Origin of the sequence: Sutcliffiella rhizosphaerae, from assembly GCF_917563925.1 — a bacterium.
GTDB lineage: Bacteria > Bacillota > Bacilli > Bacillales > Bacillaceae_I > Sutcliffiella_A > Sutcliffiella_A rhizosphaerae.
Map to the genome: position 1 here is coordinate 128,534 of NZ_CAKJTJ010000006.1, position 55,369 is coordinate 183,902.

At 36.8% G+C, this 55,369-nt stretch carries 75 protein-coding genes and 1 riboswitch (1 of these 76 only partly in view); of the genes, 64 read left to right on the top strand and 11 right to left on the bottom strand.

The window, feature by feature from the left end:
* Window positions 1-212: 212 nt before the first annotated feature.
* Window positions 213-1,007: a DUF2935 domain-containing protein gene (locus tag LRP81_RS07870; protein ID WP_230500802.1), complete on the top strand. Its 795-nt coding sequence runs from the start codon at window positions 213-215 to the stop codon at window positions 1,005-1,007.
* Between the two features lie 307 nt (window positions 1,008-1,314).
* Here the strand turns inward: LRP81_RS07870 and LRP81_RS07875 are convergent, their stop codons facing one another.
* Window positions 1,315-2,292: an ABC transporter substrate-binding protein gene (locus tag LRP81_RS07875; protein ID WP_230500719.1), complete on the bottom strand. Its 978-nt coding sequence runs from the start codon at window positions 2,290-2,292 to the stop codon at window positions 1,315-1,317.
* A gap of 175 nt (window positions 2,293-2,467) precedes the next feature.
* Between LRP81_RS07875 and LRP81_RS07880 the strand changes: the two genes are divergently transcribed.
* From LRP81_RS07880 to LRP81_RS07900, 5 genes are read left to right on the top strand one after another with little or no spacing between them, the layout of a single operon-like run.
* Window positions 2,468-3,472, top strand: a complete 1,005-nt coding sequence (locus LRP81_RS07880; protein ID WP_230500720.1) for a FecCD family ABC transporter permease — start codon at window positions 2,468-2,470, stop codon at window positions 3,470-3,472.
* Entirely contained in the window at window positions 3,469-4,524 is a 1,056-nt protein-coding gene (locus tag LRP81_RS07885) for a FecCD family ABC transporter permease (protein ID WP_230500721.1), read from the top strand. The genes LRP81_RS07880 and LRP81_RS07885 overlap by 4 nt, the downstream gene beginning before the upstream one ends.
* Window positions 4,525-4,540: 16 nt before the next feature.
* Window positions 4,541-5,359 (top strand): ABC transporter ATP-binding protein, encoded by an 819-nt coding sequence (locus LRP81_RS07890; protein WP_230500722.1) that lies wholly within the window; start codon window positions 4,541-4,543, stop codon window positions 5,357-5,359.
* The gene (locus tag LRP81_RS07895; RefSeq protein ID WP_230500723.1) at window positions 5,359-6,108 is read left to right on the top strand and encodes an IucA/IucC family C-terminal-domain containing protein; all 750 of its coding nucleotides are present in this window, start codon (window positions 5,359-5,361) and stop codon (window positions 6,106-6,108) included. Before LRP81_RS07890 ends, LRP81_RS07895 begins: the two co-directional genes overlap by 1 nt.
* Before the next feature lie 34 nt (window positions 6,109-6,142).
* On the top strand, window positions 6,143-6,397 hold the full coding sequence (locus LRP81_RS07900; RefSeq protein WP_230500724.1) for a DUF2573 family protein: 255 nt from the start codon (window positions 6,143-6,145) through the stop codon (window positions 6,395-6,397).
* A 223-nt stretch (window positions 6,398-6,620) separates the two neighbouring features.
* Here LRP81_RS07900 and LRP81_RS07905 read toward each other — a convergent pair whose 3' ends face one another.
* Window positions 6,621-6,959, bottom strand: coding sequence for a spore coat protein (locus LRP81_RS07905; RefSeq protein WP_230500725.1), 339 nt, complete (start codon window positions 6,957-6,959; stop codon window positions 6,621-6,623).
* A gap of 15 nt (window positions 6,960-6,974) precedes the next feature.
* Window positions 6,975-7,241 carry a hypothetical protein gene (locus tag LRP81_RS07910; protein WP_230500726.1) on the bottom strand — a complete coding sequence of 89 codons (267 nt, stop codon included), beginning with the start codon at window positions 7,239-7,241 and terminating at the stop codon, window positions 6,975-6,977.
* Between the two features lie 249 nt (window positions 7,242-7,490).
* Here LRP81_RS07910 and LRP81_RS07915 point away from each other — a divergent pair, with 249 nt between their 5' ends.
* Window positions 7,491-8,408 carry a proline dehydrogenase family protein gene (locus LRP81_RS07915; protein WP_230500727.1) on the top strand — a complete coding sequence of 306 codons (918 nt, stop codon included), beginning with the start codon at window positions 7,491-7,493 and terminating at the stop codon, window positions 8,406-8,408.
* A 93-nt stretch (window positions 8,409-8,501) separates the two neighbouring features.
* Here LRP81_RS07915 and LRP81_RS07920 read toward each other — a convergent pair whose 3' ends face one another.
* Window positions 8,502-8,648, bottom strand: coding sequence for a YuzL family protein (locus LRP81_RS07920; protein WP_230500728.1), 147 nt, complete (start codon window positions 8,646-8,648; stop codon window positions 8,502-8,504).
* 225 nt (window positions 8,649-8,873) lie between these two features.
* Between LRP81_RS07920 and LRP81_RS07925 the strand changes: the two genes are divergently transcribed.
* From LRP81_RS07925 to sufB, 21 genes are all read left to right on the top strand, one after another.
* A complete protein-coding gene (locus tag LRP81_RS07925) occupies window positions 8,874-11,258 on the top strand; it encodes a 3-hydroxyacyl-CoA dehydrogenase/enoyl-CoA hydratase family protein (protein WP_230500729.1) in 2,385 nt (794 codons plus the stop codon).
* A gap of 54 nt (window positions 11,259-11,312) precedes the next feature.
* Window positions 11,313-12,491, top strand: coding sequence for an acetyl-CoA C-acetyltransferase (locus tag LRP81_RS07930; RefSeq protein WP_230500730.1), 1,179 nt, complete (start codon window positions 11,313-11,315; stop codon window positions 12,489-12,491).
* Window positions 12,492-12,585: 94 nt separating this feature from the next.
* Complete coding sequence (locus LRP81_RS07935; RefSeq protein ID WP_230500731.1) at window positions 12,586-14,370, top strand: acyl-CoA dehydrogenase family protein; 1,785 nt, start codon at window positions 12,586-12,588, stop codon at window positions 14,368-14,370.
* Between the two features lie 419 nt (window positions 14,371-14,789).
* Entirely contained in the window at window positions 14,790-15,146 is a 357-nt protein-coding gene (locus LRP81_RS07940; RefSeq protein ID WP_230500803.1) for an arsenate reductase family protein, read from the top strand.
* Window positions 15,147-15,200: 54 nt separating this feature from the next.
* Window positions 15,201-15,584: a glycine cleavage system protein GcvH gene (gene gcvH / locus LRP81_RS07945; protein WP_230500732.1), complete on the top strand. Its 384-nt coding sequence runs from the start codon at window positions 15,201-15,203 to the stop codon at window positions 15,582-15,584.
* Between the two features lie 59 nt (window positions 15,585-15,643).
* On the top strand, window positions 15,644-15,889 hold the full coding sequence (locus LRP81_RS07950; protein WP_230500733.1) for a YusG family protein: 246 nt from the start codon (window positions 15,644-15,646) through the stop codon (window positions 15,887-15,889).
* Between the two features lie 157 nt (window positions 15,890-16,046).
* The gene (locus LRP81_RS07955) at window positions 16,047-16,394 is read left to right on the top strand and encodes a toprim domain-containing protein (RefSeq protein WP_230500734.1); all 348 of its coding nucleotides are present in this window, start codon (window positions 16,047-16,049) and stop codon (window positions 16,392-16,394) included.
* A 29-nt stretch (window positions 16,395-16,423) separates the two neighbouring features.
* Window positions 16,424-16,753: a thioredoxin family protein gene (locus tag LRP81_RS07960; RefSeq protein ID WP_230500735.1), complete on the top strand. Its 330-nt coding sequence runs from the start codon at window positions 16,424-16,426 to the stop codon at window positions 16,751-16,753.
* A gap of 95 nt (window positions 16,754-16,848) precedes the next feature.
* The gene (locus LRP81_RS07965) at window positions 16,849-18,117 is read left to right on the top strand and encodes an MFS transporter (RefSeq protein ID WP_230500736.1); all 1,269 of its coding nucleotides are present in this window, start codon (window positions 16,849-16,851) and stop codon (window positions 18,115-18,117) included.
* A 118-nt stretch (window positions 18,118-18,235) separates the two neighbouring features.
* Window positions 18,236-18,571: a DUF789 domain-containing protein gene (locus tag LRP81_RS07970; RefSeq protein WP_230500737.1), complete on the top strand. Its 336-nt coding sequence runs from the start codon at window positions 18,236-18,238 to the stop codon at window positions 18,569-18,571.
* A 65-nt stretch (window positions 18,572-18,636) separates the two neighbouring features.
* Window positions 18,637-19,524 (top strand): diacylglycerol/lipid kinase family protein, encoded by an 888-nt coding sequence (locus LRP81_RS07975; protein WP_230500738.1) that lies wholly within the window; start codon window positions 18,637-18,639, stop codon window positions 19,522-19,524.
* A 90-nt stretch (window positions 19,525-19,614) separates the two neighbouring features.
* Window positions 19,615-19,731, top strand: a riboswitch (SAM riboswitch).
* 115 nt (window positions 19,732-19,846) lie between these two features.
* Window positions 19,847-20,872, top strand: coding sequence for a methionine ABC transporter ATP-binding protein (locus tag LRP81_RS07980; protein ID WP_230500739.1), 1,026 nt, complete (start codon window positions 19,847-19,849; stop codon window positions 20,870-20,872).
* Window positions 20,873-20,891: 19 nt separating this feature from the next.
* The gene (locus tag LRP81_RS07985; RefSeq protein WP_230500804.1) at window positions 20,892-21,521 is read left to right on the top strand and encodes a methionine ABC transporter permease; all 630 of its coding nucleotides are present in this window, start codon (window positions 20,892-20,894) and stop codon (window positions 21,519-21,521) included.
* Between the two features lie 20 nt (window positions 21,522-21,541).
* Entirely contained in the window at window positions 21,542-22,381 is an 840-nt protein-coding gene (locus tag LRP81_RS07990) for a MetQ/NlpA family ABC transporter substrate-binding protein (protein WP_230500740.1), read from the top strand.
* A 137-nt stretch (window positions 22,382-22,518) separates the two neighbouring features.
* Window positions 22,519-22,890 carry a carboxymuconolactone decarboxylase family protein gene (locus LRP81_RS07995; RefSeq protein WP_230500741.1) on the top strand — a complete coding sequence of 124 codons (372 nt, stop codon included), beginning with the start codon at window positions 22,519-22,521 and terminating at the stop codon, window positions 22,888-22,890.
* 284 nt (window positions 22,891-23,174) lie between these two features.
* Window positions 23,175-23,312, top strand: a complete 138-nt coding sequence (locus tag LRP81_RS08000; RefSeq protein ID WP_230500807.1) for a hypothetical protein — start codon at window positions 23,175-23,177, stop codon at window positions 23,310-23,312.
* A gap of 392 nt (window positions 23,313-23,704) precedes the next feature.
* Entirely contained in the window at window positions 23,705-24,487 is a 783-nt protein-coding gene (gene sufC, locus LRP81_RS08005; RefSeq protein ID WP_230500742.1) for a Fe-S cluster assembly ATPase SufC, read from the top strand.
* Window positions 24,488-24,502: 15 nt separating this feature from the next.
* A complete protein-coding gene (gene sufD, locus LRP81_RS08010; RefSeq protein ID WP_230500743.1) occupies window positions 24,503-25,795 on the top strand; it encodes a Fe-S cluster assembly protein SufD in 1,293 nt (430 codons plus the stop codon).
* A complete protein-coding gene (locus tag LRP81_RS08015) occupies window positions 25,795-27,015 on the top strand; it encodes a cysteine desulfurase (RefSeq protein ID WP_230500744.1) in 1,221 nt (406 codons plus the stop codon). The genes sufD and LRP81_RS08015 overlap by 1 nt, the downstream gene beginning before the upstream one ends.
* On the top strand, window positions 27,005-27,439 hold the full coding sequence (gene sufU, locus LRP81_RS08020) for a Fe-S cluster assembly sulfur transfer protein SufU (RefSeq protein ID WP_230500745.1): 435 nt from the start codon (window positions 27,005-27,007) through the stop codon (window positions 27,437-27,439). Before LRP81_RS08015 ends, sufU begins: the two co-directional genes overlap by 11 nt.
* A 79-nt stretch (window positions 27,440-27,518) precedes the next feature.
* Entirely contained in the window at window positions 27,519-28,916 is a 1,398-nt protein-coding gene (gene sufB / locus LRP81_RS08025) for a Fe-S cluster assembly protein SufB (RefSeq protein ID WP_230500746.1), read from the top strand.
* Window positions 28,917-28,997: 81 nt separating this feature from the next.
* Here the strand turns inward: sufB and LRP81_RS23205 are convergent, their stop codons facing one another.
* From LRP81_RS23205 to LRP81_RS08045, 5 genes are all read right to left on the bottom strand, one after another.
* Window positions 28,998-29,129, bottom strand: a complete 132-nt coding sequence (locus LRP81_RS23205) for a hypothetical protein (protein WP_253073870.1) — start codon at window positions 29,127-29,129, stop codon at window positions 28,998-29,000.
* Window positions 29,130-29,143: 14 nt separating this feature from the next.
* Window positions 29,144-29,866: a tyrosine-type recombinase/integrase gene (locus LRP81_RS08030; RefSeq protein WP_253073868.1), complete on the bottom strand. Its 723-nt coding sequence runs from the start codon at window positions 29,864-29,866 to the stop codon at window positions 29,144-29,146.
* Entirely contained in the window at window positions 29,805-30,149 is a 345-nt protein-coding gene (locus LRP81_RS08035) for a hypothetical protein (protein WP_230500747.1), read from the bottom strand. Before LRP81_RS08035 ends, LRP81_RS08030 begins: the two co-directional genes overlap by 62 nt.
* A 62-nt stretch (window positions 30,150-30,211) precedes the next feature.
* Window positions 30,212-30,673, bottom strand: a complete 462-nt coding sequence (locus LRP81_RS08040; protein ID WP_230500748.1) for an ImmA/IrrE family metallo-endopeptidase — start codon at window positions 30,671-30,673, stop codon at window positions 30,212-30,214.
* 1 nt (window position 30,674) lies between these two features.
* Entirely contained in the window at window positions 30,675-31,007 is a 333-nt protein-coding gene (locus LRP81_RS08045) for a helix-turn-helix domain-containing protein (protein ID WP_230500749.1), read from the bottom strand.
* A 357-nt stretch (window positions 31,008-31,364) separates the two neighbouring features.
* Between LRP81_RS08045 and LRP81_RS08050 the strand changes: the two genes are divergently transcribed.
* Genes LRP81_RS08050 through LRP81_RS08060 form a run of 3 tightly spaced genes read left to right on the top strand, consistent with a single transcriptional unit; the run spans window position 31,365 to window position 32,032 of the window.
* Window positions 31,365-31,547, top strand: coding sequence for a helix-turn-helix domain-containing protein (locus tag LRP81_RS08050; RefSeq protein WP_148989164.1), 183 nt, complete (start codon window positions 31,365-31,367; stop codon window positions 31,545-31,547).
* Between the two features lie 21 nt (window positions 31,548-31,568).
* Window positions 31,569-31,850 carry a group-specific protein gene (locus LRP81_RS08055; protein WP_230500750.1) on the top strand — a complete coding sequence of 94 codons (282 nt, stop codon included), beginning with the start codon at window positions 31,569-31,571 and terminating at the stop codon, window positions 31,848-31,850.
* Window positions 31,851-31,861: 11 nt separating this feature from the next.
* Complete coding sequence (locus tag LRP81_RS08060) at window positions 31,862-32,032, top strand: hypothetical protein (protein ID WP_230500751.1); 171 nt, start codon at window positions 31,862-31,864, stop codon at window positions 32,030-32,032.
* Window position 32,033: 1 nt separating this feature from the next.
* Here the strand turns inward: LRP81_RS08060 and LRP81_RS08065 are convergent, their stop codons facing one another.
* Window positions 32,034-32,252, bottom strand: coding sequence for a hypothetical protein (locus tag LRP81_RS08065; protein WP_230500752.1), 219 nt, complete (start codon window positions 32,250-32,252; stop codon window positions 32,034-32,036).
* Between the two features lie 457 nt (window positions 32,253-32,709).
* On the opposite strand from LRP81_RS08065, the gene LRP81_RS08070 reads away from it, so the two are divergent.
* The 16 genes from LRP81_RS08070 (at window position 32,710) to LRP81_RS08145 (ending at window position 42,068) form a co-directional block, all read left to right on the top strand.
* Window positions 32,710-32,925: a hypothetical protein gene (locus LRP81_RS08070; protein WP_230500753.1), complete on the top strand. Its 216-nt coding sequence runs from the start codon at window positions 32,710-32,712 to the stop codon at window positions 32,923-32,925.
* Between the two features lie 13 nt (window positions 32,926-32,938).
* Window positions 32,939-33,193, top strand: a complete 255-nt coding sequence (locus LRP81_RS08075) for a YqaI family protein (protein ID WP_230500754.1) — start codon at window positions 32,939-32,941, stop codon at window positions 33,191-33,193.
* A gap of 5 nt (window positions 33,194-33,198) precedes the next feature.
* A complete protein-coding gene (locus LRP81_RS08080) occupies window positions 33,199-33,426 on the top strand; it encodes a hypothetical protein (protein ID WP_230500755.1) in 228 nt (75 codons plus the stop codon).
* Between the two features lie 124 nt (window positions 33,427-33,550).
* Window positions 33,551-33,715 carry a hypothetical protein gene (locus tag LRP81_RS08085; RefSeq protein ID WP_230500756.1) on the top strand — a complete coding sequence of 55 codons (165 nt, stop codon included), beginning with the start codon at window positions 33,551-33,553 and terminating at the stop codon, window positions 33,713-33,715.
* On the top strand, window positions 33,715-34,281 hold the full coding sequence (locus tag LRP81_RS08090; RefSeq protein ID WP_230500757.1) for a host-nuclease inhibitor Gam family protein: 567 nt from the start codon (window positions 33,715-33,717) through the stop codon (window positions 34,279-34,281). The genes LRP81_RS08085 and LRP81_RS08090 overlap by 1 nt, the downstream gene beginning before the upstream one ends.
* Before the next feature lie 2 nt (window positions 34,282-34,283).
* On the top strand, window positions 34,284-34,541 hold the full coding sequence (locus LRP81_RS08095; protein WP_230500758.1) for a hypothetical protein: 258 nt from the start codon (window positions 34,284-34,286) through the stop codon (window positions 34,539-34,541).
* Between the two features lie 5 nt (window positions 34,542-34,546).
* Window positions 34,547-35,239, top strand: coding sequence for an AAA family ATPase (locus LRP81_RS08100; RefSeq protein ID WP_230500759.1), 693 nt, complete (start codon window positions 34,547-34,549; stop codon window positions 35,237-35,239).
* Entirely contained in the window at window positions 35,239-35,718 is a 480-nt protein-coding gene (locus LRP81_RS08105; protein WP_230500760.1) for a DUF669 domain-containing protein, read from the top strand. Before LRP81_RS08100 ends, LRP81_RS08105 begins: the two co-directional genes overlap by 1 nt.
* Window positions 35,719-35,802: 84 nt before the next feature.
* Window positions 35,803-38,148 (top strand): phage/plasmid primase, P4 family, encoded by a 2,346-nt coding sequence (locus tag LRP81_RS08110; protein ID WP_230500761.1) that lies wholly within the window; start codon window positions 35,803-35,805, stop codon window positions 38,146-38,148.
* Window positions 38,149-38,823: 675 nt separating this feature from the next.
* A complete protein-coding gene (locus LRP81_RS08115) occupies window positions 38,824-39,138 on the top strand; it encodes a hypothetical protein (RefSeq protein ID WP_317987046.1) in 315 nt (104 codons plus the stop codon).
* Between the two features lie 2 nt (window positions 39,139-39,140).
* Entirely contained in the window at window positions 39,141-39,497 is a 357-nt protein-coding gene (locus LRP81_RS08120; protein ID WP_230500762.1) for a YopX family protein, read from the top strand.
* Window positions 39,494-40,033, top strand: coding sequence for an ERCC4 domain-containing protein (locus LRP81_RS08125; protein ID WP_230500763.1), 540 nt, complete (start codon window positions 39,494-39,496; stop codon window positions 40,031-40,033). The genes LRP81_RS08120 and LRP81_RS08125 overlap by 4 nt, the downstream gene beginning before the upstream one ends.
* An 18-nt stretch (window positions 40,034-40,051) precedes the next feature.
* Window positions 40,052-40,246, top strand: coding sequence for a Fur-regulated basic protein FbpA (gene fbpA / locus LRP81_RS08130; protein WP_230500764.1), 195 nt, complete (start codon window positions 40,052-40,054; stop codon window positions 40,244-40,246).
* A 37-nt stretch (window positions 40,247-40,283) separates the two neighbouring features.
* Entirely contained in the window at window positions 40,284-40,664 is a 381-nt protein-coding gene (locus LRP81_RS08135; RefSeq protein WP_230500765.1) for an organic solvent tolerance protein OstA, read from the top strand.
* A 399-nt stretch (window positions 40,665-41,063) separates the two neighbouring features.
* Window positions 41,064-41,270, top strand: a complete 207-nt coding sequence (locus LRP81_RS08140) for a hypothetical protein (protein WP_230500766.1) — start codon at window positions 41,064-41,066, stop codon at window positions 41,268-41,270.
* Between the two features lie 39 nt (window positions 41,271-41,309).
* Window positions 41,310-42,068 carry a DNA cytosine methyltransferase gene (locus LRP81_RS08145; RefSeq protein ID WP_230500805.1) on the top strand — a complete coding sequence of 253 codons (759 nt, stop codon included), beginning with the start codon at window positions 41,310-41,312 and terminating at the stop codon, window positions 42,066-42,068.
* Window positions 42,069-42,235: 167 nt separating this feature from the next.
* Here the strand turns inward: LRP81_RS08145 and LRP81_RS08150 are convergent, their stop codons facing one another.
* Entirely contained in the window at window positions 42,236-42,418 is a 183-nt protein-coding gene (locus tag LRP81_RS08150) for an aspartyl-phosphate phosphatase Spo0E family protein (protein WP_230500767.1), read from the bottom strand.
* A gap of 153 nt (window positions 42,419-42,571) precedes the next feature.
* Here LRP81_RS08150 and LRP81_RS08155 point away from each other — a divergent pair, with 153 nt between their 5' ends.
* The 17 genes from LRP81_RS08155 to LRP81_RS08235 all read left to right on the top strand — a co-directional run.
* Window positions 42,572-43,027 (top strand): ArpU family phage packaging/lysis transcriptional regulator, encoded by a 456-nt coding sequence (locus LRP81_RS08155; protein WP_230500768.1) that lies wholly within the window; start codon window positions 42,572-42,574, stop codon window positions 43,025-43,027.
* Between the two features lie 44 nt (window positions 43,028-43,071).
* A complete protein-coding gene (locus LRP81_RS08160) occupies window positions 43,072-44,331 on the top strand; it encodes a hypothetical protein (RefSeq protein ID WP_230500769.1) in 1,260 nt (419 codons plus the stop codon).
* A 223-nt stretch (window positions 44,332-44,554) separates the two neighbouring features.
* On the top strand, window positions 44,555-45,187 hold the full coding sequence (locus LRP81_RS08165) for a hypothetical protein (protein ID WP_230500770.1): 633 nt from the start codon (window positions 44,555-44,557) through the stop codon (window positions 45,185-45,187).
* A gap of 127 nt (window positions 45,188-45,314) precedes the next feature.
* Window positions 45,315-45,929 carry a hypothetical protein gene (locus LRP81_RS08170; RefSeq protein WP_230500771.1) on the top strand — a complete coding sequence of 205 codons (615 nt, stop codon included), beginning with the start codon at window positions 45,315-45,317 and terminating at the stop codon, window positions 45,927-45,929.
* A 198-nt stretch (window positions 45,930-46,127) separates the two neighbouring features.
* Window positions 46,128-46,313, top strand: coding sequence for a hypothetical protein (locus LRP81_RS08175; RefSeq protein WP_230500772.1), 186 nt, complete (start codon window positions 46,128-46,130; stop codon window positions 46,311-46,313).
* A gap of 413 nt (window positions 46,314-46,726) precedes the next feature.
* A complete protein-coding gene (locus tag LRP81_RS08180) occupies window positions 46,727-47,116 on the top strand; it encodes a hypothetical protein (protein WP_230500773.1) in 390 nt (129 codons plus the stop codon).
* Window positions 47,117-47,185: 69 nt separating this feature from the next.
* The gene (locus LRP81_RS08185) at window positions 47,186-47,632 is read left to right on the top strand and encodes a hypothetical protein (RefSeq protein ID WP_230500774.1); all 447 of its coding nucleotides are present in this window, start codon (window positions 47,186-47,188) and stop codon (window positions 47,630-47,632) included.
* Window positions 47,633-47,706: 74 nt separating this feature from the next.
* Window positions 47,707-48,510, top strand: coding sequence for a phage terminase small subunit (terS, locus tag LRP81_RS08190; RefSeq protein WP_230500775.1), 804 nt, complete (start codon window positions 47,707-47,709; stop codon window positions 48,508-48,510).
* Window positions 48,497-49,765, top strand: coding sequence for a PBSX family phage terminase large subunit (locus LRP81_RS08195; protein WP_230500776.1), 1,269 nt, complete (start codon window positions 48,497-48,499; stop codon window positions 49,763-49,765). Before terS ends, LRP81_RS08195 begins: the two co-directional genes overlap by 14 nt.
* Before the next feature lie 9 nt (window positions 49,766-49,774).
* Entirely contained in the window at window positions 49,775-51,196 is a 1,422-nt protein-coding gene (locus LRP81_RS08200; RefSeq protein ID WP_230500777.1) for a phage portal protein, read from the top strand.
* On the top strand, window positions 51,189-52,640 hold the full coding sequence (locus LRP81_RS08205; RefSeq protein WP_230500778.1) for a minor capsid protein: 1,452 nt from the start codon (window positions 51,189-51,191) through the stop codon (window positions 52,638-52,640). Before LRP81_RS08200 ends, LRP81_RS08205 begins: the two co-directional genes overlap by 8 nt.
* A complete protein-coding gene (locus tag LRP81_RS08210) occupies window positions 52,640-52,849 on the top strand; it encodes a hypothetical protein (RefSeq protein ID WP_230500779.1) in 210 nt (69 codons plus the stop codon). The genes LRP81_RS08205 and LRP81_RS08210 overlap by 1 nt, the downstream gene beginning before the upstream one ends.
* 132 nt (window positions 52,850-52,981) lie before the next feature.
* Window positions 52,982-53,581, top strand: a complete 600-nt coding sequence (locus LRP81_RS08215) for a phage scaffolding protein (RefSeq protein WP_230500780.1) — start codon at window positions 52,982-52,984, stop codon at window positions 53,579-53,581.
* A gap of 16 nt (window positions 53,582-53,597) precedes the next feature.
* Window positions 53,598-53,912 carry a hypothetical protein gene (locus tag LRP81_RS08220; RefSeq protein WP_230500781.1) on the top strand — a complete coding sequence of 105 codons (315 nt, stop codon included), beginning with the start codon at window positions 53,598-53,600 and terminating at the stop codon, window positions 53,910-53,912.
* A 15-nt stretch (window positions 53,913-53,927) separates the two neighbouring features.
* Window positions 53,928-54,947, top strand: a complete 1,020-nt coding sequence (locus LRP81_RS08225) for a major capsid protein (RefSeq protein WP_230500782.1) — start codon at window positions 53,928-53,930, stop codon at window positions 54,945-54,947.
* Between the two features lie 13 nt (window positions 54,948-54,960).
* On the top strand, window positions 54,961-55,269 hold the full coding sequence (locus tag LRP81_RS08230; RefSeq protein WP_230500783.1) for a hypothetical protein: 309 nt from the start codon (window positions 54,961-54,963) through the stop codon (window positions 55,267-55,269).
* 12 nt (window positions 55,270-55,281) lie between these two features.
* Window positions 55,282-55,369, top strand: the start of a protein-coding gene (locus tag LRP81_RS08235) for a head-tail connector protein (RefSeq protein ID WP_230500784.1). It continues 257 nt past the right edge of the window; only the first 88 of its 345 coding nucleotides appear in the window; its start codon is at window positions 55,282-55,284; the stop codon falls past the right edge of the window.

Here is a 55,369-nt window from a genome sequence, read left to right on the forward strand (position 1 = left end):
ATAACCGTCGATATCCCTCTGTTTTGGTCGATATCTTGAAATAACCGTCGATATCTTCCTCGCTTTCGTCGATATCCCGTTAATGATCATCGTGGCATCCCTAGTTTTGATCACACATAAGGATGTAATAAAATCACAAAAGTTACTTGAATAAGACAAAACTCCTTTACATATATATTTCAATGGAAGTTCCAAATAGGAGGGGAGATATTCTGGCAAATCCATTCGTTGCAAGGTCGTTAGATGAAATAAGATTTTGGTCTAGAATTATGAAAGAACATGCCTTATTTTTGAGTTTAGGTTTTACTTTTGAGCAAACAAAGTTGATTGAAGAAGCTAAGCAGTTTATTTCTTTGTTCGAAAGAATTGAAGAAAAGTTATCGAGATTTACTCTAGATTCTGATTTACGTGAGGTTCAAGCATTCAATAGTGAAGTTTATCAAGCGGCAGCAGCAATATGGAGTTATAAACGAAAGGTTTTAGGTTTAACATTAAGATGTGAAATCCGCCATAACAATTTTCCTTTGTTGATTGATCACACAAGTAGAGAAGCAGCATACTTTGCTAATCGACTGAAGGAGCTCAATGAGGGAAGGTTAGCACCTACACCAGATGATGTTATAGAAGAAAATGTATTCTTTTTAAAAATTATGGCTGACCATGCAAAGTTCATCGGTCATCTTTTAGACCCTTCGGAAAGAAAATTAGTGGAACAGGCGAGAGAATTTAGCCATGATTTTGACCAGCTAATGTTTCAGGCAGTCGATTTAGACTCTATGCGTCCACAATCGGAGACTGTACCAATTTTAGATCAATTCTTGGATCAAAACAGAGTTTCAGTTGCCTCCCTGAGAGATTTTAAGAAAACAGCAAGAGATTTAATTGAAGCTTGCCGAATAAAAAGCAATATTCATCCGCTTTTAGCTGACCATACTTTTAGAGAGGCCGAGAGATTTTTGGAAATCATAGATTTATTTGAGGAAAACCTTAAAGGGACACAAATATAAGAAGACTTTATTAAGAGATAAAACCCAGCACAAGGTAATAAGTATTGATTAGATATATGATAATTTAAAATAAGGTAGCAACCCTGCCTTACATAAAATCCGTAGCAGTTTGTTTGCTACGCATTTTTTTCGTAAGCAACTATTACTTTTGTGTCACTCAGTGTTTCGACAAAATCGTTGAGTATTGCCTCTCCTCACCCAATAAATAGTCTAATCGCCAAAAAATACTAAGATGGTCCATAAAAACGATATCAAGAATGCAACCCAAAAGAAAACGGCTCCCAAATAGGGAACCGGCAACCAATCATTATTCTACCTCTAAAAATAACCTCTCAATATCATCGAGCATGAGAGAAGCTGCCAATGCACCACCAGCTGTGTTCCAAACAGGGTCACTAACTTCGTGGACATTGCCTGCTTTAGCAACCTCAAGGTTTTTGAAAAGAGGATCCTCTAACCATTCATCTTTGATTTTTGATGCTTCACCATCACCAGTTTCGTAAGAGAAGTAGAACAAAATATCTCCGTCCATGGCTGGGATTCTTTCTTTCGTGGTATTCATTTCTGCAAAATCATCAACATCTTGGGATTCAGGGCGAGCAAAACCAAGCTGGTCGAGAATAATACCTGAAAAGGAATCTTTATGGTAAATGCGAACGTCCCCGGCAGTGAAACGAATGATGGAAACTTCTTGCTCAAGCTTGTCTCCTAGCTGTTCACTTAAATCTGCAACTCGTGCATCAAAATCTCCTAGAACTTTATTGCCTTCTTCTTCTTTATTCAATGCCTGTGCATAAAGCTTGAAGTTTTCTTGCCAGTCACCACGTAATGTTTCTGCAAATACAGTTGGAGCAATAGCGTTCAGTTGTTCGTAAATATCTTCTTGACGAAGCTTGTTTCCGATGATTAAGTCTGGTTGTAATGCAACAATAGCTTCAAGGTTAACCGCACTTTCTGTTCCAACCACTTCGACACCTTCCATGCCTTCTTTAATATGATCGTACCAAGTGTCTCCTAGCCAAGATTGAACGGCTCCAACTGGCTTTACCCCCATCGCTAGTAATGCTTCGGTCCCTTCATTCGTTAAAATAACAACTTTTTTTGGAGTCCCTTTAATGGAAGCTGTGCCCATTGCATGCTCTACCTCATAACTTTCACCTTCTGATGCGTTAGCCCCAGCTTGATCAGATTCAGAGGCACCATTATTGCTGGAACACGCTGCTAAGATAAGGGTAGTTATAATAGAAAGAAGTAGTAAATTAAAAACTTTCGTGTTTTTTAACATATATGTATCCCCCGTGAAATAATGATAATGATTTTCATTTACAGATTAAATAGTACTCTCGATGAAAAATAAAGTCAATACTTTTGAGAATGATTTTCAAAGTCATTGACACAATCTTTTAATTCTCCTAAACTTGTAGTTGGATAAAAGTTGATGTAGATAGAAGGTACAAAAGATGATACTACACAAAAACAGTCATAAAGTAGTCGGATTAATAGTTGGAAGTATCCTTCTATTTTTTAGCTTTGTGGCAAGTGTTATATATGGATATACAGATACAAGTCTTGCACTTTCCATTGATGCCTTCAGAAATTTTGATGGATCAAATGAACATATTATTATTCAGTCAGTTAGACTTCCTAGAGCGATAATAGCAGCAGTTGTAGGAGGGAGCTTAGCTATTTCAGGTTTATGGATGCAGGCATTGACGAAAAACCCCCTTGCCTCACCTGGGGTATTTGGAATCAATGCCGGAGCAAGCTTCTTTGTGGTGGTAGCGGTATCTTTCTTTTCCGTTACCTCCTTGCAAACTTATACATGGCTTGCTTTTGCTGGTGCAGCAGTTGCTGCATTTGCGGTTTACTTTATCGGCTCCTTAGGAAGAGAAGGGCTTACTCCTATGAAATTGACACTTGCCGGTGCAGCCTTTGCTGCAATGTTTTCGTCTATGACGCAAGGATTGCTAGTTATTAATGAAACTGCCCTCGATCAAGTATTATTTTGGTTAGCAGGGTCTGTGCAAGGTCGAAGTCTTAGTATTGTTTATACCGTTTTACCTTATATTTCTGTCGCCTGGATAGCCTCTATGTTTATAGGAAGAAAAATAAATTTACTGGCAATGGGGGATGATGTGGCGACAAGTCTTGGTGTAAAAACGGGCTTGGTGAAGATTATAACTGCACTCATCATTATTCTCTTGGCAGGTGGTGCAGTTGCCATCGCTGGTCCTATCGTGTTTATTGGAATTGTTATTCCACATGTGGCAAGGTATTTTGTTGGATCAGATCATCGCTGGCTTGCACCATATTGTGGTATTCTCGGAGCAATATTGCTATTGGCTGCTGACATTGGCGCAAGATATGTTATCATGCCACAGGAGGTACCTGTCGGTGTTATGACGGCAGTGATAGGAACCCCATTCTTTATCTACATAGCAAGAAGGGGGTTCCATGGAAAATGAAAAACTATCAAACCTTTCGTCTTGGTAAAGACAGATTATCCTTTTTTATGGATAAAAAAGCTCTTTTTACCATTCTTGGTCTAACCATTGCAACAGCATCCCTTTTTATAATAAGTACTGGGATGGGAGAGATGAAAATATCACCATGGAATGTACTTAAAGTATTCTTCGGTCAAGGAGAATCCATGGAAACATTAGTCGTCCAATCTTTCCGACTACCTAGAATTATCGTGGCGCTTTTAGTTGGAATATCACTAGCAATTGCCGGTGCAATATTACAAGGTATAATACGGAATCCTCTGGCATCTCCTGATATTATAGGGCTTACTGGTGGAGCATCGACTGCAGTTGTTTTGTTTCTTGCCATTTTTAGCGACGGCAATCATTCACTGACTGTAAGTATTCAATGGTTACCATTAAGCGCCTTTGTCGGTGCAACAGTCATTGCTATTCTTGTTTATATGCTTGCATGGAAGAATGGCTTGTCTCCTGTCAGACTGGTTTTAATAGGTATCGGAATATCAACGTTAATGCAAGCATTAACAACATTATTTATGTTACTCGGTCCTATATATAGAGCAAGTCAAGCCAATATTTGGATAACCGGTACTGTTTATGGTTCCAATTGGGGGCATGTGAAAATTTTATTACCGTGGACCATTTTGCTGGTCATTATCAGCTTAATGGTTGTAAGACAGCTGAATATCCAAGAGCTTGGGGATGAGGTTGCCACAGGTGTAGGTGGAGCAGTTAATAAACATCGCATGGGCTTACTTTTTTTAAGCACAGCGTTAACTGGAGGAGCAGTTGCATTTGCTGGAGGAATCGGTTTTGTCGGATTGATGGCTCCACATATTGCGCGCAGATTGGTTGGTTCTTCCTTTGGAGTGCTGATACCAACGTCTGCATTGATAGGAGCATCTCTAGTAATGCTTGCGGACTTAATAGGTAGAACGTTATTTTCTCCTTTAGAAATACCGGCGGGTGTATTTACTGCTTCCATTGGAGCACCATATTTTATTTATCTGCTTTATAAAACGAGAAATTCATAGTGAGAGGTGGAATAGTATGAACGCGCTAGAAACGAAGTCCCTAACATTATCCTATGGTGAATCAATTATTATCGAGGAATTAGATTTGAAGATTCCAAAAGGGGAAATTACCGTCTTTATCGGTGGAAATGGTTGCGGGAAATCCACCCTGTTACGCTCATTAGCTCGTTTGTTAAAGCCGAAGCAAGGAAATGTACTTTTGGACGGAAGTGCCATTTCAGGACAGTCCACAAAAGAAATCGCGAAACAGCTAGCTATCCTACCACAAGGTCCTATTGCTCCAGAAGGACTGTCTGTACTTCAATTAGTTAAACAAGGTCGTTATCCTTACCAATCATGGTTGAAGCAATGGTCTGAGCATGACGAGAAAACCGTTTGGGACTCATTACGTGCGACTAGAATGGAGGAATTCGCCGAAAGACCAGTGGATTCCCTTTCTGGGGGACAGCGTCAGCGTGCATGGATTGCCATGACATTAGCACAGGAAACGGATGTCATATTATTAGATGAACCGACAACCTATCTTGATCTAACTCATCAAATCGAGATTTTGGATCTTCTTTTTGAGTTGAATGAAAAAGAAAAAAGAACGATTATAATGGTGCTCCATGACTTGAATCTCGCCTGCCGTTATGCCCATCATATCGTTGCAATACGGGACAAGAAAATATATGCACAAGGTAAACCGGAAAAAGTCATTAACTGTGATCTTGTTAAAAATGTGTTTGATATGAACTGCCAGGTTACTACTGATCCCTTATTTGGTACCCCACTTTGCATTCCCCATGGTCGCGGCAGATGTTTAGTACCAAATTTGGAAGGGCTGAGAGCGTGATGAGTTCACTTACTAAACAAGAATTTCGGTTTCTAGAAGAGAGCTGTCGATTTATTACGGGAGAAACAGAAGTGGAGGATACAATATCCCTACATGATTTGATTCATAACGGCTCAATCGATTATCTGGAAAAAGTGAAGAATGTATTAGGAACTGATGAGCTGGATGTTGCTGCATCTCTCTTGATGAAAAGATTAGGATTTCTTACCGTTAACTATCTTTTATCGATGTCTGCTTTTAATAAGACAATAAAAGTAGATTCAGCTGAAATCTGGATAGATTCTTTTGTGGAAAATAATAGTTGGTTACCTAAGCTCCGTTATACAAATGTGGAAGCAGTGGTGGCCCCAGCCGATGATCGGGAAGCTTGGAGACTAAGCCATTTTGATGAGCTTTTTGGTGGGATTATTACGCCGTTAATCAATCGAATGGCAAAAGAAACGAAGGTATCCAGACAAACACTTTGGGAAAATATCATGCTATATGTATATTGGATGTATGAATCCATCTTACCTAACTTGGATATTGAGGCACCAAATCAAGAAGAGGATTTTGCAAGCCTGAGAAAAGCAAACCCAGCTATATTTGGAATGCGACGAAATCCAGCTGCTACATTTTACAAACCAAAAACGTATGTGGAACAGCATCAAGCTGAAATCAGAGTTCGGACAACATGCTGCTATTATTACAAAACGACTAGCGAAGGCACCCGTTGCTCCACCTGTCCACTAGATTGCAAAATCAATTAGCCTTTTTGGAAATAGTGATTGGAGGTGCTGTAATGTGAATGAAAAATTAGAACAACAATTAGACGGATTACTAGAAAAATACACAGAGTTATTGTTAGGTGAAGGAACGGAAGAGCACAAAGAAAAAGTGAAAGCATGGGTGCTTTATATATATATTTCAAAATCTATGCCGCCGCTCGTTAAGCACTGGAATGAGCAATACCCGGATGCTAAACAGGAAATGATGACATTGATAAAAGAAATTAAAGAATTGAATGATACACATAGGACAAAGAGCGGAAAAAATTAACTTCCGAAAAGAGGTTGTTGTCTTATAAAAAGGACGGGAAAATCATTTTTCTGTTCTTTTTTTTGAACTTAGAAAAATGAATATGTACGCGATGGGATAAGCCGATTTATATACTAAACCCCATAAGATGTTTGGTGTCATTTCCGCATGGCACATACAAAAAAGCAACGAGACAAGCCTAAATCATGCTTTCTGTTGCTTTCTCATTATTATTTGTAAAACCTTACTGCATCATGCCGTTATTTCCATAAGGAAACTGATTTGTATAGCCTTGGAATTGTTGGTATTGCTGTTGGAGCTTTGTTTGCTCCGCAGTTTCCAATCCATACCAGCCTTTTTGGAACATTGCATTGTAAAGATCTCGCTGACAATTTTGTGTTTCATTAAATATAGCAAGTAAGTCTGTATAAATTTGTTGATTACTTGCTTCATTTAGTGCTGTACTATAGGATGCAGTCATGTATTTTTCAGTTGAAAGCATATCGTTTATGAAGTCACGATCACTCATTTGTGGAGTTTTTGTAACTTGTGTTTCAGGGTTTTGAATTTTTTGCTGAGTCATTTCATGTCCTCCTTTCTATTGGATTGGCTGCTGTTGTTGGGCTTGGTTTTGACTTTGTAGATGAGTCAATATCTTTTGGTAATGCCTTTGATGCATTTGCCCAGCTTTTTCTATAGCTGTTTTCACATCTTGATCTTGACACTGACTGGCAAAGAAATGTGCTTTTTTCATCGCAAGCAAATTCCATGAAAGCATATCTGCAAAATATAAAGAATCTTTAACCGTTACAACTGTTGGTGGTTGTGAATAAAAATTTGGTTGTTGAGATTGCTGTTGTTGCATGTTCTTACCTCCTATCATAATCTTTCACATGTAGAGTATCCTTTCTTTGTTTTTTTATGTAGCAATACAGAAATTTTGACAACAAAAGTCACTATTTCCCGACAAATAATTTGTATTCAAATTTTTGAAAAGATGATAAAATGATGGTGTAATTTGATTTTTTCACTCAATGAAAGCGTTCACTATACATTTTTAACAAAGGTAGCAATCAGAGAGGGACATCATGATAAGATTGGAAGGAGAAACACGATGGAACAAGTAATGAGAAATACATTTTTATACCTTTCCAAAAATAAAGCACTAACGAAAATGGCTAGAAAATATGGCTTGCGTTTTGGTGCAGGGCGATTTGTAGCTGGTGAAAGAATTGATCAGGCTGTTACAAGTATTAAAGAGCTTAATGAAAAGGACCTTTGTGTGACAATTGATTATCTAGGTGAATTCATTGATACAGAGGAAGAAGCAAATGAAATGGCCGATAATTCCATTGAAGCAATTCGTGCTATTGGTCGAGAAAACCTGGATTCTCAGCTTTCCTTGAAAATGACCTCGATGGGATTGGATATATCCGATGAAGTAGTTATGCGTAACATGCGTAGAATTCTCGATGCAGCAAAAGAAGAAGGCGTTTTCGTAACGATTGATATGGAAGACTATTCTCGTTGCGGAAAAACGATCGATGTTTTTAAAAGGCTAAGAGAAGAGTATGACAATGTTGGAACAGTCATCCAATCATATCTTTATAGAACCGTAAAGGATATGGAAGATCTAAACCAATATAATCCGAATCTGCGTCTTGTTAAAGGTGCCTACAAGGAGTCACCAGAAGTTGCCTTCCCAGAAAAGAAGGATGTGGACGATAACTTCAAAAAAATCATTGAAATGCATCTCTTAAATGGCAATTATACAGCAGTTGCGACACATGATGACACAATGATTGAATACACAAAAGAAATCGTGAAAAAACATGGAATTCCAAATGATCAATTCGAGTTTCAAATGTTGTATGGTATCCGCCCAGAGAGACAGTTGGAGCTAGTAAAAGAAGGCTATAAAATGCGTGTGTATGTTCCTTATGGGACAGACTGGTATGGTTATTTCATGCGTCGCCTTGCAGAGCGTCCAGCAAACGTTGCTTTCGTTCTTAAAGGGATCATTAAGAAATAATGATACAAAATTCCATTATAAAGTTAGCTAAAATGCCTATCAAATTTGATAGGCATTTTCTTTGAAATTAAGAGCCGTTTATAAAGCTATTTACTAATCTTCCATATTCTGCTTCCCATACTGTTGGTTGTTACTCGTCTTTTTACCATTATAGTCCATTTCAACGGTTGGGCCAGCGTTTCCTTTCACGCTTGCAGCACTTTTAGCAGCTTGAGAAGGTTGCTTTTTCATTTTTGCCATTTAAATCACCTCCACGTTTTTCTTTTTCCCAACAGGTGATATGCACATGCAAAGAAGCAAATAAAATAAAATGGTAAAATCTTATTTATTTATTGCGAAAATATTCAAAATACTTTATAGTTAATGCTAAGGAATTCTTATATAAGGAGATATTTTTTTGTTGGAAAAATGAATGAGCATTCATTCAAGTTTTTTCTTTAAACTAACTATCAAGGGGGAGGAAGAATGAAACAAAGAATTAAAAAGGCTGCTGTAATCGGTTCTGGAGTAATGGGATCAGGAATTGCAGCTCATTTAGCAAATGTTGGTATTCCTACAATCTTGTTAGATATTGTCCCTAACAAATTATCGAGTGAAGAGGAGCAAAAAGGTTTAACACTTTCAGATAAAGCAGTGCGAAATAAATTTACGAATACAGCATTACAAAAGCTTATTAAGCAAAAACCAGCACCTTTGACAACCAAATCCAACATTGCCCTTATCGAAGCTGGCAATTTGGAAGATGACATAGAGAAAATTGCTGAATGTGATTGGATTATTGAAGTTATAGTAGAAAATCTCGCTATCAAAAAACAACTATTTGAAAAAGTAGATGCATATCGTAAACAGGGAAGTATTGTGAGCTCAAACACGTCTGGAATCTCTATTGAAGCAATGGCAGAGGGCCGTTCAGATGATTTTAAAAAGAACTTCCTCGGTACGCATTTTTTCAATCCGCCTCGTTATTTAAAGTTGTTGGAAGTAATTCCAACAAAAGATACAGACTCGGAAACAGTTAGCTTTATTAAAACCTTTGGAGAAGACGTTCTTGGTAAGGGAATAGTGGTAGCAAAGGATACACCTAATTTTATTGCCAACAGAATCGGAACTTATGGGCTCCTAGTAACAGTTAGAGAAATGCTAGAGGGTGGCTACAGTATTGGAGAAGTGGATTCCGTTACAGGACCAGTTATCGGTAGGCCGAAAAGTGCCACTTTCCGTACGCTTGATGTTGTTGGGTTGGATACATTCATTCATGTGGCAAACAATGTTTATGAAAAAGTGGACGGTGAAGAGCAGCAAGTTTTTCATATCCCTGATTTTATGAACAAAATGCAGGAAAAAGGCTGGTTAGGATCAAAATCTGGGCAAGGCTTTTATTTGAAACAAGGAAAAGAAATTCTGGAACTAAATCCTGAAACATTGGAATATGAAGCGCGTAAAAAGCTGAAAACTCCTGCTCTAGAAATGAGCAAACAGGCAAAAGGGTATAGCGAAAAAATGAAAGCGCTTGTATATGCAGATGACAGAGCAGGAAATTTATTATGGAGTATTCTCGCACCAGTACTTAGCTATTCTGCTCAACTACTTGGGGAAATTGCAGATGATATCGTTGCAATTGATCAAGCTTTAAAATGGGGATTTGGCTGGGAGCATGGTCCATTTGAAACATGGGATGCAATTGGCTTAGAAGAATCTGTTATGAAAATGAAAGAAGATGGAATACCGGTTCCAAAATGGGTAGACGAATTGCTAGCTAAAGGACATCGTTCCTTTTATAAAAAGGACAATGGTGTTTCTTCCTTCTATGACAGAGGAGAATTTAGAGAGCTAACTGTAAATCCAAAAGTCATTCAACTTAAATCATTAAAGGAAACAAAGGGTGTAATAAAGAAAAATTCTGGAGCAAGCCTCATTGATCTTGGAGATGATGTAGCCCTTTTAGAGTTTACATCACCAAATAATGCCATTGGTTTGGATATTATTCAAATGATTAATTATGCATTGGAAGAAGTGGATCGGAATTACAAAGGGCTTGTCATTGGGAACCAAGGGAAAAACTTCTGTGTTGGCGCTAACCTTGCCATGATTTTAATGGAGGCTCAAGACGACAACTATTTTGAAATCGATATGGTTGTAAAGCACTTCCAACAAGCAATGATGAAAATAAAATATAGCTCCAAGCCTGTTGTTGCAGCACCTTTTGGAATGACATTAGGAGGAGGAACAGAAGTCTGCTTACCTACTAGTCAATTACAAGTATCTAGTGAAACATATATGGGGCTTGTTGAAGTTGGGGTTGGATTAATACCTGGTGGCGGCGGTAACAAAGAGCTTTATATCAAACATTTAAATAGTATGCCTCAAGGGTTGGACTATGATCTTCAAAAGGTAGCCAATAAAGTATTTGAACAAATAGCTATGGCAAAAGTTTCTACTTCGGCTGCTGAGGCAAAAGATTTGCATATGTTAAACCTAAAAGATCAAATCAGTTTTAATGGGGACCATCTGATTCACGATGCTAAGCAGGCGGTCATCAACCTATATGATAGTGGATATGCTGCACCTATTCGTAAAAAAATCCCGGTAGTAGGTGATACAGGGTATGCAACATTAATGCTTGGAGCTCACAACATGCATTACTCTGGTTTTATTTCCGAGCATGATTTGAAAATTGCTAAGAAACTTGCTCATGTAATTGCAGGTGGGAATGTACCATTTGGAACGGAAGTAGATGAGCAATATTTGCTTGATTTAGAGCGGGAAGCATTCCTAAGTCTTGTTGGAGAAGCAAAATCCCAGCAGCGTATGCAACATATGCTTGTAAAAGGAAAGCCATTAAGAAATTGATCTTGTTTCATAGACTTACTCTACAAAACTAGAAGGAAAAGCGAGGGGAGCATTTTGAAAGAAGCGGTAATTGTTGCTGGTGCAAGAACACCAGTCGGAAAATCAAAAAAAGGATCACTAGCTACCGTTCGACCAGATGACCTTGGAGCGTTAGTAGTGAAAGAAACGTTGAAACGAGCAGGTAATTACGATGGTCCTATTGATGATTTAATTTTTGGTTGTGCTATGCCTGAAGCTGAACAAGGACTGAATATGGCAAGAAATATTGGGGGCTTAGCAGGACTGCCATCAAGTGTTCCAGCCATAACGATAAATAGATACTGCTCATCTGGATTGCAAACAATCGCATATGCAGCAGAGAGAATAATGCTTGGACATTCTGAAACTATCATTGCAGGTGGCGCAGAATCGATGAGCATGGTCCCAATGACCGGGCACACAGTAAGGCCAAACGCACGACTCGTGGATTCTGCACCTGAATACTATATGAGCATGGGACATACAGCTGAGCAAGTAGCCCGTAAGTATGGAGTAAGCCGTGAAGATCAAGATGCCTTTGCGGTGCGCAGTCATGAACGTGCAGCGAACGCAATAAATGATGGGAAATTTTCCGATGAAATTGTCCCAGTCAACGTTACAAGGCGAAATGTAGGAAAAAACAATAAACTAGAAGAATCTGTTTTCACTTTCAATCAAGATGAAGGAGTCCGTGTAGGTACCTCAATGGAAGTGTTAAGCAAACTGAAGCCAGCTTTTAATGTAAAAGGCTCGGTAACAGCTGGGAACTCCTCTCAAACATCAGATGGTGCTGCATCTGTTCTGGTAATGGAAAGAGAGAAAGCAGAAGCACTTGGATTAAAGCCGATAGCCAAATTCCGATCCTTTGCGGTTGGAGGAGTGCCTCCTGAAGTAATGGGAATTGGCCCGGTAGTAGCCATCCCCAAAGCACTAAAACTGGCTGGATTAGAACTCTCGGATATTGGTTTACTTGAATTGAATGAAGCTTTTGCATCCCAAGCTATACAAGTAGTTAGAGAATTAGGACTTGATGAAAATAAGGTGAATGTCAACGGTGGAGCAATTGCACTCGGACACCCACTCGGATGTACTGGAACTAAATTAACCCTTACTTTATTACATGAAATGAAACGCCGCAACGAACAATTCGGGATTGTCAGTATGTGTATTGGCGGGGGAATGGGTGCTGCAGGAGTATTTGAGTTATTAGCATAAGGACGTTCACTTTGGACATTGAAACCTAGACTTGTTACACATCACACCGGTCCATCAAATGTTTGTGAAACTTGATAAAGCGGGAGGAATTTTCATGTCGAATTCATTAGAAAATATTATTAAAGGCGGAAGCTTTTTGCTTGATGATATTGCACCAGATAAAGTATTTACGCCAGAGGATTTTACGGATGAGCATAAATTGATTGCCAAAACTACAGAAGAATTTGTAATAAATGAAGTCGTTCCACACTTAGAAGAAATCGAACATCATAATTTTGATATATCTGTGAAGCTATTAAAAGAAGCGGGAGAGCTTGGACTATTAGGGGCAGATGTGCCAGAAGAATATGGTGGTTTTGGACTTGATAAAATAAGCTCTTCTCTTATTACTGAAAAATTTTCAAGAGCAGGCGGTTTCTCCTTATCCTATGGAGCACATGTAGGAATCGGATCACTCCCAATAGTTCTTTTCGGAAATGAAGAGCAGAAACATAAATATCTTCCAAAGCTTGCCACTGGTGAATTAATTGCTGCTTATGCATTAACAGAACCAGGATCTGGATCTGATGCCCTAGGTGCAAAAACGACAGCAAAATTAAATGAAGCCGGCACGCACTACGTATTAAATGGAGAAAAACAGTGGATTACGAATGCAGGTTTCGCGGATGTATTTGTTGTTTATGCCAAAGTGGATGGAGAGCACTTTTCAGCCTTCATCGTAGAGCGAGAGTATAAAGGTGTCTCCACGGGGCCAGAAGAAAAGAAAATGGGGATTAAAGGTTCTTCCACTCGTACGCTAGTTCTAGAGGATGCGCTTGTCCCGACAGAGAATTTACTCGGTGAAACCGGAAGAGGGCATATTATCGCATTTAACATCTTAAATATTGGTCGTTACAAGCTTGCGGTTGGAACTGTTGGGGGAGCTAAGCGCGGTATTGAGCTCGCTGCAGCTTATGCCAACCAACGTCAACAGTTTAAAACTCCTATAGCAAAGTTCTCACTTATTCAAGAAAAGCTGGCAAACATGGCGATAAAAACATATGCAACAGAAAGTTCGGTTTATCGTACGGTCGGTTTATTCGAAGACAGTATGGGGAGCTTATCACAAGAAGAAGAAAAAGACCCGAAAGCAGTGGCAAAAGCAGTAGCAGAATACGCTATCGAATGCTCTCTAAATAAAGTTTTCGGATCTGAAACACTTGATTATGTAGCGGATGAAGCAGTGCAAATCCATGGAGGATATGGATTCATGGCCGAATATGACGTAGAAAGAATGTACCGAGATTCCCGCATTAACCGCATTTTCGAAGGGACCAATGAAATCAATCGCCTACTAGTTCCAGGTACTTTTTTAAGAAAAGCATTAAAAGGTGAGCTCCCATTAATTCAGAAAGCACAAAGTCTGCAGGAAGAATTAATGATGCTTATGCCAGAAGAAGTTGGCGACGGAGTATTGGAACAAGAAAAATACCTCGTGAAAAATGCGAAGAAAATTGCCATCCTAATGACTGGCTTAATCGCCCAAAAGTACGGAAAAGCACTTGAAAAAGAACAAGAACTACTTGTAAACGTTGCTGATATTATTAGTAATGTCTACTCGATGGAATCAGCAGTTCTACGTACAGAAAAAGCAATTGCAAAGTCTGGGGAAGATAAGAACAAACAGAAGATCCTCTATACTCAAGTATTTTGCCAAGAAGCCTTTAACGAAATTGAGGCAGATGCGAAAGAAACGTTAGTGGCAGCAGAAACTGGTGACACATTGCGTATGATGATCTCAGCACTTCGTAAGTTTACCCGTCACACGCCAATAAATGTAGTGACAAAGAAGCGCGAAATTGCAGTTTCCATTCTTGATGCGGAAAAATTTACTGTGTAAAAAGTTGTATATAGACATTCTAAACCAGGCCAACTTTAGTGGTCTGGTTTTTTGTTTAATAGCTTTTGAAAATTAACAAAGTTGTTACTGAAGCTCTTTCTGCATTGTTGAGATGCGATTACCTTTTGAGGTAATTGCAAAACCTTTCGTGGTCATTTAAAAAGCTTAGATGCAATCTTCCAAACCTTTCGAGTAAACCCCCGAACCTTTCATGGACTTTTGAAAACCTTTGGAGATACCAATCGATAAAGGTTTTCAAGCTGCTCGGACAATTTACTATTAGTTTCAGTCATTTGAAAAGGAAATTAAACACTCTCGTCGAATTATAGAAAAAGGCATGTTGAAAATTAGCAGTATTTCTGCTCATTATGCTACAATATAAAAGTGAAATTCTGTATTGTAAGGTGGTGCAAAAGGTTATGGCAGTTACATTTTATTGGTACCCTAAATGTGGCACATGCCGCAATGCGAAAAAGTGGTTAGAAGCTAACGGCATTTCTGTTGAAGAAGTACATATTGTCGAAAATCCTCCTTCACGGGAAACGTTGAAAGAGCTCTATCAAAAGAGTGGATTGGAACTAAAGAAATTTTTCAATACAAGCGGCATGAAGTATCGCGAGCTTGGGATGAAAGACAAGGTAAAAACAGCCACTGAAGATGAGTTGCTGGATATTTTAGCATCTGATGGCATGCTAATTAAGCGCCCCCTCACTACAGACGGGAACAAGGTGACAGTTGGATTTAATGAAAAACAATTTGAAGAGACATGGAAGTAAGCAAGCTCTTAATACATTTGAGCTAAAATAATTATATTAATGGAGGGAATTTTAATGAGCACACCAAAAGAATTACGTTATTCCGAAGAGCATGAATGGGTAAAAGTAGAAGGTGAGACGGTACGAGTTGGAATTACACATTTTGCACAATCTGAACTTGGGGATATTGTATTCGTTGAACTTCCTGAAGTAGGAGATGACATTACAGCTGATGAGCCATTCGGTAGTGTGGAGTCTGTAAAAACAGTATCTGAACTTTATGCCCCTATTAGCGGTAAAGTAGTGGAAGTTAATGAAGATTTAAGCGATAGCCCAGAATTTGTTAATGAATCTCCATATGAGAAAGCATGGATGATCGTGGTAGAACCAACAGATGCTGGAGAAGTTGACAAATTAATGACTGCAGAGCAATATGAGGAAATGACGAAAGAAGATTAATTCCTTACCGAGTGGGTAACCTAATTTTAGTTAGAACTTAACTAATGAGGGTGAAAAATATGACGCTTGAAAGAAAACGATTAGATATTACTGATCGTGTAAATGGCAAGCTTACTGATAATGGATTGGAGCTTTTTGTGGAGCAGGAATCCATTGGTCAAGTCATTTTTACAAATCAAGGGAATCAATACAAATTAAGAAGTGGCTATCAACAAGAAGGTATGAGAGTTTTTCAAGAAGTTCACATTCCGTCTGGAAAAGACGCTAAATATGTTGATTGCGATAACGAAAGTGGATGGTGTTAGCCATCGGAGGGGTTGGGACTCTAAATAGTTCCGCCCCTTTTTTATATGGGGTTGGATATAGCCCTTATTTCCTATTATTTGTGTACATTCTCGTGTAAGAGAATAGTTATAGTATAAAGCTTTTTACTTTATACCTTTAAAAGAACAGGTGATGGAGATGGATTCTTTTCAAGAGGAAAAGGTCATTATTGTTGAAGGAAAATCGGATAAAAAACGTATCCAAGAAGTAATAAATGAACCAATTCAAATCATATGTACGAATGGCACCATCAGTGTTACCAAGCTTGATGAACTAATGGAAGATATTATGGATAGAGAAGTATACATTCTTGTAGATGCTGATGAGTCGGGTGATAAGCTAAGAAAACTCTTTAAGCGAGAATTCCCAGAGGCTGAGCATCTTTATATCGATAAAATGTATCGAGAGGTAGCTAGTGCTCCTCACCAACATATAGCAACAGTATTATTAAGCGCCAATATTGATATTCATGCTCAATTTTTATAAGGATAAGTTGAAGTGATGAGGTTGGAATTATGAAGGAATTGACTAAGCAACAATTATTGCAAGAAGTTCTGTCAGAGCAAATAACTGTCATCTGTTTTTTTACGCCAATGTGTGGAACATGTCAGGTAGCAAAACGAATGCTCGAGATAACAAAGGAACTTTTTCCACAACTTACATTTGGAATGATCGATGTAAACTATATACAAGAACTTGCAGTTGAATGGGAAATAGAAAGCGTCCCCTGTTTAATGATTTTTAGGAACGGAAAGGTGGAAGAGAAAATATATGCCTTCCGCTCAGTAGAATATCTATATCATTTATTTAAGCAATATGATACTACCAATACACCTCATAGTTAGGTGTTTTTTTATGTCCAGCCTATTGCCATTTTTCTGAAAAAGGAGTAAGTTTATTTAGGGATACGAAATAGATGATAGACAGGGGTACTTTATTAATGAAAAATATCAATATACTCCAAAACTTCAAGTCATATAACTATAATGTCAGACAGCTTTTTGTCGTTAATATCCTGACCCAGATAGGACTTGGAGTTTTTATGGTTGTGTATAATTTTTATATAAGAGAGCTTGGTTTTGCGGAGACAGTGAATGGTAAAGTGATTGCGATGTCATCACTTGCTGCTGCACTTATTTTAATACCAGCTGGTGTATTAAGTGACAAAATTGGTCGTAGGAAAATGATGATTTATGGAGTAGTTGTAAGCAGTCTCTTCATGTTTTTGAGAAGTATTTTTGCAGCGGAATCCCTGTTGTTAATAAGTGCATTCATTGGTGGTATAGCAATGGCATTTATACAAGTTACAGCGATACCTTGGTTAGCTGAAAATTCAACGAAAGAACAAAGAGTAAAGCTATTCAGTTATCATTTTGCTGTAATGATGGGAGCAAATGTAATTGGAAACCTTCTTGGTGGAACGATGACAGATTTGTTTCTTCATGTTGGGCAATTAAATGAGGTATGGAGTATCAGGCTTACCTTGCTTTTGGGAAGTTTAGTCTTTGCTTTAGGGATATTTCCTTTGCTAAAAACAACGGAATCCTTTAAAAACGGTGAACCAATAAGTTTTTCCTTGCATAATTTCAAACCAAATTTCCCTCCAGGGCAGTTAAAAATTATCCTTATTTTTGCTTTTGCATCGATTTTAATTGGATTTGGTTCTGGATTAGTTATTCCATATCTTAACCTTTACTTTGCAGACAGATTTCAAACTAGTAATTCTACGATAGGAATTGTTCTATCACTAGGTCAAGCAGTTACTGCGGTTGCCATGATTATTGGACCTGCAGTAGTAAGAAAAGTAGGAGAGATGAGGGCAGTAGTCATATTACAACTTCTATCATTACCGTTTATGCTTGTCACTGCCTTTACGCAAAGTTTTTTGCTCGCAGCATTAGGATTTCTTTTCAGACAGGCATTAATGAACGCAGCGAACCCGATCATATCGTCTATGATGATGGATAAGGTGGATAACTCTCTTAAAGGCTTTGCTAACTCCATGAACCAAATGGTGTTTTCACTAGGATGGGCAAGTATGGGTCCTGTCTCGATGACAATTGTCCTTATATACGGGGAATATTGGGGGTACTCGATTGTTTTCTCCATTACGGCCGTCCTTTATTTGACAAGTTCCATTTTCTTTTACTTTATGTTTAGGGGGAAATCGACGGCAAATAGTCAAAAGTCATTGGTTAAGACATCATAGACTGACATATTTCTTGGGAAATGAAATGACAATAAAAGAATGTGCAGCAATTGTCCTTTCATTTATAGAGGGTTTTCCATAGGTAATAAGGAATACTTCTTTAAAGGGGGAAATATGTATGGTTAAAGAAAATCTTGAAAGATTTTTAGCTAGAGTGAAGTTAAAACCACATGTTTTGGAAATTTTACCTGCTTACAGTCTTCGCTGCTGTTTAGTTGTGGAAGAGGAGAGGTATAATTTCACCTTAACGAAAGAAAAGTTACAAATGGAGAGTCAATTAGATGAAATAGATGTTGTGATTGAGGGACCTGAAGAGGAAATAGTAAGCATGCTTAGTGGTACAAAAATAAAAGATCTAAAAAATGTACATTTTACAGGAACATTTAGACATTATCTTTTTATGGATTCCTTATTAACGTTAGTAAATAGTCCAATAGGAAAAGAAGCGGGGTAAGAGGATATTCCATCGTTTGTAGCGAATAAATTGAGATAGATATAGAGAAATAGGCGGTGGGCTCCTTGTATTATTTTATTGTCAACAAGACTTCAGGTAATGGAAAAGGGTATCAATCATGGTTAAAGGTTGAAGAAATATTAAAGAACATGGAGATAGATTTTTTAGTAGAATTTACAGAGTATGTAGGTCATGCAAAAGAGATAGCAGAAAAGCAATCCTTCTTCCAAGATGCCATGGCAATTGTGGTGATCGGCGGCGATGGTACGATTCATGAAGTGGTCAATGCCCTTGTTTTAAAAGACGTACCACTAGCAGTAATTCCTGCAGGGACAGGAAATGATTATGCAAGAAGCTTACATATTCCATTTAATGTAGAGGAAGCTTTAGAACGTGTGTTTAAAGGGATACCAACATGGATTGATACACCAAAAGTAGATAAGGAATACTTTATCTCCATAGCAGGTATGGGTTTTGATGGCAAGGTTGCAGAAGTGACTAACCAATCCAAGTCAAAAAATATATTAAATAAAATAGGGCTAGGAAACCTAGTATATATTATAAATATATTTAAAGTATTGTTCACCTATCAACCAACCGGTGTGAAAATCACGATTGATGGAAAAGAGATAGATTTCCATGATGTATGGTTAATTGCAATCGCAAATCTTCCATACTACGGTGGCGGGTTGAAAATTTGCCCTGATGCAAGGGCAGATGATGAGAAGTTTGATATTTGTATCGTTTCAGGAATTAGCCGCTGGGAATTATTATTGGTATTTCCAAGAGTTTTCAGGGGATCTCATATTACCCATCGACATGTTTCAATGTTTAAAGGTGAAACGGTGTTGCTTGCCCCAAACAGCAATATGATTTTACAATGTGATGGGGAAATAATGGTTAAAGAAGAGCTATTTTTTAGCATCGAGAAAAAATCACTAAAAATTTTATGAATTTTTTTTAGTTGACAGTCTATTTATTACCATGATACGATTACACACGATAATTCAAATTACCTAAATTAAAATTTAATATATGTTAATCTCTTATCGAGAGAGGTCGAGGGACGTGCCCGATGAAACCCGGCAACCGTCAACAAGTACTTGTTGAAATTGGTGCCAATTCACACAGAACAATTATTTTGTTTTGGCAGATGAGAGAAAGGACCTTTTATTATTAATCCTTTCTGCTCATTTGACAGATGGGATTTTTATTTTGTCTTAAAAAGTTTTGGGTAAGCTAAGTACAGGATTTATATAGAAAGTAGGTGTAGTCTTGATATCGTTGAAAAGTGTTTCAAAGGTTTTTAAAACACGAAATGGACCGGTTAAAGCGGTTGACGATATAGATCTAACAATCAATGAAGGAGAAATCTATGGAATCATTGGCTACAGTGGGGCAGGAAAAAGTACGCTAATTCGAATGTTGAACGGATTAGAGACACCAACTGACGGGGTTGTAGACGTAGCTGGGAAAAATCTCGGAAAAGTAAAAGGATCAGAGCTCCGTAAAGCCCGCCAAGAAATAAGCATGATTTTTCAGCATTTCAACTTATTGTGGTCTAGAACGGTTAAAGAAAACATCGCCTTCCCATTAGAGATTGCTGGTGTGGGGCGTGCAGAACGTAACCGGAGAGTGGAAGAACTAATTAAATTAGTTGGTCTTGAAGGACGTGAAGATTCTTATCCTTCCCAATTGAGTGGAGGACAAAAGCAAAGAGTAGGGATTGCCAGAGCTCTTGCCAATAATCCAAAAGTACTGCTTTGTGATGAGGCTACATCTGCTCTAGACCCACAAACAACAGACTCTATTCTAGAGTTGTTGGTGGATATAAATAAGCGTTTATCTCTTACAATCGTTCTTATTACACACGAAATGCATGTAATCCGAAAAATTTGTCACCGTGTTGCAGTGATGGAAAACGGAAAAATTGTGGAACAAGGAGAGGTACTCCATGTTTTCCGTAAACCAGAACAACCAATTACGAAGCGTTTTGTAAAGCAGGTGACAGAGACTGAAGAAACGCAAGAAACAATTGAACATTTATTAACTGAATTCCCAAGGGGAAAAGTGATTCAAATGACATTTGTCGGTACATCAGTGGAACAACCTTTAATATCAAATTTAATCCGGAAGTTCGATATTAATATAAATATCCTACAGGGGAAAATATCACAAACTCAAAATGGTGCTTACGGTTCCTTGTTTGTTCACCTTGATGGGGAACAGGCAGAAATTGATCGGGCCGTGGCTTATATTAAAGAGCAGCAGGTAGAGTTGGAGGTGATGACCCGTGCTTGAACGTGTTAACTGGGACAAAATGTGGGATGCAACTACAGAAACACTATACATGACCAGCATCTCAGTTGCCGCAACTTTCGTTTTGGGTATTATTCTAGGGCTATTGCTTTTTTTAACCGCAAGGGGAAACATCTGGCAGAACCGTTTCGTCAATGGAATTGTTGCTGCATTTGTTAATATCTTTCGCTCTATTCCATTTGTTATTTTAATATTTTTACTAATTCCCTTTACGAGAACGATAATGGGGACAATTATCGGGGCAAATGCCGCATTACCTGCACTTATAATTGGTGCTGCACCATTCTATGCCCGTATGGTGGAAATAGCCTTAAGGGAAATCGATAAAGGTGTTATTGAAGCAGCACGATCAATGGGGGCAAAAACAACTGAAATTATTTGGAAAGTATTACTCCCAGAATCAATGCCCGCTTTAGTTTCAGGAATCACAGTTACTGCTATTGCAGTCGTCAGTTATACCGCCATGGCAGGGATTATTGGAGCAGGAGGTCTTGGTAACCTAGCATTCCTTGACGGCTTCCAACGAAATAACTGGGAAGTAACTCTTGTATGTACAGTCATTATATTAATTATTGTTTTTATCATCCAATTTATTGGAGATTTAATAACAAATAAATTAGACAAACGCTAAAAGGAAGAGGGGAATTATTAATGAAAAAGGTATTAAGTTTAGCAGTAATTTCATTGTTAGTGTTAGTGTTAGCAGCTTGTGGAACTAATGGTGAATCAGGGTCAGGCTCTAAAATTGAAGAAGGAAAGCTTATCATTGGTGCATCCAATGTTCCTCATGCTGAAATTCTTGAAGAAGTAAAACCATTATTAAAGGAAAAAGGTATAGATTTAGAGATTAAAACGTTCACTGATTATATTATTCCAAACCAAGCTTTACGTGATGGAGATATTGATGCAAACTACTTCCAGCATGAGCCTTACTTAAACTCACAAATTGCAGAAAACGATTATAAATTTGTTAGTGTTGGTGGAGTTCATATTGAGCCAATTGGTGTCTATTCACAAAAATATAATAACCTAGAAGAGCTTCCAGATGGTGCTGAAATTCTAATGAGTAACTCTGTAGCTGATCATGGCCGTATTTTAAGTTTGCTTCAAGAAAAGGGATTGATTACCCTAAAGGATGGAGTAGAAACAACTACTGCAACAGTTGAGGATATTGAAGACAATCCTAAAAATCTAACATTCAATACACAATTTGAAGCAGCATTCCTTCCACAAGCATATTTGAATGGTGATGGAGATGCGCTATTAATTAATGGTAACTATGCGCTTGGTGCAGAGATTGATCCAGCTGAAGAAGCAATTGCATTAGAATCAGGTGAAAATAATCCGTACGCGAATCTACTTGTTGTTCGTGAAGAAGACAAAGACAACGAACAGATTAAGACGTTATTAGAAGTGCTTCAATCAGATGAAATAAAAGCGTTCATTGAAGAAAAATACAGAGGAACAGTTTTACCTGCTTCTGGAAATTAATATTGATAAACGCGACGAAAGTCTCATCCCTCCAAAAAAGGTGATGGGACTTTTTATATTTCCATACATAATGAATACTTTCCTCCCACCATAACACATACTAACCTTGTGAAAAATATGGATAGGAGTTGTATTTTATGGAGCAGAATTATGAACCAAAAAACTATACGGATGCAGCCATTCATGATTATAAAATGGGACTTGGTACATTTTCCGAAAAAATGCCTGAACTTGCACACCATTATAATGAGTTTACTGAAGCATGCTTTAAAGAAGGGGTACTAGATAAGAAACAGAAACAATTAATTGCTCTTGGTGTTAGTGTCTATTCCCAAGATGAATATTGTATTGTCTATCATACAAAAGGCTGCATTGATCAAGGTGCCACGGAACAGGAAATCCTTGAAGCTTGTGGAGTTACTGCTGCATTCGGTGGTGGGGCTGCAATGAGTCAAGCTGTTACATTGGTACAATCATGTATTAGCGATTTTAAAGACATGCAGCATTAATGCAAAAGTCCTCTTCTCGAGCATATGAGAGAAAACTAGAGGTATTGTAAGAAACCCTTACAAACATCAATAAGAAATAAGTGTAATATTGTGATATCACTCATTTAAACCCTATATCCTGTTTGGTTATTAGTCACCCTCCTGTTATGATAAATTATGTGTTTATTACAAATACTTTAAGGGTATCAAAAAACCGATACACTAATAAACACTTATAAATAGGAAAGGAATGGTTTATTATCCATCAGGTACATGTAAAGTACACAAGTGAAATGGAAAAAGCGATGCATCAAGCTCATGGTATAGGTTACGAGGAGTATTCAAAAAAGCTGTCAAAGTTAATTGAAGTAGAACAGAAACGTGAAGAGGATTACCAAAAGAGCCTAGAAATCGTTGCAGAAATAGACCGGAATTCCAGATAAAATAATGGTTACTCAATAATATAAGCAAAAAAAGGGTGCATATTATTCTCAGAGTGTGAGAGTGATATTGGCCCTTTTTTATATTTGGTTTTGTTATGATTGTCTTGTATGTAACACACGGCATAATCTATTCTTAAGCGATTCATTTTAGAAGGTGGAATCATCCATTAGATTTGAATATAAGGACAGTCATATTAAATGAACAAGGGATTTCCTATGAAAATTAGACTTTAACCCCTATGTTTCGATATAATTTGTAGGTATCTTATAGAAGGCGGAAATGGTTGCTATCACTTTCTATTTGTTATAAGATTGTAATGAGAATAAAATGAGAATTAAAACAACAAAATGTGTTTTTATATAGGAACACAAGAACATTGGAGGTTACAGTTATGGGTTCAACGTTAACAATTAAAGATTTACATGTGTCAATCAACGATAAAGAAATTTTAAAAGGTGTAAATCTTGAAGTAAAAGGCGGAGAGATTCACGCTATCATGGGTCCGAACGGAACAGGTAAATCAACACTTTCTTCTGCTATTATGGGTCACCCAAAATACGAAGTAACACAAGGAAGCATCACATTTGATGGGGAAGATGTTCTTGAGATGGAAGTGGATGAGCGCGCGCAAGTAGGTTTATTCCTAGCGATGCAATATCCAAGTGAAATCAGTGGTGTTACAAACGCTGACTTCTTGCGTTCTGCCATCAATGCACGTCGTGAGGAAGGGGATGAAATTTCGCTAATGAAATTCATCCGTAAAATGGATAAAAACATGGAATTCCTTGAAATGGATCCAGCTATGGCGCAACGCTACCTAAATGAAGGGTTCTCTGGTGGAGAGAAAAAGCGTAATGAAATTCTTCAATTAATGATGATTGAGCCTAAGATTGCAATCCTTGACGAGATTGACTCTGGTCTTGATATAGATGCTTTGAAGGTTGTATCTAAAGGTATTAACGAAATGCGTAGTGAAGATTTCGGTTGCCTTATCATTACTCACTATCAACGCCTATTGAACTACATCACTCCAGACCATGTTCACGTAATGATGCAAGGGCGCATTGTGAAGTCTGGTGGAGCAGAATTATCACAACGTTTAGAGGCAGAAGGTTACGATTGGATTAAGCAAGAACTAGGTATCGAAGACGAAACAGTCGGTCAAGAAGCGTAAGCAAGGAGGATTATCATGACGTTAGAGACAAAATTACCGTTTGATCAAGACTACCTCAGCAACTACTCCAAAGAATCAGGAGAGCCGCAGTGGCTGTTAGATCTTCGTATCCAAGCTCTTGCTTTGGCAGAAGAACTGCCTTTACCAAAGCCAGATAAAACGAAGATAACAAACTGGAACTTTACAAACTTCCAAAAGCATACTGTCGAAACTTCGATTACTTCTGTGGACCAGCTTCCAGAAGAAGTAAAGGCGTTAGTTGATGGAGAAAATTTATTCGTACAAGTTGATAATACAGCTGTTGTATCAACGCTTAAAGAAGAACTAAAATCTCAAGGAGTAATTTTTACAGATATCATCACAGCTACTAAAGAGCACGGTGAACTTGTGAAAAAATACTTCATGCAAGACGGTGTAAAAGTAGATGAGCATAAGCTTTCTGCTTTACATGCTGCATTATTAAATGGTGGAGCATTCCTATATGTTCCAAAGAATGTTGTTATTGAAGAACCAATTCAAGCAATTTACCTACATGACCAAGCAGAAGCAGTTTTCAATCATATTCTGATTGTAGCGGAAGATAACAGTGCCGTAACATATGTAGAAAACTATTTCTCCAATACGGACGGTGAAGGTTCCATCTTCAACATTGTGACAGAGGTTATCGCAAATGGTAACTCAAAAGTTCAATATGGTGCAGTGGACAATCTTGGTAAAGGTGTTACTACTTATGTTAACCGTCGTGGTGTAGTTGGTCGTGACGCTACATTAGAGTGGGCTTTAGGATTAATGAATGACGGAGATACTATTTCAGAAAACATCACAAACCTAATCGGTGATGGTTCTGTAGGGGATACAAAAACTGTTGTAGTTGGTCGTGGCGAGCAAAAGCTAAACTTTACAACAAAAGTCGTTCACTTTGGAAAAAATTCTGATGGGCAAATTCTCAAGCACGGTGTAATGAAAGACAGCGCAAGCTCTGTATTTAACGGAATCGGGAAAATTGAGCATGGGGCATCTAAGTCAAACGCTGAACAAGAATCACGTGTACTTATGTTAAGTGAAAAAGCTCGTGGGGATGCAAATCCAATTCTTCTAATTGATGAAGACGATGTAACAGCTGGTCATGCTGCATCTGCTGGCCGCATTGATCCACTTCAGCTTTATTACTTAATGAGCCGCGGAATCTCCAAAAATGAAGCAGAGCGCCTAGTTATCCACGGATTTTTGGCACCTGTTGTTAAACAATTACCAATTGAAAAGGTTAAAAATCAATTGATTGATGTAATTGAAAGGAAAGTTAAGTAATGAATACCCAGGAAATTCGTCAGCAGTTTCCTATTTTGCACCAAGAGGTAAATGGAAATCCGCTTGTATATCTGGATAGTGCTGCTACCTCACAGAAACCACTTGCGGTTATAGAGGCTTTGGAGAAATATTATAAAGGCTATAATTCCAATGTTCACCGTGGTGTTCATACTCTTGGTACAAAAGCCACGGATGGTTACGAAGGTGCACGCGATAAAGTGAAAAACTTTATTAACGCTAAGCACCGCGAAGAGATAGTTTTTACCCGAGGTACAACAACAGCTTTAAATCTTGTAGCAACAAGCTTTGCACGGCCGAAATTACAGACTGGCGATGAAATAGTTATTACTTACATGGAGCATCATAGTAATATCATTCCTTGGCAGCAAGCTGCTAAAGCCACTGGTGCCACATTAAAATATATCCCGCTTGAAGAAGACGGTAGTTTATCGTTAAAAGCTGTGGAAGATACGATTACAGAAAACACGAAAATTGTGTCAGTGATGCATGTCTCAAATGTATTAGGATCTATAAATCCAATTAAAGAAATCGCTGCAATTGCTCATAAAAATGGAGCATTTATGGTCGTGGATGGTGCTCAAAGTACACCTCACTTAAAAGTAGATGTACAAGATTTGGATTGTGATTTCTTTGCACTTTCCGGTCATAAAATGGGTGGCCCGACAGGAATAGGTGCCTTATACGGCAAAAAACACCTTCTTGAAAACATGGAACCGATTGAATTTGGCGGTGAAATGATTGACTTTGTTGGTTTGCAGGAATCAACCTGGAAGGAGCTGCCATGGAAGTTCGAAGGTGGTACCCCAATCATTGCAGGGGCTATCGGACTTGGAGCAGCAATTGACTTCCTGGAACAAATTGGAATGGAAAATATCCTAGCTCATGAGCATATGCTAGCAGATTATGCATTAGACCGTATGTCTGAAATTGAAGGGATTACAATCTATGGTCCAAAGAAACGGGCAGGATTGGTTACCTTTAATATCGAAGACGTACATCCACATGATGTTGCAACCGTATTGGATGCAGAAGGAATTGCTATTCGAGCTGGACATCACTGCGCACAGCCTTTGATGAAGTATCTAAATGTTTCTTCTACTGCACGTGCTAGTTTTTACCTGTATAATACAGAGGAAGAAATTGATAAGCTAGTGGCATCATTAGTGAAAACAAAGGAGTATTTTAGTAATGTCTTTTAACAATTTGGATACTCTTTATCGTCAAGTAATTATGGATCATTATAAGAATCCTCGTAATAAAGGGGCAATCGAGTCGGACAGTATTACTGTCGACATGAATAACCCGACTTGCGGCGACCGTATTCACTTGACACTTCAATTAGAAGACGGAAAAGTGAAAGATGCAAAATTTGATGGAGAAGGATGTTCCATTTCGATGGCATCTGCTTCCATGATGACACAGGCAGTCAAAGGTCTTGAAGTGGATAAAGCCGTTCAGTTATCCCAAATCTTCTATGATATGATGTTGGGTAAGGACTATGATGACGAAACAATTGACTTGGGGGATATTGAAGCACTTCAAGGAGTAGCGAAATTCCCAGCACGTATCAAATGTGCCACTCTTGCTTGGAAAGCGATGGAAAAGGGAGTCAAGTCAGAATAAGTAAGGAAAGATAGGGAGTCGCAGGGTTTTTACCTCTAAAGTAACCTGCTTCTCACCTCTTGAATGGAGGGAATAAAAAATGGCGAAAAAAATGCCTGAAATCGGCGATTACAAGTATGGTTTTAAGGACAGAGACGTATCCATTTTCCGTTCCGGCCGAGGACTTACGAAAGAAATCGTTGAAGAAATCTCTCGTATGAAAAATGAGCCGCAATGGATGCTGGACTTCCGTTTGAAATCTTTGGAACATTTCTATAACATGCCAATGCCTCAATGGGGTGGCGATCTTAACAGTTTGAACTTTGATGAAATTACGTACTACGTAAAACCATCTGAAAAGTCTGAGCGTTCTTGGGATGAGGTACCTGAAGAAATCAAACAAACTTTTGATAAATTAGGTATTCCTGAAGCAGAGCAAAAATACCTTGCAGGTGTATCCGCTCAGTACGAATCTGAGGTTGTATACCACAACATGCAGGAAGATTTAGAAGACCTTGGGGTTGTTTTCAAGGATACAGATACAGCACTTAAAGAGAATGAAGATATCTTCCGTGAACATTGGGCGAAAGTTATCCCGCCAACGGATAACAAGTTTTCAGCTTTAAACTCTGCTGTATGGTCTGGTGGTTCTTTCATCTATGTTCCAAAAGGTGTAAAAGTGGAAACTCCACTACAAGCATACTTCCGAATCAACTCTGAGAATATGGGACAATTCGAGCGTACGCTTATCATTGTGGACGAAGGCGCGCATGTACACTACGTAGAAGGTTGTACAGCACCTGTTTATACAACAAATTCACTACACAGTGCAGTAGTTGAAATTATCATTAAAAAAGACGCTTATTGCCGTTACACTACTATTCAAAACTGGGCGAACAACGTGTATAACCTTGTTACAAAACGTGCAGTTTGTGAAGAAAATGCAACGATGGAATGGATTGATGGTAACATCGGTTCCAAGCTGACTATGAAATATCCAGCTGTCATCCTTAAAGGTGAAGGCGCTCGTGGTATGACTCTTTCCATCGCACTAGCTGGTAAAGGTCAGCATCAGGATGCAGGAGCGAAAATGATTCACCTTGCACCAAACACATCCTCCACCATCGTATCTAAATCCATTTCTAAACAAGGTGGTAAAGTAACGTACCGTGGAATTGTTCACTTCGGTAAAAAAGCATCTGGTGCCCGCTCTAACATCGAGTGTGATACACTGATCATGGATAACCAATCCACTTCCGATACGATTCCTTACAACGAAGTGTTCAATGACAATGTGTCACTTGAGCATGAAGCGAAGGTATCCAAGGTATCAGAAGAGCAACTGTTCTATCTAATGAGCCGTGGATTATCTGAAGAAGAAGCAACAGAAATGATCGTAATGGGCTTTATCGAGCCATTCACAAAAGAACTTCCAATGGAATACGCAGTAGAAATGAACCGTCTGATTAAGTTCGAGATGGAAGGTAGTATAGGATAACCTATATTAAACATTGATTTATCAAGGTTTTGAGGAATAAGAGGTAGCCAAGAAAATGATGCGTGCCGATTTCGTGCCGATTCAGTTTTTCTTGGCTGTGTAGGAGGCGAACTTTTTGAGTTCGTCTTCTTCTATTTTTTCTGTAATATCTAAGTAAGTGTCTGCTGTAGTTTTAATGGTTTTATGCCCAAGCCTTTTAGAAACAAATTTTATACTCGCTCCAGCTTCTAATAGAAGTACAGCGTGAGTATGCCTAAAGCCGTGAGTTCCATGTAATCTACGCCTGCCAGTTTACAATACTTTTGTATTGACTCTCTCACTGTGGATGGCGTAAGATAATTCCCTAAATAATTCTGAAAGATTATGTCATCTTTATTTTTGTAAAAGCTTTGCTCCTTTAAAATCATTTCATTTTGTTTTAGTTTGAATTTCTTTAGCGTTTTTAAGACCTCATCATTTAAAGTAATTGTTCGGTATGAAGAAGAGTTTTTCAAGGTGGTTAATACTAGCTGATTATTGTCATTTCTTCTGGTCTGTCTTTCCACTGTAATTTTGTTCCCTTTTATATCGGACCACCTTAATGCTAATGCCTCACTAATTCTAAGTCCTGATTCACTTAGAAAATATATAAGTACATAGTAAAGTTGATAATCACTATACCGTTGATGTCGGTACTTCTTCATAAAGGTGAGGAGTGTAGTTAATTCTTTTAGCGTGAAATATTTGGTTTTATTGCTTTGTGCAACACTGTCTTTAACAGGAACACTAAGTCTGTCGGTCGGACTTTTTTCAAGCACTTCAATTTCATGAACTGCATAATGGAAAATTCCTTTTAAGACAGAAAGATACTTAATCCTTGCTCCATAGGAGTATTTTTCTTTCCCATTCTTATTGCGCATATCCATATACTCTTTTATCCATTTCTTTATATCTGAACGAGTTATTTTCATAATTCTCTTGTTTCCGAAAAAGGGTATAATGTGGAGATACAATGACTTCTATCTGTTCAAAAGTAGATTCTTTTACACTAGGTTTTTTGTGATCATGAAGCCACTCTTTTACTACATCTTCAAATAACATGTTGCGATCATTTAATGCTTGTCCATAATATATCCTTTCCTCTACTTTTCCAGCTTCTTTTTTTGTTCTATATGTGCCAATACTAAACTCTTTCCCATCTCTTGAGACTCTGGCTTGCCACTTTCCGCTTTTTAGTTTCCTGTAAGTTGCCAAAATGCTTCCTCCGTTTCCTTTTTGCGAATGTACGTTCTGTTCGTGGGTAAAAAAATATAAGGCTAAAAATTAAACCACTCTACAATCCCTAATGGATTAAAACAAATGGTAACATCCTTATATTCAATTGCATCCCCGTATTTGTCTTGGTAACGTTGGAGTGCTACTTCTAAAAACTCTTCCGTAACACCAATGTAGTTAGCCAATTCATATTTATTTCTAATTCCCTCTCGATGTGCCTGGATAATTTTATCTAAAGGAAAAAGCTTATAATAAGCCCATTGCCTAGCTCGTAACTCTTGCTTCTTATTTTGGATAGATGATTGGTCTAGTATATCTCCGCAACTAGTATGATAATGTCCCAGTTCCTCAGCCAAAATCGTAATTTTTTCAGCACGTGTAGGAAGGTGTCTGTTAATCCATATAACATTTTCGCCTTGGAGACCTTTAATAGAGGGATTTAAAGGTTTTTCATAAACATATAATTCTTTTTGGGCTTCCTCAAGTAACGATTCATAGTTCATATCATTGCCCCTTCGGTGGATGATCTTTTCTTTTCATTCGTATAAACTCTTTAAATCGTTCTATTTCCTCTAGCTCTTCTTCTGTCCATACTTCACCTACGTGGTGAGCTGCTAGGTTTTCTATATCGTCAATGTGCTTCTTGTTAGTTCGTCCTAAAAGGTAGTCGGTAGACACATTGAAGTATTCTGCTACTTTCATTAAGTTTGCGCTGTTCGGAGTTTTCTTTTTCCAACCATAAAGAGAATTTTTACCAAAATCTAGTCTTTCTTCTAATTCTACTATTGAAATTTTTTGTTCCTCACATAATTTTTTTACCCTTTCAAATGCAGTCATATCAACCATCCTTGTTACTTAGAACAAGAATAATTAATCTTTTAACTAAAACTAGTTTGACATTTTAGTTTAAAGGCTAATATACTTTGTTCATAAGCTATTTAGTTAGCGAAAAAGAGTACAAAAAAGACGATCTATCAAAATACAATTTATACGTTGGGGAACGGGTGAATGTATTGTTTACAGGCTTTTTATAGTCTTATTTAGCTATGCTTGTATTCTATATTAAAGACTAAAAAACGTCAATAGTTTTTAGTTAATTAGCTAACTAAATAGCTATATTTTGTAAATTAACGCGCTGTGGTACCGAGCCGATGACGGTACAAACAATGTTGTAAGTCAGAAAGGAGCATATATATGACAGAAGAATTAGGAGCAAAAGTTCGTTCAGAATTATTTAAAAGAAAGATGAGACAAAAGCAATTAGCAGATTTACTTGGTATTTCCAACGCATATCTATCAGACATCATTAACGGACGTAAAGATGGCCCAAAAGCCCAAGAACATGTAAAGCATATCCGTAAGATTTTATCTATCTAAAGAGAAGGGAGTAAGTAACTCATGCCTATCGCAAAAGTAAGTGTAGATGTTGATGAGATGGTTATCAAGGAAATGCTTAATGAAAAGTTAGACCGTCATTTAAAACAACTTGAAAGTAGATTTACGTTCTGGGACATGAAGGAACTTTGCAGACAAACATGTATGAGCGAAAACAGTATAAAAGAAAAATTCTTTTATGATCCGCGATTCCCGAAAAGGAGAGTAGGAGGCAAGTGGTATTTTCCAGTAGCTTCAACTACAATCTTTTTACTAACTTGGCTTTCAGAACAACCAACCAATTAGGAGGATGAAAAATGTCAGAAGAAAAAGTAACTTACTCATCAAATCTACCAGAAAGGATTTCCGCTGTAGAAGCTTCAGTTACTACTCTTGTAGGACAGATAGTTGATTTGAAAAAGCAAGTGGAAAAGCTAGAAAAGGAAAAAGCCACCGCGGCAACGGTAGCTTTTAATAAAAAATTATAATTTACTCAAACCTTAAATGATGAGGAGCTTGCTCAATCACTTTATAACCTTGTTTTTCAGCTTCAACAATTATTTCTTCTTTGGACATATCGTATTTTTGTAGATCAATTACAGCATAATCAATTCCTGGCATATTGAAATTAGCTAATAGTTGACTATTTAAATCATCCCATGAAAATAGTTTCTCTTGCTTTAATGGACGTGGACTTAATTTACTCATAATTTATCACCTCCTCCCAAGAAAATTATACCAAAAAGAGGAACCGAGGAGAGAAGTGTTTTCAAGATATTGGATTTTATCATTTTAGAAGTCGGTTATCCAAAGGAGGCATTAACTGTGAGAAATGGAGCTAAGAAAGAAGTTGTACACCGGATCGAATATTACACTCGCAAGGTTGCACAAAGATCCAAGCATTGTCTGGCCGATAAGCTGCCAAGGAAGTTCACGTATAGAAACAAGCGTTTACAGGCTTACAAGAAATTGATGCACATGGAAATCGAGAAGTTTAGGCAGGCAAGGGGATGAGTGGAAATCACTCTAATGATGTGCGGTAAATGTTTTCGTGAAAGGAGTGATGCCGTCAAAGGTTTACTAGATTTGTAACTTACTAGCTTTATAACTCTGAAACTACCGTCACTTGCTGCATTAACTAATCGAAAATAGGAGGTTACTAGAAATGAATCAACCAAACTTTAAGAATCCCACTATCAGGGACTACACGCAACTACTTAATCAACTTGGTAAAGTTGTTCAGCTCATTGAAATTTACAGAAATGCAAAAATCACTGTGCTGGTAAAACGTTATGAGAAAAAGCGTTTGGAGTTAAATCAGCAGTTAGAAACAATGAGAAACACAATGCTGTTTGCTAGTGCTAGTAATGCTAGGGCATAAGGAGAGGAGTAAGTTGAGAAAGATAACTAAGAAGTGCTGGCAGTGTCATAGGACATTCCGAGTATTAGAAGATGAGCAATATGATCATGTTTGTACGAATGGTTGTTATGAAAATAACGGGCTTTCTGGAAGTATAGATGCTTGTGGGGAAGAAGTCACCAATGGTGATGAAGTAATAATCCATGACGGAGAAATTATCCTTTATGAAAATGCTGCTAGATATCTGATAGAGGTATTAGGTGCTGAACGAAAAAATGCAGGGGAGTGAATGGAATGGATTTTCAAACAAGGGACAAGCTTCATCATAAACTTGATGGTGCTAAGAAAATAATTAGTGCAATTCATAAAACAGAAAACTTAATTAAGGAGTTAGAGGATGATAGACAAATTTCCTCAATTGCTATGTATTCTACTTATCATTTCCCAGATTTGATAATTAATAAGTTTGAACTTACAAAAATCATTGAAGTATGTATTAATCGGATATTTGAAAGACCATAAAGAAGCTTTAACAAAAGAGTTGAACAACATAGTTGAAATAAAATAACTCGTTGCGACAACAACGAGTCAAAAATTACAAATTTCATTTATCAATTATTTTGAGTTTACCACAGGAGGGAGAAATTTGAAAAGAGTAGAAATTCCATTTTCCTCAAATAGTGGGGAACAACAAGCAATGGCTGCCTCAGGTGGATGCATTTCATTTAAACCGAATGGAAAAGTAGTATTTCAGTTTCCTAGCCAGGAACACTATGAATCTTATAAATCATTAATTAAGGGGGATAAATAATGTTAAATCAATTACAAGAAATCGAATTGTTGGATGTAGAGGATATTAATTCTCAAGGTGAAAGTAATGATGCTCCTAAGTTTGAAATTACAGATCTTGATAGTCTTAACTGGGTGTTCCGTAAAATGGCTGCTTTAAAAGCCAAACAAAAGGATATTCAGCAGCTGGCAGATGTTGAAAGACAACGTATCTCTGATTGGGAAAAAGGAGAGCTATCTTCTATTACTAGCAGTCTTGAATTTTTTGAAAGTAAAGTTGCTGTCTTCCACATGGAAGAACTGGCGAAGGATCCTAAAGCTAAAACAATTAGCACTCCATATGGGAAATCCAAAACTCGTAAATCAAAGGAAGCACCTGAAAAAGAAAATGAAGATGTGATCCTGCAGCATGTTATCGAATCAGGATTGGATGATTTCATTAAACAGAGTGTTAAATGGGGCGACTTAAAAAAATCATTGAAGATTGCAGAAATTAGCGGTGAGAAGGTTGTAGTTGACGAAAATGGACAAATTGTTCCAGGTGTAACTATTAAGCCTGAGTCAATCTCTTATAGTGTGGAGGTATAAAAATGCTAAAAGTAAATTTGGTTTCCTTTGAAGATTTGTCAGAGGAAGAAAAAGAATCTCAACCTAATAATGGTTGCGGAAAAGAATATGCAAACTATATCAAAATTAATGACGGAGAAAAAACATTAATGATTTTATCGGATGCGGTTGAACCCGAAGATGCAACATTTAGTCGTGATTTTTCAGATGTTGTGGAAGCAATTGAAGAAGCTTATAAGATCGGTTATAGAGACGGTAAAAAGGTAGCTAACAAGGGGTGAATTAATTGGAAACAACAAACGGTGCGCAAATAACCAAAAGTAAGAAAGCTAAAATCATCATCTACTCAAAGCCAGGTGATGGAAAAACAACAGTAGCTGGATTGCTCCCAGGCAATACACTGGTACTAGATATTGATGGGACAAGCCAAGTACTACAAGGGTACTCCAATATAGATGTTGCAAAAATTGATGGTGCTGATCCGCATGATAGTATTCTAAAATTCTTTGCTCATGCAAAAGCAAATCTAGGTAAATATGACAATATCTTTATCGACAATCTAACACATTATCAAAAGCTATGGTTAATGAATAAAGGTGAAAAAACTAAAAGTGGTATGCCGGAATTGAAAGATTATGCATTGTTCGACAATCACTTACTCAAGGTAGTTGAAACCTTTAATGGATTAGATGCAAATGTCATCTACACTGCATGGGAAACCACTAGAAGCATTATTCATGATAATGGCCAGCAGTACAATCAATTCATACCTGACATAAGAGATAAGATTGTAAATCATGTTATGGGCATTGTGCATGTAGTCGCTCGGTTAGTACGAAAAGCAGACGGTACTAGAGGCTTCATGCTCGAAGGTAATCAAAGCATCTTTGCAAAAAATCATTTAGATGATCGCAAAGGCTGCGTACAAGAAGAATTAATCATGTCATCCACAAATCAGAAAACAGGGGGAAATAACTAATGTCATTCTTTAAATTTGATGAGGAAAATGCAAATACAGGATTTGAACTAGTAGCAGAAGGTAAATATGAGGCTGTTATTCTAAATACAGAGGCTGGGAAAACTCAAGCTGGCAAGCCGAAGTTAACAGTAGATTTTGAAATTCGTAGTGATGTTCCACAAAATCATCAAGGAGCAAAAGTCCAATTTAACACCTTCACTTTTGAACATGAGGTCTCCATTAGGATTGTAAACTCATTACTAAAAGCGTGTGGCTTTGCAAATAACCATTCATTTAACTCTGCAGATGATATGGCAAAGGAGCTTATCAATAAAAACCTGAAAATCACTGTAAAGCATGAGGAATATGAAAAGGTGGTTGACGGTGTTAAACAAAAACGAACTGCTGCCAAAGCAAAATATTATGATGCATCCGATGTAAACCCAGTTAGCCAAAATGGTAATCCAATAACTGTCGGTGATGATGATTTACCGTTCTAAATAACTAAATAGAGAAGTTGGTATTTTGCTAGCTTCTCTTTTTTATACCCATTTTAGAGAAAAATTGCTTTATAGGAGGGCAAAATGAAAGAGAATCCATACAACTTCAACGAAATCCCTGCTGAATTAAAAGCCCTTCCTCAATGGATTTTGTGGAGATCGGAAAGACGTAATAACAAACCAACAAAGGTGCCTTATCAAGTAAATGGTGAAATGGCACAGGCTAACAATAGACGTACCTGGTCCACCTTTGCAACAGCCGTTAAATTCTACTTAGAAGGTGACTATGATGGAATTGGCTTTGTATTTAGTAGGCAGGACAACTACATAGGAATTGATATTGATAAATGTGTTGTCCAGGGCAAAGTTAACAATTTTGCTAAGGAAGTGATTGCCGCACTCGACAGCTATACCGAGTTTTCTCCAAGTGAAACAGGTATTCACATCATCATAAAAGGAAATTTACCTCAATCAGTATTGGGAACAGGCAGAAAGAATACAAAGCATGGGTTGGAAATATACTCATACGGTCGCTATTTTAGCTTCACTGGTAATAGAGAAAATTCCAATGATGTTTATGAACGAACAGACGAGCTGGCAGAAGTCTTTGAACAATACTTTGACGGTAGCTACATTCAAGGACGAGTAAACCTAGCAGAATTTGAAAAGGATGAAATTAAGATATCCAATGAAGCACTTTGGGAGAGAATTTTCCGAAGTAAAAACGGTGATGAGATCCGTTCCTTATACAATGGAAATTTAATCAATAGTGACCATTCAGCAAGTGACTTGGCACTTTGTAATCACTTAGCATTCTGGACAGGTAACTCAGCTACTAGAATGGACACCATGTTCCGTGAAACAAGTCTAATGCGTGATAAATGGGATGTCATTCATTTTAGAGATACGAATGAAACATATGGTGAAAGAACAATAGCAACAGCTATTTCTGCCACTTCTACAACGATCCTAGACAACAAAAAACAGTTTGAGGAGTTTTCTTACGATTTTCATTTTGGTGATGCAGAAGAAGTTGTGGAAGATAAACCAAAAAAGAAGTTTCGATTAACTGAACTTGGAAACGCTGAAAGAATCGCTCATGAATATGGACATGTAATTAAGTTCGTAAGTGAAATGGGTTGGCTCATATGGGATGGGAAACGGTGGAAGGTAGACACCAAGAAAGAAATTGAACGAATCACTGCAAAGGTGCTTCGTGGACTTTATAAATCAGAGGATGAATCAGAAACAAAGTGGGCTAGGATGTGTGAGCGAAGAAACATAAGAATGAACAGTATTAAGGACCTCATGCCCTTAGTTCCAGGAGAACGAGAAGACTTTGATAGGCATAAATATTTGTTAAATGTAGAAAACGGAATTGTAGATTTAAAAACAGCAAAGCTACAGGCACATGATAGAGAGCTTAGTTTAACCAAAATCACCAATGTTGAATTTGATGAAAAAGCCAAATGTCCGACTTGGATGTTGTTCCTAAATCAAATATTCAAAGGAGATACAGCATTAATAGAATACATGCAGCGACTTGTTGGATATTCCTTAACTGGGGACATTTCAGAACAATCCATGTACTTTCTAGTCGGTGGTGGTTCCAATGGTAAATCAACCTTTGTAAATACCATAAAAAAGTTAATGGGTGATTACGGATCTCAAACAAAGTCAGATACTTTTATCAAGAAAAAAGATACCGGAGCAAATAACGATATTGCTAGATTAGTAAATTCGAGATTTGTTTCGGCAGTAGAGTCCGAAGAAGGTGAAAAACTACAGGAGTCTCTTGTAAAGACAATAACAGGTGGAGAACCTATCCTAGCTCGATTTTTAAGACAAGAATATTTCGAGTTTACACCTGAATTTAAAGTGTTTTTTACGACAAATCATAAACCAATAATAGGTGGGGTTGATGATGGGATATGGAGACGTGTGAAAATCATCCCATTTACATTAAGCCTTCAACTTCATGAACGTGATAAAAAACTGGAAGAAAAACTTTCTTTTGAAATGCCTGGCATTCTTAACTGGGCCATACAGGGTTGTTTAAAGTGGCAGCAGTCAGGACTGAAGGAACCGAAAGTCGTAATGGATGCTACAGGTAACTATAAAGAAGAAATGGACATCTTAGCTCCGTTCTTAGGGGAAATTTGCTACATTGATGAACCTAAAAACGAAGCAATCAAAATTGAAGCTAAAGAATTATATAACGTTTATGACAATTGGTGCTTTAAATCAGGGGAACGTACTTTGGGAAATAGATCATTTTATCGAATGTTAGAAACAAAAGGCTTTGGAAAAATGAAAGGTGCTGGAAACAAGACGTATTTAACAGGAATTAACCTAAAAGAACGTATTCCAGTTACTAAAGAAAATAAAGAAGGCTCCCAAAGTAACTTTTTTAAGGTGTTAGATAACTGATTTTTAGCTTTAGTAACTTTTAATAACTTTTAAGAAATCCAGTAGTAACAAGTGTTTAAGTTAACTTTTATAGTTAAATAGTTATTTTAGTTATTGGATTTCCAGAAGTTTAAAAAAACCAAAAAAATAAATATATATATTATATAGAGTTTTTAATACTTTTGATTTTATGATAACTAAAATAACTTTTGATGTATGAAAAATACAATTTATCTTAGAGCCGCAAGGGTTCCAAGAAAGTTATTAAAGAAAAAATAAAGTTATTTAAGGGTTGTTTTCGTTACTAAATTGCATATTTTCCATTTCTTTAATAACTGTTGGAGGTTGGAAAATGATAGAAAAATACATTGAAGAAAATATTAAAAGAGATATTAAGAGTTATGAAACAGTTGATTGCTTATATAAAAGATATTTATTGTTTTGTAAGTTTTACAATTCATTACCTTTAACAAAAACCAAATTTCATAATCAAATGAAATATTTCTGTATTAGTGTTACAGATACGAGGAAAAGGAAGGGCAGAGAAAATAAAGTTAGTAGATGGGGAGTGAAACTACTACCATGCAAGTATTAATGATCCTGAGCCAAATTTGGAAATCTGGAGCAAATATTTACCTTGATGAAAGTGATAATAAAGTGGCAATTAAGAATTAAAAATTAATACCAAAGGATGTTATGCAAGCCGCTGAGCAAAATTTTCAAGCAATAGATGATTGGTTTAAGTCTTGGAAGGGTGCCAGTAATGAAAAAATCACGATTATGAAAATGCTCCATCAATTCTGTGGATGGCAGCATAACGAAAGAATTAATAATTGGTTTGTTGCTGATCAGGATTCTTTGATGGATTTTGTTGAATGGACTTGCATTCTTGCTAGGAAGGGATGGAAAGACCCTTACGATGATTACCGGCAATATGAAAATGATGAATCAGATAAATTGGCAAAAGAATTATACAACCGTGCTGTTACATATGCCAAGAAAGGAGCATGAGCATGAGGGAATTTAAGTTTCGTGCTTGGGAAGAAAATCTAAAAGAAATCATCCCAGTAAAAAATATAGATTTTAAAAAGAGAATGATAAATATTGATTCTGTTTGGCGCTTTTTTGATGAAATTAAATTAATGCAATTCACCGGTTTAAAAGATAAAAATGGCAAAGAGATTTATGAGGGGGATGTTATTTATATTTATGACGATGATGAATTAGGAGATGGATGGGGTGAAACAGTTATTTACCATCGAGCTTGTTTTATGGCTGGTGATGACAATTTACTTGTTAATGTACATTTCAGAAGCGTTGTAATTGGCAACATATATGAAAATCCAGAGTTGTTGGGGCAATCTGAATGATTTCCTATCATTACACTGATACGGAATTAAATAAAATACTCAAAACATTAACCATAGTCATAGATACCAGGGAGCAAGTAAACGGTCATATTTTAAATTACTTACGGCAAAAGGGAATTCCTATCAAAATTCAAAAACTAGATACAGGTGACTATGGTTGCATGATTCCTCGAAATGATGATCTAGGCATTACCCGCGATATCTTTTTGCGAAGTCGTGTTGAACGTAAAGCCCATATGGACGAGATAACAGGAAATCTCCAAAAGGACACTCAAACAGCCTTTGAGAATGAATTAATACGCTCTAAAGACATTCCCTTCACTTTAATTGTGGAGGACCTGAGAGGCTACGAGAAAATGCTCAAAGGTGAGTACCGTTCAAAATATAACCCATTAGCATTACTGGGGCGGCTTAACACATTCAAAGCGAAATACAATTTTGAAATCGTTTATCTAGACCAGAAATTTAGTGGTAACTGGATCTATCATCATTTTTACTATAAAGCAAAGCATTACCTTAGAACAGGAATTTTTTAAAAAGAAAGGAGAGCAGAAATGAATAATCAAGCTACACAATTGAGCAGAGCTGTTGAGCAACGTAAAGACTATTTGAAGGCTGAATTAATGAAGTACGGATATTTTAATACGTCTGATGGCAAACAACTTTACGAATTGAATCTTTCAGAGCTCGAGCAAATTCATATTAATGTGAAATCTCAATTCGGGAAAGAAATGTCTAAAAAACTATAAATCTCAAAAACTAGATAAATATTAGGAGGAACTAACAATGGCAAAAGTGCAACTTAATCAAAAGGAACAACATTATGCAGATACTCGTGAAGAAGCAGAGGAAATTATTTTAGCTGCTAAAGAAAATGATCATCTACAAATGCACAAAATAACCGAGAAATATAACAAGTACGGTCAGTATTTCTTAATTGATTTAACCTATGCTTATCAAACTCCTAAAGAAGTTATGGAGGCTCGGCCTGAAAAAGATAATACACCAGATGGACAAATGAGTATTGATGATCATGAAGGAATTGAATACAAGGTGGAGAATGATGGTTCAGTAATTTTGAAAGAGGGGCAACAGCCAATAGAAGATAATTATGAAGATTACGAAGAAGGTGAAGAAACGGAATCTAAGCTTCTGAGGGTTAAATAGTGGCAAATAAGTTGAAAAGAAAAAGACGGTTGGGCAAAGCACTTGCCCGCCGTCATAAGCAGAGTGTAGCTAGGGCTTGGAGAAATTACTTTGTAAAGATTGGATTTTTGGAAAAGTAGTACTCATCTATGTCTATTTTCCTCTAACAATTCTGTCACCCTCATGTGGTGGATAACGGTCATGGTTATGATAATAAGGCTAAAAAAAGAAGATAATACCGTGCTAACTATTAAGCCTTTAACAACGTTTTGATTAAACAATTTTATCATTCCTATACAAAAAATTTGAACAGGAGCAAGCTTAATTTCAGGGCTGAACTTGAATGTATGCTGCTCTTGTTCATAGTAAGTGTGTGTAAGGAGAATTACTTTTATTCAAAAAATAATATTAATTGTAGAGGTGAAGCAATTGATAGCCAACAGTGTAGACCTTCACCAAGATATGAAACGTAATTTTGTTTTAGACAAGCTATTGGAACAAGGTATTACTAAAAGTCAGCAAGGGCAGGACATTCATTTATTGTCCTATGAGGAATTAAAATACGAATTGGTTCTTCAATCGTTTAGGGAAATTGATGTAGCTAAGGATGCTAATAGGTGGTTTTGATGTCCGTTTGACAGAAAAGACAAAACAGAGGTGAGATAAATAAAAAGTATAGAATTATTCGCAGGGATAGGTGGAATTGCATTAGCAGCTGAATGGGCAGGAATAGAAACAGTTGCTTTTTGTGAACGAGATCCATTTTGTCATAAGGTTTTAAATAAACAATGGCCAGATATTCCTATATTTGATGATATACGCACACTAAATGCAAAAACACTAGAAGAAAGGGGAATTGACGTTGGAACAATTGAACTTATTACCGGAGGATTCCCTTGCCAACCTTACAGTATTGCCGGGAAGCGAAAAGGCACGGAAGATGACCGTGATCTCTGGCCAGAAATGTTTAGGGTTATTAAAGAAATCAGACCAACTTGGGTTGTTGGTGAAAATGTTGCTAACTTCGTCAATATGGAGCTCGACCGCACGATATCTGACTTGGAAAGCATCGGCTACTCCACAGGGGCGGTTGTATTACCAGCTTGTTCCGTCGGGGCGTTCCATACCAGAGAAAGGACGTTCATTATTGCCAATTCCAATAGCCAGTTGCGGGAGACATTTGAAGTTCACTCAAAACCAAATATTGAAAGTGAAAATAAAAAACCAGATGAATGGGAACAATTTTTCTTTATCAATCGTGGAGCTAATAACGTTGAATTTCGGAAAGTCGATAAATCCTTGCTTTGTAGAGATGATGATGGGGTTCCCAAAGAATTGGACGAAAGTAGACTGAAAGCTTTGGGTAATGCTGTAGTACCACAGCAAATCTATCCACTCTTTGAAGCTTTAAATAGATTAAATTAAGGAACAGTCCGAGAAATCTAACAAAAAAGATGAAATAATACATTTATAATCATAGATTATGGATTTAGCTTTAAGTCAAAGAGGAATGGAACCAGTTGTATGCACCTGAAATGTGGTTGGAGGATATTAATACATCCTAAAATGCTGGATGAAATGGAGCCAAAGAATTAACTAATACGAGATTTATACAGACTCAGCGTCTGGTATTTATAAATTAGTTTATCTAATTCCTGACTTTGTTTAATAATTTTTGGATCATGGAAATCCTTAGATAAGGCTAATTGTGTTAATTCTTTTTTCCGATATTCAATAATACTAAGTAATCTTTCTATTACAGTGACTGTTACCATAAGTGCCTCCAAAAAATAAAGATAAAGTATATGACACATTATGGAATAAAAAGACAAAAAAAGAAATAGTTTCGACAAAACAGCTATAAAATCGACAGAAAAAAGACAAGATTTCTCCTGTCTACCCAAGAAAATTATACCATAGGGGGAATCTTGGTGTCTCAATTACAGTTTAAATTGCCCGAAATAGATAGAGAATTAACCAAAAAGGCTGTTGAAAGTGCTTTAGAGAAATATCGCTTTTACCTTCTAACAATTCCAGAAGAGAAACTGCCTAGAATAACACCTGCCTACTCATTAGTACCTCCTTCCAACACCAATGAATTTCATTCCTCCACAGAAGATGCTGTTATTGGTCGAGTAGATGGAGAAAGGGAGCGTCTGGAGTATATAGAGCGTATTAGAAGGGCTGTTAATCGTTTGAGTAGTAGAGAAAGAGAATTGATAATTAAAAGGTATCTGGAAGAAGATGAAGTGTATGATTATGAAATTTATAATGATAAAGGTATGAGCGAAAGGCAGTATTATAGGTTTAAAGGTAGAATGTTTTATAAGTTAGCTTTTTTATTGAAAATTGAAGTTTATAAAAATAATGAGCATCCATTATAATTAAATGGATGCTTATTTTATTTTTATTACAAAGGGGATTGGTTATGAGATTACCAGTAGAAAAGTGGTTGGAAGAACAAGATTTTGATGAGAATATAAGAGGGCTATTTAATGAGTCAATAATTTGTTATAAAGCATCTGCATATAGAGCATCTTTACTATTTTCATTTTTAGGCTTTCAGACAGTAATCAGAGAAAGAATTATTAAAGCGGAGAAACCAGGAAACATTCACCCAAAGGCTTGGGAGGCAATTAAGAGTAATCTTAGAAAAGAAGATTCTTGGGATATGGAAGTGAATGAAAGTATTAAGAAAAATGATGAAAATAAAAGATTGTTTATAATGACTGACGATTTACGGCAACAAGCAATTTACTGGAAAAACAGAAGGAATGATTGTGCTCATTCAAAGTCTAATATTATTGATTCTTCACATATCGAATCTTTTTGGTTTTTTCTTTTTTCTAACCTATCTAAATTTGTAGTAAATGGAAGTAAAGAATCCTTAATACAAAAAATAGATAGACATTTTGATTTAAATCTAACAAGAGAAGATGAAGATTTTACATACATTATAAAGGAAATCCCTAATGCCTTATACGAAGAAGATATATTAGACTTTTTACATAAATTAGATAATGTTTTTATGGAAAATGAAACTTGGTACCCGATCATTGCTGAAAGAGCAATGAGTTTCTTTAATCAATTAATTAACTTGGGAGATCCATATACATCTAAATCAATTGATTTTATTAAGAAAGATAATGATTTAGAGGAATCATTTTTAAATGCACATCCAGATAAAGTTACATATTTTTACGGAAATAATCAATCAGAAATTAGACATTTATGGAGGGTGAAATTTAATTCATTTGGAAGTGTAAAATATAAGATATTGGCAAGGTTGTTATCTAATGGATTTGTTACAGATGAGAAAGAGGAAGTTTTTAATCATATTATTAGAACAAGTAAAAGTTCCTTTCCTTCAACAAATGATGCCACTGTGTTAGAACAACACGGCTATTTTAATCAATACAAAAGTTTAGTTTTTAGTGAAAATATTCCACTAATTCATGTATTCGATTGGGGTAATAATGCAGATGAGTCAGTGGGAATGCATTTAAATCTAATGGGATTAGATGCCCAAATTGTTAAAAGTATAAATAGAACTTTTTTACATGAACCTTTCCCATTTAAATTGCAAAAAAGTCTTTCAAAGTATTTTTCAGAAGGTGAAGTTAGGGATAAATATATACAAGTTTGTGATGAACTAGGTATTTCTCCTACTGAGCACTTAGGCTTTTAATTGTTAGAATAATTTCAGGGTATTGGCAGGATATTGGCAGGATATTGGCAGGATATTGGCAGTAACACGGCAGAGCATTTCTCTATAAAGGTGTTATTATGATATTAACGAAATATATCAAGAGGGCAACACTCAGTTTGAGTGGTGTCTTTTTTATTTTGTTGAAGGAGAAATATCACACTTCTAGAATTTCTTATAGTATTGAAGTTATAGGGGGATATAAATGATAGTTGATTGGATTACTGGAATATTAATTAGTATAGTAGGAAGTGCTATTTTTTTAGGAATGACTTGGTTGGCCAGTAGTTTTTATAAAAGAACAAAGTATTGGAAAAACGTTGATAAAAGTAATAAAGAAATTTTGAAAATATTGATACAAACACTCTCAGAAGGGATTTACCCTAACCAAAAAATTTTAGAGAGTATAATACAATCAACAGCAGTAATATATAAAATAAGAGTAAAAGACTTAAAGAATGTTGAAGAATTAATAAACGATATGATTAAAGAAGTATTTGAGTCAAATTTTATTAGCTACAAAGATAAGAATGAAATAAGCATAAAATTAGTAGAGTTAAAAGAAACTTATGTAGCCGATTCTTATTCAGTAAATATTGAACCAGAACAAGAGAAAGGTAAAAATAATGCATTTAACCAGATAGTAAAGCTAGGTGTAATGAGCTTAATTGTATATGGATCATTGGCATATTACTTGTTCAGTGGAATTATTCGGATTGAAGGATTAGGTTCAAAAGACGCAACAACAATGTTAGCAACAGCAGTTTTTATTGTAAGTGCTATTTATGTCTTATTAGTATGGAAAGTTTCAAGAAAAGGCGATAAAAAAACAATATAAATTGGTCTGTTTATCAAGCGAAATCAACTTATTGAATTGGTGTCTTTTTATGTCTAATATTGACGAACGATAGAAGTTGTCCTGGTAGTTCCTTTTGCTCATAATTGTGGGTGAAGGGAGACTCCATATGTTTAGTAAAAAACATTTGTATTTATTCACCATACTAATTATATTGATACCAGTAATAGTAAATATTTTAATGAATTCTAGGCTCCCTTTATTTCCAGTGGGGCTTAACAATGACTGGATTGGCTTTTTTGGTAGTTTTTTAGGAAGTATAGTGGGAGGAGGATTAACGTTACTAGGGGTTAAACTAACGCTTGATTATCAATCAGACAAAGAGTATATCAATACGACTCCCAAGAAAATAATGAGACTTCATAAAATGAGCAAGTCTCTAAATAATTTAAATAATCACATTGTATTCTCAAAAGGTGCAATTGATAAAAAGTACATTGCTTCTAAAATAGAAGAACTTTTAGAAGAAGCCTCTAGTATAGATAGTTTGGTTTTTTCAAATATTGTTGGCATTGAAACTGAATGTGAAGTGTTTTTTGAAAAACATAGTACACTGGTAAAGTTAGATAATTGGGGTGCGTCAGTAATAGTAGATCAATTAGAATATATTGAATTAGTAGATCGAACTTCAGACACAATTGATAATGTAATTAAATTTGTTGATAAATATAAATACAAATTAAAAAAGAAATATAACAGGATTGAATCCAAGTTTAGACAATAAATAATAAGGTAGAAGGCAATCTGACGGGGGTTATTGATGTTTGTTGATATAAATATTTTTAGATGCTATACAATTCGTAAAATAATTAATTTTATATTATTTTTACCTAATGCTGAATTTGGTTTTTTAGTTCAAAGGTCCAGGTAAGTGCAGGACATCCCATATTTTTGTCGAAATTAGACTGTGGAGGTGATACAGATGAAATCATTTGATCCAGGAGTAGGCAGTGGACATAGAACATTAGATCCAGGAGCTGGCGGGGGATATAAAGTATTAGATCCTGGCACTGGTGGAATGAAAATGAAAGACCCAGGTGTTGTAGGGCATGATCCGGGTGCTGGTGGGGGTCACAAAGTAATGGACCCAGGAACTGTAGGGAATTAATAATACATAAAACATCCTTTTCAGGGTGTTTTTTTATTTCTTAATCATTGAAAAATCTTTCCGATATATTATTGGGGGGGGATTTTAATGAAATGGGAAAAGTGTAAAAGGTGTGGAAGTAACAGAGTAGTAAAAAGATATTCTTTAAAGATAGCAATATTTCTATTATTCTTTTTCTTGTTGACATTAGTCATTAGTAGTTTTCAAGATAGTTTCTTAGCAAAGTTAGTTCCTATTGTGGTTCTTTGGATAATTTCAATACTAATGAGACCATATTCACGCATATTGTATTGTAAAGACTGTGAATTAAAGTGGAATCCTTAAATGCATCCTTTCGAGGGTGTTTTTTTATTCTTGTAAGAATATCGAAATAAAGAAAATTAATTCTGTAGTATTATAGTCTCGAATATCTGATGGAGGATGAGACTATGCACTTTTTAAATAAGGAAGAGAGTATCGGTATTCTAGAAGATATAAATATAATGCTAGAGGAATTGATTGAAGCACATGAATTATATTGTTCTACATATACCTATAAATCACTTGAGCTTGGCTTAGGGGTTAAAGAACTTTTAAACGAACTTAAACAAGTAGTCAGTATGAATATAAGACAAATCACACTAGGTGAGACGAAAGAATGCCTTAAAAACATTTTAAAACCAGCCTTATGTACAGTAAACTATCTACTTTCCAAGATTGGCACAAACAGAATCAATCATCATAGCTATTTAAGTGTTAACAGAGAATTAGTATTGGCTCATTATTATTTAAAAAAGCATTATAAGATATTAGTAGAAAAATAAATAATTTAGTTTCATAGCGATTAATAAAGAACTTTCTATTTCCCCCGATATTATAATGGGGGTGAAAAAATGGAGAGAGATTTTAATACTGCAAAATCAATAGTTAATTATCTAGAAAATCGTTACGGCAACATAAGGAATAATACCTTATCAGATGATGTTATTACAGTTAAAACCATTTGTACCGATCATACTTTAGATCAAATTGAAATGATGAAAAATAGACTGCAAAAATTAATATCTTTTCACAAAGATCATTACTTTATTTATGGCAATACAATTAGTATTATGATACTTTTTTTTACTATTTTCTTTTCATTATTCGTTACATATTTTCCGCCAGGAAGGATAACATATTATATGGTGCTAATATTACTTTCAATGGTGGTTATTTCCTTAATTGTATCGTTTATGAGAATGGCAAAACGACAGGGTAAATTATATGATTATAATCTTTTAGTTGAAGAAGCTTATAATGCTAAAAAAATCGAAGAACAAAAACACATAAACGCTTAAAAGCATCCTTCATTGGGTGCTTTTTTCTATATACAAAACAAACACAAATTTTAGGAGGTGGAAGGTGATGTAATATGGCTGAAAAATATGTGTTTGCTGAAAAGGATTACGTAAAAGGCATGAAATATAAGGACATTGCAGAAAAATACCAGGTATCTATAAACACCGTAAAGTCGTGGAAGAAACGATATGCTTGGAACAGGGAAAGGGGTGCACCCAAAGAAAAAGGTGTGCACACAAAAAGTAGAGGAGCACCTAAAGGCAACATTAACGCAAAAGGTAATAAAGGAGGGGCAGCTCCTAAAGGGAATTCCAATGCAGTAACTCATGGGTTTTTCGCTAAATTCCTTCCTCCTGAGACATTGGAGATTATGGAGGGAATGAATGAACGTTCTCCAGCCGATCTAATATATGACCAGATACAGATACAATATGCAGCTATTATTCGAGCCCAGAAAGTCATGTGGGTAACTGGAAAAGATGAATTAATCAAGGAGCTTAAAAAAGGCAAGTATGAGTATCATGAAATTCCAAAAGAGCAAGGCGGAGGAATTGAAAAAGCAGTTACTGAAGAGGAATACGAGTTTCAGTTCGCTTGGGATCGTCAAGCAACCTTTTTAACTGCCCAATCAAGGGCTATGAGTGAGCTTAGGAGTTTGATAAAGCAATTTGATGCCTTAGCATCAGAAAATGATGAACGTAGGCTACGATTAGAACAAATGAATCTAACTATCGAAAAGAGTAAGCTAGAGCTCAAACAACTACGTGGTGATACAGAAGGGGACGCACACAAACAAGGTAACAGTTACGAAGAAGCTCTAAATGCCCAAGCTGTTGATGTATTTGCAGATGAGGTGACCGACGATGCTGAAGCGTAAGAAGAACACCTTGTTTTCATTTCGACCATTTAGTTTAAAACAGAAAAAGCTTCTTATGTGGTGGTCAGACAAAAGCCCTTTTAAAAACAAAGATATGATCATTTGCCATGGATCTATCCGGTCAGGTAAAACGATAGCGATGATAGATTCGTTCATCACCTGGTCACTGGCAAAACACAAGCATCAAAACTTTATAATTGCTGGTAAATCCATGGGAGCTTTAAAACGTAATGTATTGGAACCGATGTTTCAAATTTTAACGGCTAAAGGAATCGATTATCACTATCACCGTTCTGGAGATCCATACATTTCGATAGGTACCAATATCTATTACTTGTTTGGTGCAAATAATGAGTCATCTCAGGACACTTTACAGGGGTTGACTGCAGCTGGAGCGCTAGCAGATGAGGCAGCATTATTTCCTCGTTCCTTCGTTGATCAAATGATTGGTCGTTGTTCTGCAGAAACGGGAACACAGGGGGCAAAAGTATTTTTAAACTGTAACCCAGCTGGTCCGTATCATTGGTTTAAGAAAGAATTTATTGATAAGGCAGAGGAAAAAAACATCTATGTGCTGCATTTTATGATGGATGACAACCTTTCTTTATCGGAACGAGTGAAAGATAGATTTCGTCGCATGTTTTCAGGTGTATTCTATCAACGGTATATCCTGGGGCTGTGGGTAATGGCCGAAGGAATCATTTATGACATGTTTAACCGAAAGCAACATGTTGTGAAGACAGTAGAAAGACGATATTCAAATTATTATGTATCGATTGACTATGGAACTCAGAATCCTACTACATTTGGATTGTGGGGTCTTTGTGATGGAATTTGGTACAAGGTAAAAGAGTATCACTTTGAAGGACGGAAGGGGAAACAGAAAACAGATACAGAGTACAGTGAAGACTTAAAAAAGTTTCTTAATGGAATTCCAGCTGTAATTATTGTGGATCCGTCCGCTGCATCTTTCATAGCCCAGTTAAAGAAAGATGGGTTCCGTGTCCGAAAAGCCATAAATGATGTACTGGATGGTATTCGAAATGTTGCGACTGCCCTTTCAGAAGAAATGATAAAGTTCAATGATTGCTGTATAGAAACATTTAAAGAGTTTGATTCTTATGTGTGGGACGAAAAGGCTGCAGACCGCGGGGAAGATAAACCATTGAAGAAAAATGATCATCACATGGACGGTGATCGTTATTTTGTTCATACAATTCTATTCAACAATGGCTCGATGTCTGTATTGAAATGAGGTGATTAAATGCTTATTGAGGATCTGTATCGAGCACCATGGCATGAAAGGATGGTGAAAGTCATAGAAGATATGGTAAATAGCGTCATAACTGATGAAGAGATAATGGTCAAGGAAATTCAAGAATGGGAAGGTAGCGAGACCAGGAATAACATGATTATTGGAGAGCTCTACTACCGAAACAAGACGGATATTCTGAAAAAGAAACAAGAAATTACATGGAAGTCGAATCAAAAGCTTGCCCATGGATTTGCAAAGAAACTAGTAGACCAAAAGATTGGCTATCTCCTTTCAAAGGAACCGACCTTTGGAACTGAAAATGAGGAATACAGTAAAATAATTCAGGAAACGTTTGATCGAGGTCTTTTGAAAAAAATAAAGAACATAGGGAAGGAAGCCATCAATAAAGGTATTGCCTACCTTTATCCTTACATCAATGCTGATGGGGACTTATCTTTCATGAAGTTTCCGTCTGAACAGATTATTCCTTTTTGGGGAGATAATGAACATATGGAAGTTCTCTCTTTCCTTCGAATCTATGAAGTTAGCATATATATGAATATGCAGAAGGTGATACAGAAAAAGGTGGAATACTATCATCCTGGAGGGATTAAATTTTACATCTTAGAAGAAGGGAAGCTGATACCAGATGTTCCAGCAGGGCTTGAACAAAATCATCATTTTACCATCGATGAAAAGCCTTATACGTGGGAAAAGATTCCGCTTATTCATTTTAAGTACAATGAGGAAGAGCAGCCACTCATTGATAGTATCAAATCACTCATTGATAACTACAATTTACAGGCTTCCACGAATGCTGATTTATTGGCAGACATTCCAAAGTTTATCTACAAACTTATAAACTATGGTGGGACAAACTTAGCTGAGTTCTTATCAGACTTAAATAAGTATATGGCCGTAAAGCTTGACGAGAATGGTGATGTAGACAAGCTACAGGCAGAAATACAAACCGAGGCAGTGGAAAAAGAAATAGAACGAAATCGGAATGCTATTTACGAGTTTGGCAGGGGTGTGGATACGAGAGACGTAAACTTGCGAGACGCTTCAGGTATTGCCCTCAAATTCCGATACGGGGATTTGGACATTGACTGTAACACACTTGAGTCTGAGTTCCAATCAAGCCTAGAACATATGCTTTGGTTTATCGATCGTTATCTTATGATGACTGGCAAGGGGGATTATACTCAAGAAAACGTTCAAATTATCTTTAATCGGGATATCATTATTGCAGAATCAGAAGCGATAGAAAACTGCGAAAAGTCTACTGGAATCCTAGATGATAAAACCATTCGAGAAAACCACCCTTGGTACACAAAAGAGGTGGAGGATAGGTTGGAAGAACAAGAGAAGAAACATCTTAAAGAAATGGAAGGGTATTTGGACAAGTTTCCAGTGACAGACGATGAGTAACTATTGGGAAGGTAGATCCGCTCAACGTGAGATGGAATCACAACTAATTGCGAGTAAATACCTAGCCCGTATGGATGAAAGCCTTCGGGAAGCACAACAGGACATTCTAAAACAGATTGAATCCTTTTACTCTAGGTACGCCAATGAAAATCAAATAACCCTTGCAGAAGCTAGAAAATACTTAACTGCTAAGGAATTAAGTGATTTCAAAAATATCGATTTAAAGAGATTCAGAGCCATGTCCCTTTCGGGTAACCCAGAGTATCAAAGAATATTAAATGCAACAAGTTATCGGGTACGAATCTCTAGACTAGAAGCATTGAATTTAACAGTAGAGATGAGAATGGCTGAATTATATGGAGGCACATATGGTCTTCAGACATATACGTTTAGTGGCCTAGTTGATGTGTATCAAAATTCCTACTATAAGACGATGTTTGATGTCTATAAAACGGGTTATGCAGCTGGTACAGTCAAAGAGCTTTCTGATAGGACAATGGAAGAAATTATGTCTTATAACTGGAGTGGGAAAGAGTTCTCCAAGAGGATATGGGGACATCAGGAAGCTACCAGGCAGTCCATAAGAAAGGAACTGGAAAGAAGCTTTGCGGTAGGTAGATCCATGCAAAAAACCACCAGTTCTATTATGGGTATTACGGAAGTGTCTCGTTCACGTGCTGAGGCACTTGTTCGAACAGAAGCAAATTTCTTTCATAATGCTGCAGCTCAAAAGGGATATGTGGATTCTGGCATAGATCGATATGAAATTCTAGCTACATTGGACAGTCGTACTTCTAACATATGCCGTGGACAGGATGGAAAGATTTACAGAGAGAAGGATTACAAACCAGGAGAAACTGCCCCACCTTTTCACGTCCGTTGTCGTTCTACTACAATCCCTTACTTTGATGAATCAGAGTACATGGAGGGCGAGAAAAGACAATCAAAAGACGGCCTCATTGAGTCTATGACCTATGAGGAGTGGTATAATGAATATATTGTGAAACCAAAACAAGAAGCTGAACGTATTGAAATGGAAAGACGTCAAGCTCTTATATCACAAACTAGAACCGACATTGGTAACGGGAAATACAAACTTCAACATAGTCAAAATCATTTTGATAAACACAACACACAGCATAAACGTTACCATGACTATGTAGAAAGAAACATTGCAAAAGGAAAACAGAAACCAAGTTATTTAACCATTTCATATGAAGAGGCTAATAATCTTGTCCAAAAACATGCTGGAACAGGAATAATGAAAATAAACAACAAATCAATGGAGTGGATGAAAAAAGAAGACATTTATAGAAGTGGAAAACCTATTGGGGTGTATGTTAATCAAACTACTGGTGAAGAAATAGTTACAAGTAGTTTTCGTATCCACTACTCAAAATCTGGAACACATATTGTTCCCACTTTAGAAAGAGGTGATGAATAATGAAACTTTGGCAATATGTTGGTAAAAATGTAAGGATTGTTTATAAAGATGGCGATATTTTAGAGGGGTTTGTTCGTGATTACGATGATGGAGAAGACACTGAGGATGGTATTGATAGTCTGGATATTGTAAATAAAGAATCCAAAGAAGGTAGTTATATTCTTGGTGTTAAAGAAACGGAAATAAAGACAATTCAAGAAATTGATTAAAAGCACTTTCGACCTTAAGAGGGAGAGGGTGCTTTTTATTTATTCGTCTTTTTAGCATTTGCAGACGTAAAAGATTCAAAGCTGGTCGTAGAGGAACCTACGTAAAAAATCGTAACCAAGGAGGAATCACAAGTGAAACGTGAATTTTTAGAAGGAATAGGCTTCGAAAAGGATGCCATTGATAAAATCATGGCTGAGCACGGTAAGACAGTCGAATCCCATAAAACAAAAGCTTCAGATCTGCAAACAAGTTTGGATGATTTAAAGAATCAGCTAGATCAACGTGATAAAGACTTGAAAGATTTGAAGAAAAAAGCGGAAGGTAGTGAAGAGCTCCAAACGCAACTATCAGACCTTCAAAGGAAGTATGACACAGATAAAGCTGACTATGAAAAGAAAATCAAAGATACTCAATTATCTACCGCTCTTAAACTTGTGTTGAATGGGAAGGTTCATGACACAGACATGGTGATTGACCGTATTGATAAAGAAAAAATTAAATTAGACAATGACGGAAATGTTACCGATGGCCTTGATGATCAGTTGAAAACACTGAAGGAATCAAAGGCTTTTTTGTTTGTCCCAGAAACCACAGCTGCCCCGAATATTAAGGGAGCTAAACCAGCAGAAGGAAATCCAGGAGGACAGCAAGGTACATCAAGCGTGGGTTCTGATTTTGCTAAGCAAGCCAATGATCAATCTAAATCTAGTGAAAATTCATTTTGGAGTTAAGAAAGGAGCATAACAAATGCCATACGTAAAAGATTATGGAAAAGGCGAACGTATTAACTTTTTAGCAAGTGCTAAGTTTATCTCGTTTACAGAACAAATCAGTGATGCTGGCGTAACTGCAGATGCAAACGGAAGAAAAATTGTAAAGGCAGGTACCATTTGGCCAACGAATGATGAGAATGCAAAGGGGTTATTATTTGCTGACATCGATGTAACAGAAGGTCCGCAACCTGGATCCATTATTCGGGAGGCATGGGTACTAGAATCACGTTTACCTGTTGCCCCATCTGTAGAAGCAAAATCTGCCATGACAGGCATTAAATATCGATAAGAGGAGGATGTCAGAATGGACATTTTAGAACTGTTTAGCCATAAAGAAGTATTAAATTATTTAAAGGATCGTAAGTTTCCAGTTTTGTTAGGGGAGTCACTTTTCCCTGAAATTAAAAAACCAACGCTAGAATTTGACATGATTAAGGGTGGAAGTCAATTACCTGTCATCGCGTCAGTTCATGCGTTTGACACAGAATCTGAGATTGGTAGCCGAGAAGCTGCTAAACTCGCTATGGAACTGGCTCTAATTAAACGTAAGTTGCAACTGAAAGAAAAGGACATCATTGCGCTTCAAAGTCCGCGTAACGCAGTAGAAAAAGAATACCTGATGAAAAATGTATTTAATGACATTGATACTTTGGTGAATGGTGTACGTGCACGCGTTGAACTTATGCGTATGGAGGCATTATCAAAAGGGACGGTTACGCTCAATGAAAATGGTTTAAACATGACCATTGATTACAAGGTGCCGGAAGATCACAAAGAAGCACTTGCTGGTACCTCTTTGTGGACTCATGCTGACTCAGACCCTATGGGTGATTTAGAACGTTGGGCAGATACCTTAGATACGAAGCCAACTCGAGCGCTCACTTCTAATGTAGTATTAAGAACGTTGTTACGTCACCCTAAGATTATTGGGGCGTTGTTTGGAAAAGATTCTATGCGTGTGGCTACACGCGCTGACTTGAATGCATTTATGGAACAACATGAATTACCAGCTATTGCAGTGTATGATGCAAAGTACCGTAAGCAAAATCAGAATGGCACCTATACACAGTTACGATACCTTGCTAACAATTCCTTTGTTATGTTTGGGGATGGAGCTCTAGGTGAAACTCTTTATGGACCAACACCGGAAGAAACAAGATTGGTACGTGATCCTGCAGTTGAAACCAATCAAATCGGGAATGTCTTGGCAATGGTTTATGAAGAAAACCTTGATCCAGTTTCTACTTGGACGAAAGCAGTGGCAACTGCTTTACCTTCTTTCCCAGCTGCTGATGAGGTATTCCAAGCTCAACCAATTTCATAAGGAGTGAAATCAATTGAAAATTGTTGAAGTTATTAAAATCCCCGTTCGATACAACGGGGAAACATACCAGGCGGGTGAATCTTTCGAGATGGAAGATGAATACGTAAATGAATCATTAGTCAATGTCACAGGTGAGGTTGAGAGAGGTCCTAAAACAATCAGAGAAATGACCATTGCTGAATTGAAGGAGTATGCAACTGAACATGAGATTGATCTAGGTGATGCTAAAAAGAAAGACGATATTTTGGAAATCATCCAGGCTTTTGAAGCTGATAAAGATGAGATCGTGGATGAAGATAGAAAAGATACCCCAGAAGAATAAGGAGGGGTTACCTTGGATGTATTTCAAATTGTAAAGGCTAAACTACCATATCAAATTGAAGATACCATTCTTGCAGTCCATATTGCTGAAGTAGGGCAAG

What these genes read in the sequence shown, in the direction of transcription:
- LRP81_RS07875 (WP_230500719.1), bottom strand. Translation starts at nt 2,292, where the DNA reads ATGTTAAAAAACACGAAAGTTTTTAATTTACTACTTCTTTCTATTATA.
- LRP81_RS07880 (WP_230500720.1), top strand. Translation starts at nt 2,468, where the DNA reads ATGATACTACACAAAAACAGTCATAAAGTAGTCGGATTAATAGTTGGA.
- LRP81_RS07885 (WP_230500721.1), top strand. Translation starts at nt 3,469, where the DNA reads ATGAAAAACTATCAAACCTTTCGTCTTGGTAAAGACAGATTATCCTTT.
- LRP81_RS07890 (WP_230500722.1), top strand. Translation starts at nt 4,541, where the DNA reads ATGAACGCGCTAGAAACGAAGTCCCTAACATTATCCTATGGTGAATCA.
- LRP81_RS07895 (WP_230500723.1), top strand. Translation starts at nt 5,359, where the DNA reads ATGAGTTCACTTACTAAACAAGAATTTCGGTTTCTAGAAGAGAGCTGT.
- LRP81_RS07905 (WP_230500725.1), bottom strand. Translation starts at nt 6,959, where the DNA reads ATGACTCAGCAAAAAATTCAAAACCCTGAAACACAAGTTACAAAAACT.
- LRP81_RS07910 (WP_230500726.1), bottom strand. Translation starts at nt 7,241, where the DNA reads ATGCAACAACAGCAATCTCAACAACCAAATTTTTATTCACAACCACCA.
- LRP81_RS07915 (WP_230500727.1), top strand. Translation starts at nt 7,491, where the DNA reads ATGGAACAAGTAATGAGAAATACATTTTTATACCTTTCCAAAAATAAA.
- LRP81_RS07920 (WP_230500728.1), bottom strand. Translation starts at nt 8,648, where the DNA reads ATGGCAAAAATGAAAAAGCAACCTTCTCAAGCTGCTAAAAGTGCTGCA.
- LRP81_RS07925 (WP_230500729.1), top strand. Translation starts at nt 8,874, where the DNA reads ATGAAACAAAGAATTAAAAAGGCTGCTGTAATCGGTTCTGGAGTAATG.
- LRP81_RS07935 (WP_230500731.1), top strand. Translation starts at nt 12,586, where the DNA reads ATGTCGAATTCATTAGAAAATATTATTAAAGGCGGAAGCTTTTTGCTT.
- LRP81_RS07940 (WP_230500803.1), top strand. Translation starts at nt 14,790, where the DNA reads ATGGCAGTTACATTTTATTGGTACCCTAAATGTGGCACATGCCGCAAT.
- gcvH (WP_230500732.1), top strand. Translation starts at nt 15,201, where the DNA reads ATGAGCACACCAAAAGAATTACGTTATTCCGAAGAGCATGAATGGGTA.
- LRP81_RS07950 (WP_230500733.1), top strand. Translation starts at nt 15,644, where the DNA reads ATGACGCTTGAAAGAAAACGATTAGATATTACTGATCGTGTAAATGGC.
- LRP81_RS07955 (WP_230500734.1), top strand. Translation starts at nt 16,047, where the DNA reads ATGGATTCTTTTCAAGAGGAAAAGGTCATTATTGTTGAAGGAAAATCG.
- LRP81_RS07960 (WP_230500735.1), top strand. Translation starts at nt 16,424, where the DNA reads ATGAAGGAATTGACTAAGCAACAATTATTGCAAGAAGTTCTGTCAGAG.
- LRP81_RS07965 (WP_230500736.1), top strand. Translation starts at nt 16,849, where the DNA reads ATGAAAAATATCAATATACTCCAAAACTTCAAGTCATATAACTATAAT.
- LRP81_RS07970 (WP_230500737.1), top strand. Translation starts at nt 18,236, where the DNA reads ATGGTTAAAGAAAATCTTGAAAGATTTTTAGCTAGAGTGAAGTTAAAA.
- LRP81_RS07985 (WP_230500804.1), top strand. Translation starts at nt 20,892, where the DNA reads ATGTGGGATGCAACTACAGAAACACTATACATGACCAGCATCTCAGTT.
- LRP81_RS07990 (WP_230500740.1), top strand. Translation starts at nt 21,542, where the DNA reads ATGAAAAAGGTATTAAGTTTAGCAGTAATTTCATTGTTAGTGTTAGTG.
- LRP81_RS07995 (WP_230500741.1), top strand. Translation starts at nt 22,519, where the DNA reads ATGGAGCAGAATTATGAACCAAAAAACTATACGGATGCAGCCATTCAT.
- LRP81_RS08000 (WP_230500807.1), top strand. Translation starts at nt 23,175, where the DNA reads ATGCATCAAGCTCATGGTATAGGTTACGAGGAGTATTCAAAAAAGCTG.
- sufC (WP_230500742.1), top strand. Translation starts at nt 23,705, where the DNA reads ATGGGTTCAACGTTAACAATTAAAGATTTACATGTGTCAATCAACGAT.
- sufD (WP_230500743.1), top strand. Translation starts at nt 24,503, where the DNA reads ATGACGTTAGAGACAAAATTACCGTTTGATCAAGACTACCTCAGCAAC.
- LRP81_RS08015 (WP_230500744.1), top strand. Translation starts at nt 25,795, where the DNA reads ATGAATACCCAGGAAATTCGTCAGCAGTTTCCTATTTTGCACCAAGAG.
- sufU (WP_230500745.1), top strand. Translation starts at nt 27,005, where the DNA reads ATGTCTTTTAACAATTTGGATACTCTTTATCGTCAAGTAATTATGGAT.
- sufB (WP_230500746.1), top strand. Translation starts at nt 27,519, where the DNA reads ATGGCGAAAAAAATGCCTGAAATCGGCGATTACAAGTATGGTTTTAAG.
- LRP81_RS08030 (WP_253073868.1), bottom strand. Translation starts at nt 29,866, where the DNA reads ATGAAAATAACTCGTTCAGATATAAAGAAATGGATAAAAGAGTATATG.
- LRP81_RS08040 (WP_230500748.1), bottom strand. Translation starts at nt 30,673, where the DNA reads ATGAACTATGAATCGTTACTTGAGGAAGCCCAAAAAGAATTATATGTT.
- LRP81_RS08045 (WP_230500749.1), bottom strand. Translation starts at nt 31,007, where the DNA reads ATGACTGCATTTGAAAGGGTAAAAAAATTATGTGAGGAACAAAAAATT.
- LRP81_RS08050 (WP_148989164.1), top strand. Translation starts at nt 31,365, where the DNA reads ATGACAGAAGAATTAGGAGCAAAAGTTCGTTCAGAATTATTTAAAAGA.
- LRP81_RS08055 (WP_230500750.1), top strand. Translation starts at nt 31,569, where the DNA reads ATGCCTATCGCAAAAGTAAGTGTAGATGTTGATGAGATGGTTATCAAG.
- LRP81_RS08060 (WP_230500751.1), top strand. Translation starts at nt 31,862, where the DNA reads ATGTCAGAAGAAAAAGTAACTTACTCATCAAATCTACCAGAAAGGATT.
- LRP81_RS08065 (WP_230500752.1), bottom strand. Translation starts at nt 32,252, where the DNA reads ATGAGTAAATTAAGTCCACGTCCATTAAAGCAAGAGAAACTATTTTCA.
- LRP81_RS08070 (WP_230500753.1), top strand. Translation starts at nt 32,710, where the DNA reads ATGAATCAACCAAACTTTAAGAATCCCACTATCAGGGACTACACGCAA.
- LRP81_RS08080 (WP_230500755.1), top strand. Translation starts at nt 33,199, where the DNA reads ATGGATTTTCAAACAAGGGACAAGCTTCATCATAAACTTGATGGTGCT.
- LRP81_RS08090 (WP_230500757.1), top strand. Translation starts at nt 33,715, where the DNA reads ATGTTAAATCAATTACAAGAAATCGAATTGTTGGATGTAGAGGATATT.
- LRP81_RS08095 (WP_230500758.1), top strand. Translation starts at nt 34,284, where the DNA reads ATGCTAAAAGTAAATTTGGTTTCCTTTGAAGATTTGTCAGAGGAAGAA.
- LRP81_RS08105 (WP_230500760.1), top strand. Translation starts at nt 35,239, where the DNA reads ATGTCATTCTTTAAATTTGATGAGGAAAATGCAAATACAGGATTTGAA.
- LRP81_RS08110 (WP_230500761.1), top strand. Translation starts at nt 35,803, where the DNA reads ATGAAAGAGAATCCATACAACTTCAACGAAATCCCTGCTGAATTAAAA.
- LRP81_RS08115 (WP_317987046.1), top strand. Translation starts at nt 38,824, where the DNA reads ATGCAAGCCGCTGAGCAAAATTTTCAAGCAATAGATGATTGGTTTAAG.
- LRP81_RS08120 (WP_230500762.1), top strand. Translation starts at nt 39,141, where the DNA reads ATGAGGGAATTTAAGTTTCGTGCTTGGGAAGAAAATCTAAAAGAAATC.
- LRP81_RS08125 (WP_230500763.1), top strand. Translation starts at nt 39,494, where the DNA reads ATGATTTCCTATCATTACACTGATACGGAATTAAATAAAATACTCAAA.
- fbpA (WP_230500764.1), top strand. Translation starts at nt 40,052, where the DNA reads ATGAATAATCAAGCTACACAATTGAGCAGAGCTGTTGAGCAACGTAAA.
- LRP81_RS08135 (WP_230500765.1), top strand. Translation starts at nt 40,284, where the DNA reads ATGGCAAAAGTGCAACTTAATCAAAAGGAACAACATTATGCAGATACT.
- LRP81_RS08150 (WP_230500767.1), bottom strand. Translation starts at nt 42,418, where the DNA reads ATGGTAACAGTCACTGTAATAGAAAGATTACTTAGTATTATTGAATAT.
- LRP81_RS08160 (WP_230500769.1), top strand. Translation starts at nt 43,072, where the DNA reads ATGAGATTACCAGTAGAAAAGTGGTTGGAAGAACAAGATTTTGATGAG.
- LRP81_RS08165 (WP_230500770.1), top strand. Translation starts at nt 44,555, where the DNA reads ATGATAGTTGATTGGATTACTGGAATATTAATTAGTATAGTAGGAAGT.
- LRP81_RS08170 (WP_230500771.1), top strand. Translation starts at nt 45,315, where the DNA reads ATGTTTAGTAAAAAACATTTGTATTTATTCACCATACTAATTATATTG.
- LRP81_RS08175 (WP_230500772.1), top strand. Translation starts at nt 46,128, where the DNA reads ATGAAATCATTTGATCCAGGAGTAGGCAGTGGACATAGAACATTAGAT.
- LRP81_RS08180 (WP_230500773.1), top strand. Translation starts at nt 46,727, where the DNA reads ATGGAGGATGAGACTATGCACTTTTTAAATAAGGAAGAGAGTATCGGT.
- LRP81_RS08185 (WP_230500774.1), top strand. Translation starts at nt 47,186, where the DNA reads ATGGAGAGAGATTTTAATACTGCAAAATCAATAGTTAATTATCTAGAA.
- terS (WP_230500775.1), top strand. Translation starts at nt 47,707, where the DNA reads ATGGCTGAAAAATATGTGTTTGCTGAAAAGGATTACGTAAAAGGCATG.
- LRP81_RS08195 (WP_230500776.1), top strand. Translation starts at nt 48,497, where the DNA reads ATGCTGAAGCGTAAGAAGAACACCTTGTTTTCATTTCGACCATTTAGT.
- LRP81_RS08200 (WP_230500777.1), top strand. Translation starts at nt 49,775, where the DNA reads ATGCTTATTGAGGATCTGTATCGAGCACCATGGCATGAAAGGATGGTG.
- LRP81_RS08205 (WP_230500778.1), top strand. Translation starts at nt 51,189, where the DNA reads ATGAGTAACTATTGGGAAGGTAGATCCGCTCAACGTGAGATGGAATCA.
- LRP81_RS08210 (WP_230500779.1), top strand. Translation starts at nt 52,640, where the DNA reads ATGAAACTTTGGCAATATGTTGGTAAAAATGTAAGGATTGTTTATAAA.
- LRP81_RS08220 (WP_230500781.1), top strand. Translation starts at nt 53,598, where the DNA reads ATGCCATACGTAAAAGATTATGGAAAAGGCGAACGTATTAACTTTTTA.
- LRP81_RS08225 (WP_230500782.1), top strand. Translation starts at nt 53,928, where the DNA reads ATGGACATTTTAGAACTGTTTAGCCATAAAGAAGTATTAAATTATTTA.